Source organism: Sphingomonas sp. Root720, from assembly GCF_001428605.1.
GTDB lineage: Bacteria > Pseudomonadota > Alphaproteobacteria > Sphingomonadales > Sphingomonadaceae > Rhizorhabdus.
Window position 1 is genome coordinate 344,530 of record NZ_LMID01000015.1, and the last position, 55,769, is coordinate 400,298.

54 protein-coding genes (1 of these 54 running past the window's edge) are annotated in these 55,769 nt (G+C 70.0%); 25 read left to right on the forward strand and 29 right to left on the reverse strand.

Annotated elements, in window-relative coordinates:
• Positions 1-78: 78 nt before the first annotated feature.
• Both ASE22_RS23825 and ASE22_RS23830 read right to left on the reverse strand, forming a co-directional pair.
• Positions 79-1,365 carry a glycoside hydrolase family 130 protein gene (locus tag ASE22_RS23825; RefSeq protein WP_056365623.1) on the reverse strand — a complete coding sequence of 429 codons (1,287 nt, stop codon included), beginning with the start codon at positions 1,363-1,365 and terminating at the stop codon, positions 79-81.
• Positions 1,366-1,414: 49 nt separating this feature from the next.
• Positions 1,415-3,703 (reverse strand): glycosyltransferase family 4 protein, encoded by a 2,289-nt coding sequence (locus tag ASE22_RS23830; RefSeq protein WP_056366175.1) that lies wholly within the window; start codon positions 3,701-3,703, stop codon positions 1,415-1,417.
• Positions 3,704-3,996: 293 nt separating this feature from the next.
• Between ASE22_RS23830 and ASE22_RS23835 the strand changes: the two genes are divergently transcribed.
• Complete coding sequence (locus ASE22_RS23835; protein WP_056365626.1) at positions 3,997-5,124, forward strand: zinc-binding dehydrogenase; 1,128 nt, start codon at positions 3,997-3,999, stop codon at positions 5,122-5,124.
• A 191-nt stretch (positions 5,125-5,315) separates the two neighbouring features.
• Here ASE22_RS23835 and ASE22_RS23840 read toward each other — a convergent pair whose 3' ends face one another.
• The 4 genes from ASE22_RS23840 to ASE22_RS23855 all read right to left on the reverse strand — a co-directional run bounded on the left by ASE22_RS23840 (position 5,316) and on the right by ASE22_RS23855 (position 9,559).
• Positions 5,316-6,962 carry a M28 family metallopeptidase gene (locus ASE22_RS23840; RefSeq protein WP_056365628.1) on the reverse strand — a complete coding sequence of 549 codons (1,647 nt, stop codon included), beginning with the start codon at positions 6,960-6,962 and terminating at the stop codon, positions 5,316-5,318.
• 55 nt (positions 6,963-7,017) lie between these two features.
• A complete protein-coding gene (locus ASE22_RS23845; protein ID WP_235537446.1) occupies positions 7,018-7,896 on the reverse strand; it encodes a general secretion pathway protein GspK in 879 nt (292 codons plus the stop codon).
• Positions 7,893-8,459, reverse strand: a complete 567-nt coding sequence (locus tag ASE22_RS23850) for a prepilin-type N-terminal cleavage/methylation domain-containing protein (protein WP_056365631.1) — start codon at positions 8,457-8,459, stop codon at positions 7,893-7,895. Before ASE22_RS23850 ends, ASE22_RS23845 begins: the two co-directional genes overlap by 4 nt.
• A gap of 71 nt (positions 8,460-8,530) precedes the next feature.
• Positions 8,531-9,559 carry an ABC transporter substrate-binding protein gene (locus tag ASE22_RS23855; protein WP_235536005.1) on the reverse strand — a complete coding sequence of 343 codons (1,029 nt, stop codon included), beginning with the start codon at positions 9,557-9,559 and terminating at the stop codon, positions 8,531-8,533.
• Here ASE22_RS23855 and ASE22_RS23860 point away from each other — a divergent pair.
• Entirely contained in the window at positions 9,529-10,281 is a 753-nt protein-coding gene (locus ASE22_RS23860; protein ID WP_162248237.1) for a type II secretion system protein N, read from the forward strand. The two genes, ASE22_RS23855 and ASE22_RS23860, sit on opposite strands and share 31 nt — an antisense overlap.
• 161 nt (positions 10,282-10,442) lie before the next feature.
• Here ASE22_RS23860 and ASE22_RS23865 read toward each other — a convergent pair whose 3' ends face one another.
• Genes ASE22_RS23865 through gspL form a run of 5 tightly spaced genes read right to left on the reverse strand, consistent with a single transcriptional unit; the run spans position 10,443 to position 14,782 of the window.
• Positions 10,443-11,660 (reverse strand): type II secretion system F family protein, encoded by a 1,218-nt coding sequence (locus ASE22_RS23865; RefSeq protein WP_056365638.1) that lies wholly within the window; start codon positions 11,658-11,660, stop codon positions 10,443-10,445.
• Positions 11,660-13,114 carry a type II secretion system ATPase GspE gene (gene gspE / locus ASE22_RS23870; protein WP_056365642.1) on the reverse strand — a complete coding sequence of 485 codons (1,455 nt, stop codon included), beginning with the start codon at positions 13,112-13,114 and terminating at the stop codon, positions 11,660-11,662. The genes ASE22_RS23865 and gspE overlap by 1 nt, the downstream gene beginning before the upstream one ends.
• Positions 13,111-13,611: a type II secretion system protein M gene (locus ASE22_RS23875; protein WP_056365646.1), complete on the reverse strand. Its 501-nt coding sequence runs from the start codon at positions 13,609-13,611 to the stop codon at positions 13,111-13,113. Before ASE22_RS23875 ends, gspE begins: the two co-directional genes overlap by 4 nt.
• A complete protein-coding gene (locus ASE22_RS27015; RefSeq protein WP_156397269.1) occupies positions 13,608-13,751 on the reverse strand; it encodes a hypothetical protein in 144 nt (47 codons plus the stop codon). Before ASE22_RS27015 ends, ASE22_RS23875 begins: the two co-directional genes overlap by 4 nt.
• Complete coding sequence (gene gspL / locus ASE22_RS23880; RefSeq protein ID WP_056365649.1) at positions 13,748-14,782, reverse strand: type II secretion system protein GspL; 1,035 nt, start codon at positions 14,780-14,782, stop codon at positions 13,748-13,750. The genes ASE22_RS27015 and gspL overlap by 4 nt, the downstream gene beginning before the upstream one ends.
• Positions 14,783-14,837: 55 nt before the next feature.
• On the opposite strand from gspL, the gene gspG reads away from it, so the two are divergent.
• Genes gspG through gspD form a run of 5 tightly spaced genes read left to right on the forward strand, consistent with a single transcriptional unit; the run spans position 14,838 to position 19,083 of the window.
• Positions 14,838-15,347 carry a type II secretion system major pseudopilin GspG gene (gene gspG / locus ASE22_RS23885; RefSeq protein ID WP_443028913.1) on the forward strand — a complete coding sequence of 170 codons (510 nt, stop codon included), beginning with the start codon at positions 14,838-14,840 and terminating at the stop codon, positions 15,345-15,347.
• 1 nt (position 15,348) lies between these two features.
• Positions 15,349-15,810 (forward strand): GspH/FimT family pseudopilin, encoded by a 462-nt coding sequence (locus tag ASE22_RS23890; RefSeq protein WP_056365656.1) that lies wholly within the window; start codon positions 15,349-15,351, stop codon positions 15,808-15,810.
• Positions 15,807-16,190: a type II secretion system minor pseudopilin GspI gene (gene gspI, locus ASE22_RS23895; RefSeq protein WP_056365659.1), complete on the forward strand. Its 384-nt coding sequence runs from the start codon at positions 15,807-15,809 to the stop codon at positions 16,188-16,190. Before ASE22_RS23890 ends, gspI begins: the two co-directional genes overlap by 4 nt.
• On the forward strand, positions 16,187-17,011 hold the full coding sequence (locus tag ASE22_RS23900) for a type II secretion system protein N (RefSeq protein WP_056365662.1): 825 nt from the start codon (positions 16,187-16,189) through the stop codon (positions 17,009-17,011). Before gspI ends, ASE22_RS23900 begins: the two co-directional genes overlap by 4 nt.
• Before the next feature lie 11 nt (positions 17,012-17,022).
• Entirely contained in the window at positions 17,023-19,083 is a 2,061-nt protein-coding gene (gene gspD / locus ASE22_RS23905; RefSeq protein ID WP_056366180.1) for a type II secretion system secretin GspD, read from the forward strand.
• A 452-nt stretch (positions 19,084-19,535) separates the two neighbouring features.
• Here the strand turns inward: gspD and ASE22_RS23910 are convergent, their stop codons facing one another.
• The 9 genes from ASE22_RS23910 to ASE22_RS23950 form a co-directional block, all read right to left on the reverse strand.
• The gene (locus tag ASE22_RS23910) at positions 19,536-19,994 is read right to left on the reverse strand and encodes a hypothetical protein (RefSeq protein ID WP_056366183.1); all 459 of its coding nucleotides are present in this window, start codon (positions 19,992-19,994) and stop codon (positions 19,536-19,538) included.
• The gene (locus ASE22_RS23915; RefSeq protein ID WP_056365665.1) at positions 19,994-20,494 is read right to left on the reverse strand and encodes a hypothetical protein; all 501 of its coding nucleotides are present in this window, start codon (positions 20,492-20,494) and stop codon (positions 19,994-19,996) included. The genes ASE22_RS23910 and ASE22_RS23915 overlap by 1 nt, the downstream gene beginning before the upstream one ends.
• Positions 20,491-21,177: a hypothetical protein gene (locus tag ASE22_RS23920; protein ID WP_056601282.1), complete on the reverse strand. Its 687-nt coding sequence runs from the start codon at positions 21,175-21,177 to the stop codon at positions 20,491-20,493. Before ASE22_RS23920 ends, ASE22_RS23915 begins: the two co-directional genes overlap by 4 nt.
• A gap of 15 nt (positions 21,178-21,192) precedes the next feature.
• On the reverse strand, positions 21,193-23,256 hold the full coding sequence (locus ASE22_RS23925) for an NAD(+) synthase (RefSeq protein ID WP_056365671.1): 2,064 nt from the start codon (positions 23,254-23,256) through the stop codon (positions 21,193-21,195).
• 185 nt (positions 23,257-23,441) lie between these two features.
• The gene (locus ASE22_RS23930; RefSeq protein WP_235536003.1) at positions 23,442-24,410 is read right to left on the reverse strand and encodes a GGDEF domain-containing protein; all 969 of its coding nucleotides are present in this window, start codon (positions 24,408-24,410) and stop codon (positions 23,442-23,444) included.
• A 143-nt stretch (positions 24,411-24,553) separates the two neighbouring features.
• Positions 24,554-24,766, reverse strand: coding sequence for a DUF2842 domain-containing protein (locus tag ASE22_RS23935; RefSeq protein ID WP_056365673.1), 213 nt, complete (start codon positions 24,764-24,766; stop codon positions 24,554-24,556).
• Positions 24,763-25,344 (reverse strand): 5-formyltetrahydrofolate cyclo-ligase, encoded by a 582-nt coding sequence (locus ASE22_RS23940; protein WP_056365676.1) that lies wholly within the window; start codon positions 25,342-25,344, stop codon positions 24,763-24,765. The genes ASE22_RS23935 and ASE22_RS23940 overlap by 4 nt, the downstream gene beginning before the upstream one ends.
• Before the next feature lie 421 nt (positions 25,345-25,765).
• Positions 25,766-26,104: a cell division protein ZapA gene (locus ASE22_RS23945; RefSeq protein WP_056365679.1), complete on the reverse strand. Its 339-nt coding sequence runs from the start codon at positions 26,102-26,104 to the stop codon at positions 25,766-25,768.
• Positions 26,104-26,304, reverse strand: a complete 201-nt coding sequence (locus ASE22_RS23950; RefSeq protein WP_235536001.1) for a hypothetical protein — start codon at positions 26,302-26,304, stop codon at positions 26,104-26,106. Before ASE22_RS23950 ends, ASE22_RS23945 begins: the two co-directional genes overlap by 1 nt.
• 163 nt (positions 26,305-26,467) lie before the next feature.
• Between ASE22_RS23950 and tkt the strand changes: the two genes are divergently transcribed.
• From tkt to thiE, 6 genes are all read left to right on the forward strand, one after another.
• Positions 26,468-28,435, forward strand: coding sequence for a transketolase (tkt, locus tag ASE22_RS23955; protein ID WP_056365685.1), 1,968 nt, complete (start codon positions 26,468-26,470; stop codon positions 28,433-28,435).
• A gap of 15 nt (positions 28,436-28,450) precedes the next feature.
• Positions 28,451-29,461 (forward strand): type I glyceraldehyde-3-phosphate dehydrogenase, encoded by a 1,011-nt coding sequence (gene gap / locus ASE22_RS23960; RefSeq protein ID WP_056365688.1) that lies wholly within the window; start codon positions 28,451-28,453, stop codon positions 29,459-29,461.
• 117 nt (positions 29,462-29,578) lie between these two features.
• On the forward strand, positions 29,579-30,034 hold the full coding sequence (locus ASE22_RS23965) for an MOSC domain-containing protein (protein ID WP_056365690.1): 456 nt from the start codon (positions 29,579-29,581) through the stop codon (positions 30,032-30,034).
• A gap of 1 nt (position 30,035) precedes the next feature.
• Positions 30,036-31,229, forward strand: a complete 1,194-nt coding sequence (locus ASE22_RS23970; RefSeq protein WP_056365693.1) for a phosphoglycerate kinase — start codon at positions 30,036-30,038, stop codon at positions 31,227-31,229.
• Between the two features lie 39 nt (positions 31,230-31,268).
• Complete coding sequence (locus ASE22_RS23975) at positions 31,269-32,165, forward strand: fructose bisphosphate aldolase (protein ID WP_056365695.1); 897 nt, start codon at positions 31,269-31,271, stop codon at positions 32,163-32,165.
• 263 nt (positions 32,166-32,428) lie between these two features.
• The gene (gene thiE / locus ASE22_RS23980; protein ID WP_056365698.1) at positions 32,429-33,136 is read left to right on the forward strand and encodes a thiamine phosphate synthase; all 708 of its coding nucleotides are present in this window, start codon (positions 32,429-32,431) and stop codon (positions 33,134-33,136) included.
• Between the two features lies 1 nt (position 33,137).
• Here thiE and ASE22_RS23985 read toward each other — a convergent pair whose 3' ends face one another.
• The 3 genes from ASE22_RS23985 to purD form a co-directional block, all read right to left on the reverse strand.
• Positions 33,138-34,187, reverse strand: coding sequence for a glycosyltransferase family 61 protein (locus tag ASE22_RS23985; RefSeq protein ID WP_056365700.1), 1,050 nt, complete (start codon positions 34,185-34,187; stop codon positions 33,138-33,140).
• Positions 34,188-34,261: 74 nt separating this feature from the next.
• Entirely contained in the window at positions 34,262-34,783 is a 522-nt protein-coding gene (locus ASE22_RS23990; protein ID WP_056365703.1) for a hypothetical protein, read from the reverse strand.
• 45 nt (positions 34,784-34,828) lie between these two features.
• Positions 34,829-36,109 (reverse strand): phosphoribosylamine--glycine ligase, encoded by a 1,281-nt coding sequence (gene purD / locus ASE22_RS23995; protein WP_056365706.1) that lies wholly within the window; start codon positions 36,107-36,109, stop codon positions 34,829-34,831.
• Between purD and xseA the strand changes: the two genes are divergently transcribed.
• The 3 genes from xseA to ASE22_RS24010 are packed head-to-tail and all read left to right on the forward strand — an operon-like array spanning position 36,108 to position 38,710.
• Positions 36,108-37,574 (forward strand): exodeoxyribonuclease VII large subunit, encoded by a 1,467-nt coding sequence (gene xseA, locus ASE22_RS24000; RefSeq protein ID WP_056365709.1) that lies wholly within the window; start codon positions 36,108-36,110, stop codon positions 37,572-37,574. The genes purD and xseA overlap by 2 nt on opposite strands.
• A 42-nt stretch (positions 37,575-37,616) precedes the next feature.
• Entirely contained in the window at positions 37,617-37,814 is a 198-nt protein-coding gene (locus ASE22_RS24005) for a DUF2093 domain-containing protein (protein WP_056365712.1), read from the forward strand.
• Positions 37,811-38,710 (forward strand): M23 family metallopeptidase, encoded by a 900-nt coding sequence (locus tag ASE22_RS24010; RefSeq protein ID WP_056365715.1) that lies wholly within the window; start codon positions 37,811-37,813, stop codon positions 38,708-38,710. The genes ASE22_RS24005 and ASE22_RS24010 overlap by 4 nt, the downstream gene beginning before the upstream one ends.
• Before the next feature lie 182 nt (positions 38,711-38,892).
• Here ASE22_RS24010 and ASE22_RS24015 read toward each other — a convergent pair whose 3' ends face one another.
• A complete protein-coding gene (locus tag ASE22_RS24015; RefSeq protein ID WP_235536000.1) occupies positions 38,893-39,456 on the reverse strand; it encodes a hypothetical protein in 564 nt (187 codons plus the stop codon).
• A gap of 240 nt (positions 39,457-39,696) precedes the next feature.
• On the opposite strand from ASE22_RS24015, the gene ASE22_RS24020 reads away from it, so the two are divergent.
• The 4 genes from ASE22_RS24020 (at position 39,697) to ASE22_RS24035 (ending at position 47,407) form a co-directional block, all read left to right on the forward strand.
• Entirely contained in the window at positions 39,697-42,738 is a 3,042-nt protein-coding gene (locus tag ASE22_RS24020; RefSeq protein ID WP_056365718.1) for a TonB-dependent receptor domain-containing protein, read from the forward strand.
• A 99-nt stretch (positions 42,739-42,837) separates the two neighbouring features.
• Entirely contained in the window at positions 42,838-44,004 is a 1,167-nt protein-coding gene (locus ASE22_RS24025) for an aspartyl/asparaginyl beta-hydroxylase domain-containing protein (protein WP_056365723.1), read from the forward strand.
• Complete coding sequence (locus ASE22_RS24030; RefSeq protein ID WP_235535998.1) at positions 44,001-45,521, forward strand: 2OG-Fe(II) oxygenase family protein; 1,521 nt, start codon at positions 44,001-44,003, stop codon at positions 45,519-45,521. The genes ASE22_RS24025 and ASE22_RS24030 overlap by 4 nt, the downstream gene beginning before the upstream one ends.
• Positions 45,522-45,529: 8 nt before the next feature.
• Positions 45,530-47,407, forward strand: coding sequence for a tetratricopeptide repeat-containing sulfotransferase family protein (locus tag ASE22_RS24035; RefSeq protein ID WP_056365726.1), 1,878 nt, complete (start codon positions 45,530-45,532; stop codon positions 47,405-47,407).
• A gap of 66 nt (positions 47,408-47,473) precedes the next feature.
• Here ASE22_RS24035 and ASE22_RS24040 read toward each other — a convergent pair whose 3' ends face one another.
• The 3 genes from ASE22_RS24040 to ASE22_RS24050 all read right to left on the reverse strand — a co-directional run bounded on the left by ASE22_RS24040 (position 47,474) and on the right by ASE22_RS24050 (position 48,695).
• Positions 47,474-47,722 carry a hypothetical protein gene (locus tag ASE22_RS24040; RefSeq protein ID WP_056365728.1) on the reverse strand — a complete coding sequence of 83 codons (249 nt, stop codon included), beginning with the start codon at positions 47,720-47,722 and terminating at the stop codon, positions 47,474-47,476.
• Between the two features lie 115 nt (positions 47,723-47,837).
• Positions 47,838-48,317, reverse strand: coding sequence for a bacterioferritin (bfr, locus tag ASE22_RS24045; RefSeq protein ID WP_056365731.1), 480 nt, complete (start codon positions 48,315-48,317; stop codon positions 47,838-47,840).
• A gap of 207 nt (positions 48,318-48,524) precedes the next feature.
• The gene (locus tag ASE22_RS24050) at positions 48,525-48,695 is read right to left on the reverse strand and encodes a (2Fe-2S)-binding protein (protein WP_056365735.1); all 171 of its coding nucleotides are present in this window, start codon (positions 48,693-48,695) and stop codon (positions 48,525-48,527) included.
• Between the two features lie 133 nt (positions 48,696-48,828).
• Here ASE22_RS24050 and ASE22_RS24055 point away from each other — a divergent pair, with 133 nt between their 5' ends.
• Complete coding sequence (locus ASE22_RS24055) at positions 48,829-49,602, forward strand: methyltransferase domain-containing protein (protein WP_056365738.1); 774 nt, start codon at positions 48,829-48,831, stop codon at positions 49,600-49,602.
• A gap of 141 nt (positions 49,603-49,743) precedes the next feature.
• Here the strand turns inward: ASE22_RS24055 and ASE22_RS24060 are convergent, their stop codons facing one another.
• Both ASE22_RS24060 and ppc read right to left on the reverse strand, forming a co-directional pair.
• Positions 49,744-50,145 (reverse strand): hypothetical protein, encoded by a 402-nt coding sequence (locus ASE22_RS24060; RefSeq protein WP_056365741.1) that lies wholly within the window; start codon positions 50,143-50,145, stop codon positions 49,744-49,746.
• A gap of 67 nt (positions 50,146-50,212) precedes the next feature.
• On the reverse strand, positions 50,213-52,894 hold the full coding sequence (gene ppc / locus ASE22_RS24065; protein ID WP_056365744.1) for a phosphoenolpyruvate carboxylase: 2,682 nt from the start codon (positions 52,892-52,894) through the stop codon (positions 50,213-50,215).
• A 227-nt stretch (positions 52,895-53,121) separates the two neighbouring features.
• On the opposite strand from ppc, the gene gpmA reads away from it, so the two are divergent.
• From gpmA to ASE22_RS24085, 4 genes are all read left to right on the forward strand, one after another.
• Complete coding sequence (gene gpmA / locus ASE22_RS24070) at positions 53,122-53,808, forward strand: 2,3-diphosphoglycerate-dependent phosphoglycerate mutase (RefSeq protein WP_056365747.1); 687 nt, start codon at positions 53,122-53,124, stop codon at positions 53,806-53,808.
• Positions 53,809-53,946: 138 nt separating this feature from the next.
• The gene (purE, locus tag ASE22_RS24075; protein WP_056365750.1) at positions 53,947-54,435 is read left to right on the forward strand and encodes a 5-(carboxyamino)imidazole ribonucleotide mutase; all 489 of its coding nucleotides are present in this window, start codon (positions 53,947-53,949) and stop codon (positions 54,433-54,435) included.
• Positions 54,436-54,442: 7 nt separating this feature from the next.
• Positions 54,443-55,507, forward strand: a complete 1,065-nt coding sequence (locus ASE22_RS24080) for a 5-(carboxyamino)imidazole ribonucleotide synthase (RefSeq protein WP_056365753.1) — start codon at positions 54,443-54,445, stop codon at positions 55,505-55,507.
• A gap of 253 nt (positions 55,508-55,760) precedes the next feature.
• A protein-coding gene (locus tag ASE22_RS24085; RefSeq protein WP_056366194.1) for an SDR family NAD(P)-dependent oxidoreductase crosses the window boundary here: on the forward strand, positions 55,761-55,769 show its 5' end (the start). 777 nt of this gene lie beyond the right edge of the window; 9 of the gene's 786 nt are visible here — the first part of the coding sequence; its start codon is at positions 55,761-55,763; its stop codon lies beyond the right edge, outside the window.

Below are 55,769 nucleotides of genomic sequence, written 5' to 3' on the forward strand. Positions count from 1 at the left end.
TCGGACCGGGACGGAAGGGCGCGGGACCGCAGGGTTCCGCGCCCTTTTCCTTTAGCGATGGCGCTGTGCGGACGCCCGTCAGGACATCTTCGCCAGCAGCTCGTCGATCGGCACGAAGGCGAAGGCGACCGAGCTGTCGGCGACGCCGTAGGGCAGGAAGATCTGGTCGCCATGGCGCAGCGCGCCGCAGGTATAGACCACGTTGGGCACATAGCCCTCGCGATCATGGTCGTGGGCGGCGAGGATCGGCTCCGCCGTCCGGCCGAGCAGCTTCGACGGGTCCTTCTTGTCGAGCAGCACCGCCCCGATCGCATATTTGCGCATCGCACCGACGCCGTGCGTCAGCAGCAGCCAGCCCTCGTCGAGCTCGATCGGCGGGCCGCAATTGCCGATCTGGACGAATTCCCACGGATAGACCGGCTTGAGCAGGAGATCGCCGTCCTCCCAGGCGTCGACCTGGTCGGAATCGAGCAGGAACAGGTTCTGCCCGTCCTGCCGTCCGATCATCATGTAGCGGCCGCCGATCTTGCGGGGGAACAGCGCCATGCCCTTGTTGCGGGCCGCCGCCCCCCGGATCGGCACGAGGTCGATCGCACGGAAGTCGCGGGTCCGCATCAGCTCGGACTGGATCTCCCGCCCCGAATAGGCGGTGTAGGTTCCGATATATTCGCTGCTGCCGTCGTCATGGGTGAACAGCGTCAGCCGCAGATCCTCCAGACCGTTGCGCTGCGCCGGGGTGATCGGGAAGATCACCGTGCCGGACAGCGTGCTGTCCTTGTGGCGGTAGACGGTGGTCGGGCCGTCGAGATCGTAGACGCCGTCCGCGTCGGGGGCGTCGGCGGCGGTGGCGAAGGGCGGTTCGGGCGCCAGGATCAGCTCGCAGTCGGAGGTGATCAGCCCCTCGCGGAAGGCGACCGAGCTGATATGCCCCTCGCCCACCGCGCGCAGCGACATGAGGATGCGCAGCGTGGCCGGCGACAGTCCGCTCTGGTCGGGGTGCGGCACGACGCTGGGATTCATCAGCGCGGCGGCGGCATAGCTGTATTCGTGGCAGAAATAGGCGCCGATCAGCTGCCGCTTCTCGTCGCCGATGTCGGGCAGGTCGAGGTCGAGCAGCGTCTGGATCTGATCGAATCGGGTCGCGAAAACCCGCCGCGTCTGCCAGTGGCGCGCCTCGAAATCGGCGAGCACGAGGTGGAGCTGCCGCCGCGTCTCCTCCATGTCCATGTCGAGCACCGCCTGGACGAGCCGCTGGGCACGGCCGGGCTCGGAGCCATTGGTTTCCCAGGAGAGGTGGAAGGGCCGCACGACGACCCGCGATGCATCGGCGGAGAGGCGGAGCGAATGGGTATAAGGCGTGATCATGGGCTCCCGCGAATCTCTGGGACCGGAATAGCGCCACTGCCTATGATAGTCAGGCAGCGTCACGCGTCTTTCTAGCTTCGAGATCCTTGGAAAGCGAGATCATGGCGACATTGGCGAGTTGCAGCGCCAGGATCGACTCCGCGCCCTGGTTGCGATTGACCCCGTGCGGCATCAGCCCGTCGAAGCATCCGCCGTCGACGCCGTCGGCCAGCGACAGGCCGAGATCATTGTCGCCCATGAACCATCCATAGGCGCGCCAGGCGAGGTCGCCCCATTGCGGATCGCCGGTTACGGCGAAGGCCGCGACGCAGGCGTCGATGGTCGCCTGCGCCTCCAGCGGCTGCTGGTCGTAGGGCAGCGGGGGCGCATGGGGCCGATGGAAGCTGTCGGTCCCGACCGGCCGGAAGGCGCCGCGCGCATTGGTCTGCACCGCGCAGATCCATTCGAGCGTTTCCAGGCCGATGTCGATCGCCGCCCGGTCGCCGAGCACGACGCCCGCCCTGATCAGCGCCTCGGGCAAGCGGGCGTTGTCATAGGCGAGCACGGCCTCGAACCAGGCCCAGTCGGGCCGGCGCGACGTGGCCAGCAGGTTCTTCAGCAGCTCGGCCGTCTCCTTGAGGATCGCCATCGCGCGTGCGTCGCCGGGCTGGACGGACAGCATCTCCGCCGCGCCCAGCGCCGCGAAGGCGCGGGCTCGCGGCGAGACCAGGGCGTCGGCCAGCGGCGCCGCCTCGCCGAACAGCGCGGCCGCCCAGTCGCGGATGCCGACCGCGGTGCCGTGCGCCGCGGCGCAGCCGAGCGCCCACAGCGTGCGGCCGTTGCTGTCCTCGGACCCCTCGTCCTCGCACCAGCGCCGGTCGAAGCCCATGAAGTTGCGGAAACGACCGCGATCGGCATTCCAGCCATGGTGGACGAAGGCGGCATAGGTCGAGGCCAGCCGGGCGATCGCATCGCGGTCGCCGCCCTCGATCCGGCAGGTCAGGATCAGCGCCCGCGCATTGTCGTCGATGCAATAGCCGTGGTTGCGGTCGGGGATCGTGTGGATGCCATGCTGGTATAGGCCCGTCGCGTCGGTCATCCGCATCAGCGCGCCGAGCTGGGGCACCGACGGCACCCGCTTGCGCGCGAACAGATGGGCGCGGGGACGTATCTCGTCGGCCGATCCGATCAGGGCCAGCGCCCGTTCGACGGCCTTGGGCCATAGCAGCCTGCGCCCGAGCCCATAAGCGCGCTGTGCCAGCGCGTCGCGCCCTTCGTCATCGCCCAGCAAGGCGTTCACCGCGTCGGCGAGCGCCTCCGAATCGCGCGGGGGGACCAGCACGCCATGCCCGTCGGCCAGCAGCTCCACGGCGTGGAGATAGGGCGTCGATACGACCGGCTTTCCGAGGCCGATCGCATAGGACAATGTTCCCGAGGTGATCTGCGCCATGTTGAGATAGGGGGTCACGTAGACATCGCAGGCCTCGAGCCAGTCGAGCAGGTCTTCCTGCTCCAGAAAGGCGTCGATGAAGCGGATATGGCGGGCAACCCCCAGCGCCTCGGCCCGTGCCGCCAGCGCTTCGCGATGGGCCTCGCCCCGCTCGCGCACGAGGTTGGGATGGGTCGCGCCGATGACGAGATAGCAGCACTCGGGATGGGCGGCGACGATCGCCGGCATCGCGTCGATCATGACGTCGATACCCTTGTCGGGCGCGAGCAGCCCGAAGGTCATGACGATCTTCCGCCCGGCAAAGCCCAGGGCTGCCTTCGCGGCCTCGGGGTCGACATAAGCGCGGTCGGGCACGCCATGGGGGATGACGGCGATCCGCTCGGCCTCCACCCCATAGACCTCCTGCAGGATGCGGCGGCCCCGCTCGGCCATCACGATCAGGTGGGATGCGCGCCGCAACAGCGCCTCGAACACCGTGCGCTCCGCCGGGGACGGCGTTTCGAGGACGGTGTGCAGCGTGGCGATGAGCGGCAGGGTCGACCGCTCGACGAGGCGGAGGATATGGTCTCCCGCCTCGCCGCCGAAGATGCCGAACTCATGCTGGAGCCAGATCGCCTGGGCGCCGCTCGCCTCGATCAGCCCCGCCGCCAGGCGGTAGCCGGCCGGATCGTCGGCGGGGATCGTCCGGACGCCGTCGGGATAGGCGACCCCCGATCCGTCATCCATGGCATAATGATCGACGATCAGGTCGGGGAAGCGCGCATGGAGCGCATCGACGACATGCGACGTGAAGGTTGCGAGCCCGCACCGGCGCGGCAGGGCGTTGCCGATCACGGCGATGTGGCGAATCCTGGAAAGCGATGGCTGATCGCCACCGGTTTCGAAGATCGAGCGGATTTGTTCCTGCATCCCGCGCATCGCTTCCTTGTCCAACTCTTCCCCCGCTGCGGGAGTCCAGAACGATGTTGCAACGCAATAGTTTCACTGGTTTCGGCGGCGGACCGCCAAAAAGATATTCTTGATTTCCCCCGGGTTCCTGCATCTTGATCCATGTTAATATCCCATTTGCATCGCGGCGTCGGATCGTCCGGTACCATGGGGCTTTCGCTTCCCCTCCGGCCGCTGCGCGGCCACCTGATCATTGGACCACTTGGCCTCCGCGCGGCCGGACGGCACAAGCGGCATCGACGAAGGAGAGCATCATGGCGACGACGGGACGCGAACTGCGATCGACGGTGGGACGGGACGGCGTGCTGACGCTGTCGATCGAGGAGGTCGATGTCGGCACGCCCGCCGCCGACGAGGTGATCGTGCGGGTGGAGGCCGCCCCGATCAATCCCAGCGACCTGGGGCTGATGGTCGGTCCCGCCCAGGTGGCGAGCTTGCGCGCGAGCGGGACGGCCGAGCGGCCGGTGCTGAGCTTCGACGTCCCGAAGGCGGCGCTGGCCGGCGTCGAGGCACGGATCGGCGAAGCGCTGCCGGTCGGCATCGAGGGCGCGGGCACCGTCGTCGCGGCGGGGGCCGATGCCAAGGCGCTCGAAGGCAAGCGGGTCGGGGCCTTCGGCGGCGGCATGTATGCCGATTATCGCCGGCTCAAGGCGAAGGACGTGCTGCCGCTGCCCGAGGGCGCGAGCGCCGCCGACGGCGCATCGATGTTCGTCAACCCGCTGACCGCGCTCGGCTTCGTCGAAACCGCGCTGGGCGAGGGGCACAAGGCGATCGTCCACACCGCCGCGGCGTCGAACCTCGGCCAGATGCTCCAGAAGATCTGCCTCAGGGACGGCATCCCGCTGGTCAACATCGTCCGCTCGGAGCAGCAGGCCGACATCCTCCGTGCGATCGGCGCCACCCATGTGCTGGACAGCCGCGACGGGGCGTTTCGCGACCGGCTGGTCGACGCGATCGCCGCGACCGGCGCCACCGTGGCCTTCGACGCGATCGGCGGCGGCACGCTGGGCGGCGACATCGTCCGCGCGATGGAGCAGGCCGCCGTCCGTACCATGGCCGAGTATAGCCGCTACGGGAGCAACACCTTCAAGCAGCTCTATATCTACGGTGCGCTCGACCTGTCGCCGACCGTCCTCAACCGCATGGCCTACGGCTTCCAGTGGAGCGTGTCGGGCTGGCTGCTGATGCCCTTCCTCGCCAAGGCCGGCCCCGAGGTCCTCGCCCGGATGCACCAGCGGGTCGCCAACGAGCTGACCAGCACCTTCGCCAGCCATTATACCCGGACGATCGGGCTGGCGGAGGCGCTCGATCCCGACACGCTGCGCGCCTATGAGCGCAAGGCGACCGGCGAGAAATATCTGATCGACCCGACCCGGGGGTAGAAGCGGGGTTTTCGAGTTCCCGTCACCCCAGCGAAGGCTGGGGTCTCACGAGAGAGGAGACGAGCGCGAGGCAGGAGCCGCCCGAGATGCCGGCCTCCGCCGGCATGACGCAGAGGGACTGGGGGCCGCTTATGCATAGGTCCCGCCCGCCAGCATGACGTTCGGCCGATCGGCCGGCGCGGCCCGCGGCTCTAGCGCCGCGCCGCCGCGCTGCGGTCGCGGATCGCCTTGAACTCCGATCCGGCCTTCCACTGCGGCCAGGCGGTGCCGTTCGCCAGTTCCCCGGCGATCGTGCCGACCAGGTCGATGTCCTGCACCGCGCCGGCCAGGTTCCAGTCGGGGCTCCAGGCGTCGCAGGCCTGGTGATAGCATTGACCGGTATAGGCATCGATCCACGCCTGCCCGGCCTTCACCCCGCCTTCCTCGAGGTCCGACGCCCCGGCGATGCCCATCAGCAGCAGCACCGGCACGCCGCGCTTGGCGAGCGAGAAATGGTCGGCGCGGTAGAACAGGCCGCGCTCGGGCAGGCCTTCCGGCGTGACCCTGCGCCCCTGCGTCGCCGCGACCCGCGCCATGTCGTCCTCGAGCGTGCTCTGCCCCTTGCCGACCAGCACGACGTCCTTCGCCGGCCCCGCCGTCTGGAGGATGTCGATCGCGAGGTTGGCGACGGTCTTCTCGACCGGAAAGACCGGGTTCGCCGCATAATATTCGGAGCCGAGCAGGCCGCGCTCCTCGGCGGTCCAGGCGGCGAAGACGACGCTGCGGGCCGGCGCGGGCCCCGCCTTCATCGCGCGGGCGATCTCGAACAGGCCGGCGATGCCCAGCGCATCGTCATTGGCGCCCGCGCGGTAGATGCGCCCCTGCGCGTCGGGCTTGCCCGCGCCATAGGCGTCCCAATGCGCGCCCAGCATCACCACCTCGTCGGGCCGCTTCGCGCCGGGCAGCCGCGCCAGCACGTTGCGGCTCGTCACCACCTCGTGCGCGACCGGCGCGTCGGCGGCGAAGGTCACCCCCTTCAGCTCGACCGGCCGGAACGCCGGCGACCGCGCGGCCGCCATGAGCTTGGCGAGGTCGAGCCCGGCCGAGGCGAACAGCCGGGTCGCCGCCTCGCCCGCAAGCCATCCCTGCAGCGCGACGCTGGTCAGGTCGCCCGGCTTGCGCGCGATGTCGTAATTCTCGCCGCCGCCGCTGATCACGACGTTCCAGCCATAGCCGGCCCCGGCCGTCTCGTGGACGATCAGCGCGCCGACCGCGCCCTGCCGCGCCGCTTCCTCGAACTTGTAGGTCCAGCGGCCATAATAGGTCATCGTCCGGCCGCCGAATTTTCCGGAGACCGGCTCGCCCGCCTTCGCGGCGAAGTCGGGATCGTTGACCAGGAAGATCGCGACCTTCCCCTTCAGGTCGGCGCCCTTGAAATCGTCCCAGCCGCGCTCGGGCGCCTTGACGCCATGGCCGACGAACACCACCGGCGCCCCGGCGATCCGCGCGACGTCGTCGGGACGGACGGTGGAGACATAGACGTCCTTCGCCTGCTCGACCGGCATCGTCCCCTTCGGCCCGTCGAACGCCAGCATCTTCGGCGTGCCGAGCCGGGTGTGGAGCAACGGCACCTTCTGCACCCACGCGCCGTCGGGGCCGCCGGGCTCGAGCCCCAGCTCCTGGAAGCGCGCGACCAGATAGCCGATCGTCCGCTCCTCGCCCGCCGTCCCCGGCGCGCGGCCCTCGAACAGGTCGGAGGCGAGCGTCTTCACGGTCTCGGTCAGGCGGGCGGGATCGGCGGCGGCGGCGGGCTGGGTGGCGGCGAGAGCCGCGGCGATGGCGATCGGGAGAGTCTTCATCCGCCGACTCTTAACCCTATGGATGGTCAGGACAATCCCGTTCGTGCCACCACCGTCAGGGCAAGGCCGGCGCCTGCACCGGCGCCGAGGCGCCCATCCAGCGGCCGACAACCGCTGCCGCCTTGCCGCCCATGCCGTCGTCCTTGCGGGCGATCAGGCTGGTGATCTGCTGGCTGGTGTCGCCGATCCGGACGCGGGTGCGGACCCAGAACAGGTTGGAGGTGAGCCCCGTCCCCTGCGGCATCGCCACGTCGATCGAGGCGAGGTCGGCGGCGGTGACATAGCCCTGCCGGTCGCGCAGCGCGACGATCCGCCGCGCCGCCATCGGATCGCCGGTCATGATGCCGAGCAGGTCCTCGCTCGCGGCGTTGAGGTTGATCTTGCTGTCATAGGGCAGCGCCGTCAGCAGCCCCGACAGCCGCGCCACCTGCGCCGGGGCGAGGCCGAGCGCGCCGAGCGGGCGGATGTCGGTCAGCGGGCCCGCGGCGCGGATCGCGGCGACCGCCCTGACGGTCTGCTCGGGGGTCATCCCCACGGCGGCGGCGATCCTGCCGAGCGCCTCCGCGGCAACCGGATCGGGCTGCATCACCGCGTTGACGTTGAAGCGGCCCTGCGCGTCGGCGATGGCGAGGTCGAAGCTGCCGCCCTCGATCGGCGCGCCGCGCTCGGCGAGCGCCCCCCAGGGTTCGGAGCGGTTGTCGTTGTCGGGGGCGACCGCCGCGTCGCGGCGCAGCGCCACCACCGCCGAGACCTCGCCGCCGCGCGCGATCGCCTGCGCGCGGGCGGCCTCGCGCATCTTCAGCCCGCGCTCGAGGCCGCTGTCCTCGGCCGAGATCATCAGCAGCAATATGCCGCTGGCGATCGCGACGAACAGCAGCACGTTGACGAGGATCATCCCTTCCTCGTCGCGGCCCGGCGCAGTCCCTGCCGTCACGGATGCACCGGCAGCGGCACGACCCGCCGCAGCGATCCGCCGGCCGCAGCGCCCGGCGCCAGCGCGATGTCGGCGGCGACGGCGGCCGGCCACTGGTTGGCCAGCGCGGGGTCCGGCGGCCAGCGGTCGACCCAGCCCATGCCCGGCCGGTAATAGCTCCAGCGCACCGCGCCGACCCCCTGCAGCATCCGCTGCGCGCCCTGCGGCAGCCCGCGTCCCCGGACGCCGCGCAGCAGGGTGCCGGCGCCGTGCTGGTAGGTGATCCGCACCGGCAGCCCGCCGGCGGCGGCGAGCGGGCGGCTGAAGCTCAGTATCGCGCCGTCGCCCTGGAGCGGGCCGGGGCTGAGCTGCGACAGGTCGTTGTCGATCACGTACATCGCGCGCTGCACCTCGGCGAGCCGGTCGAGCCGGCCCTCGGTGCGGTCGCGAATCCCCATCAGGCTGTCGACCAGCGCCAGCCCGGCGAGCGCGATCAGCCCGAACAGCGCGAGCGAGATCATCAGCTCGATCAGGGTGAAGCCGGCCTGGGCTTCCTCCACAACCGCCCCACCGTCGATCGTCATGCCGGCGCAGGCTGGCATGACGGTTCGGGAAACAGGTCCGTCAGACGGGCGCCCGCAGGCGCCGCTCCCCGTCACAGCGATCCGCTCTTGTCCGCCACCATATAGCCGTCGGGACCAGCGACCAGGATCGTCAGCGCGCGTGCCGCGCTGCCATCGGCGGCGAAGCGGATCGGCCCGGTGACGGTGTTGAACGACGGCACCGACAGCAGCGCCGACCGGTCGACCACGCCGCCCTCGCGCAGCGCCTCGATGATCGTCATCGCGTCATAGGCGAGCGCCGCGATCAGGCCCGGCCCGGTCGCCCCGCTCTTCTGGTAGCGGCCGGCGAAGTCGGCGAGCGCGTCGGGGTCGGGCCCCGACAGCCAGGCGCCGGCGATCTCCTGCGGCGGCAGGTCCATCGCCTGCTGGGTGCCGAGCAGCTGGATGCCGCTGCCCGCCAGGGCCCGCGCCGCCTGTCGCAGCGCATCGCCGCCCTCGGTGACGAGCAGCGCGTCGGGCAGTCCGCCCGCCCGGCGCAGCGCCGCCGGCAGGTCGGCCGCGAGGGTGCCCGCCGGCAGCATCGTCACCTCGAGCCCCGCCGCGCCGCGCAGCCGCTCGGCCGCCGCATTGCCCTGCGCCGACCAGCGCGATCCCCCGCCGAACACCGCGACGCGGCGTACCCCCCGGCCGCGCGCGTAGCGGAGGACCGCGGTGACGCTCTGCCCGGCGGTGATGCCGAGCAGGAAGGCGCCGCTGCCGATCAGGTCCTCGTCGTTGCTGAAGCTGAGCACCGGCACCGCGCCGGCGGCCTGCGCGGCGGCGCGGCTCTCCTCGGCGAAGAGCGGGCCGACGATCGCGCGGGCGTCGCGGCGCAGCGCGAGCTGGACCGCCGCGACCGCGCCGGCCGCCGTCCCGCCGGTATCGAGGACCACCGTCTCCTCGGGCTTTCCGCCCGGCGATTGGGCGAGCACCGCCGCGCGCTGCATGCTAAGGCCGACCAGGGCCGACCCGCCCGACAGCGGCAGCAGCAGCGCGACGCGTGGCCGCTTCGCCGTCGCGGGCGCGGCGGCGAGCGGAGACAGGAAGGACGATGCCGATCCCAGAAGCAGCGCAGACGGCACCAGCCGCAGCAATCGACGCCTATCCCGATTCATATGATGCTCCCGAAGGCCGTCGTCGCGACCGCTTCCTGCTCGCCATGGGCGCTGTCGGCCTGGGCGTCTATCTGCTGACCCTGCTGGCGACGATGCCCGCGCGGATCGTCGTGCCGCTGCCCGGCGCGACCGGCACGATCTGGCACGGCAGCGCGCCGATCGACGGCGGCAACCGGATGGAATGGCGCTGGGCGCCGCTGCGCAGCCTGACCGGACTGGGCTTCGCCGCCGACGTCGCGGTGACGGGACCGCAGACCGCGCTCGACGGCCGGGCGCTGCTGCGTCCCGGACATATTCTGTTCGAAGGGGTGAAGGGCAGCGCCGATGGCGGGCTGCTCGCGCTCGCGCGGCCCAGCTTCGCCTGCGCGGTGCGGATGCAGGTCGATCTCGCGCGCGTCTCGATCGGCGGCGGCCGGCAGGGCGCCGATGGGCGGATACGGAGCGAGCCGGGCAGCTGCCAGCCGTTCGGCGGCGCCGCCGTCGCGGTGCCGGCGCTGGCGCTCGACATCCGGCAGACGCCGGGGCTGGCGGTGATCGGCCTCGCCCCGATCGGCGAACGGCGCAATCCCTTCCTGGTCGGCGGGCTCGGCGAAGACGGCAAGCTGCGCCTGATCGTCAGCGCCCAGGGCGCGGCGGCGCTGCCCTTCCTCGCCCCGCCCGGCGGCATGACGATCGAGACCGAGCTTTAACCTCCCATTCCTCCCCGCGCGAAGCGGGGGGAGGGGGACCATGCGCATCATGGTGGAGGGGTGGCGCACAGCGCCGGCTTCACCGTCGCCCCCTCCACCGCCTGCGGCGGTCCCCCTCCCCATCTGCGATGGGGAGGAATTGGCTTGGGCCCCACCCACCCTCACATCCCCACGATATTGTTGAGGTTGATGATCGGCAGCAGGATCGCCAGCACCATCAACAGCACCAGCCCGCCCATCATCAGCAGCACCAGCGGCTCAACCAGCGAGACGAGCAGCGAGGCCATCGCCTCCAGCTCGCGCTCGAGCTCGGCGGCGGCGCGGCCGAGCGCGGGGCCGAGCTGGCCGCCATTCTCGCCGCTGGCGACGATCGCGACCAGCATCGACGGGAAGATCCCCGATTCGGTCATCGCCGTCTGCAGCGTCGCGCCCTCGCGCACCCGCGCCGCGACACCGACCGCCGCCGCGCGGACATGGCGGTTGGGGGTGACGGCCGCGGCCGCATTGAGCGCCTCGACCAGCGGCACCGAGCTCTGGACGAGAGTGGCGAGGCTCGCGGCGAAGCGCGCGGCATTATATTGGCGGCTGAACCGGGCGAGCGGCCAGGTCGTCGCGATGCCGCGGTCGAAGCGCAGCCGGTTGGCCGGCACCCGCAGCCAGCGCCCGAAGACCAGGATCGCCGCGAGCAGCGCGATCGCCATCGCCAGCCCATATGCCTGCAGCCCGCCCGAGATCGCGATCAGCGCGCGGGTCAGGAAGGGCAGCTCCGCCCCGCGCGAGATGAAGACGCGGACGATGTCGGGCACGACATAGACCATCAGCAGCGCCATCATCCCGAAGGATACGACCGCGAGCAGCGCCGGATAGAGCAGCGCGAGCTGCACCTTCTGCTGGTTGCGCTGCCGGCTCTCGACGAAGTCGGCGAGATGCTCGAGCACCTGGCTCAGCTTGCCCGCCTGCTCGCCCGCCGCGACCGACGCCGTGTAGAACTCGGGGAAGGTCGCGGGGTGCAGACGCAGCGCCGCGGCAAAGCTGTAGCCGTCGAGGATCGACCCCCGCACGTCGAGCAGCAGCGAACGGAGCGCCGCGCCCTCGGCCTGGTCGGCGACCAGCTTCAGCGCATGCTCGATATTGACCTCGCTCGTCACCAGCGTCGCGATCTGGCGGGTGACGGTCGACAGCGCGCGCGCGCCGATCCTGCGGCGGAACAGCCGCGCGCCGATCCCGGGCGCGGCCCCGCCCGTCGCCGTCTCGACCGAGGTCGGCAGCCATTCGCGGTCGCGCAGCAGCTGGCGCGCGGCGGCGGCGCTCGACGCCTCGATCACGCCCTGCTTCGCGGCGCCGCGCGGGTCGACGGCGCGGTACGCAAAGGCCGGCATCAGCCCTCGTCCTGGACGACGCGGGCGACTTCCTCGACGGTGGTCAGCCCGGCGCGGAGCTTGGCGATGCCGTCGTCGAGCAGGCTCGGCCCGGCCTTGCGCGCGGCGGCGGTCAGTTGCGCCTCGGACGCGCCGTCATGGATCATCCGGCGCAATTCGTCGTCGGCGGCGACCACCTCGTACAGCGCCATCCGGCCCTTATAGCCCTCGCCATGGCATTCGTCGCAGCCGCCCGCGCGCCAGATCTTCTTGCCGGGCTTGAGCGCGCCGCCGAGCAGCGCCGAATCGGCGTCGGTCGCGCGGTCCTGCCAGCGGCAATGCTCGCACAGCCGGCGCACCAGCCGCTGCGCGATCAGTCCGACCACCATCGGCGCGAGCAGATAGCGCTCGACTCCCATGTCGGTCAGCCGGGTGATCGATCCGATCGCGCTGTTGGTGTGCAGCGTCGACAGCACGAAATGGCCCGTCATCGACGATCGCACCGCGACCTCGGCGGTCTCCTGGTCGCGGATCTCGCCGACCATGATCACGTCGGGGTCCTGCCGCAGGATCGCGCGCAGCCCGCGCGCGAAGCTCATCCCGGTCTTGGCGTTGACCTGGGTCTGGGCGATCCCCGCCAGCTCATATTCGATCGGGTCCTCGACCGTCATGATGTTGCGCTTGCGGTCGTTCAGATGGGTGAGCGCGGTGTAGAGCGTCGTCGTCTTGCCCGAACCGGTCGGGCCGGTGACGAGCAATATGCCGTGCGGCCGGTCGAGCAGCCGCAGGAACATGTCGCGGTCGCGCTCGGACATGCCGAGCGTGGCGGTATCGAGCCCGGCCGATCCGCGGTCGAGCAGGCGCATCACCACCCGCTCGCCATGCTGGGTCGGGATGGTCGAGACGCGGACGTCGATGTCGTAGCCGCCGACGCGCAGCGTGACGCGGCCGTCCTGCGGAATGCGCTTCTCGGCGATGTCGAGCCGCGCCATCACCTTGATCCGGCTGACCAGCAGCGGCGCCAGCGCACGCTTCGGCTCGACCACGTCGCGCAGCACGCCGTCGACCCGGAAGCGGACGATCAGCCTTTTCTCCTGGGTCTCGACATGGATGTCCGACGCGCCGTCGCGCACCGACTGGAGCAGCAGCGCGTTGATCAGCCGGATCACCGGGCTGTCGTCGCGGCTGTCGAGCAGGTCGTCGACCGCCGCCGCGCTGTCGGCGAGGGTGGCGAGGTCGTCGGTGTCGGTCAGGTCCATCGCGCCGCCGCTGTCGCGATAGGCTGCGGCGACCGCGCTTTCGAACGCCTCGTCGGCGACGGTCTCGAAGGCGAGGCCGCTGCCGAAGCGACGCTGGACCTCGAGCATCGCCTCGGGGGTGGCGCCGGTGCGGAACAGGCAGCGGACGGCACCCTCGGTGCCGTCCTGCAGGAGGACGCCGTGGCGGCGGGCGAAGCTGTAGGGAAGCGCGGTCATGCGCGCACCGTCAGCTCGGCCGAGACGAAGCCGCTCGACGGCCGGCGATCGAGCCGCAGCCCGATCACCCGCAGCCGGCTGGTCTGCTCGACGTCGGCGATCCAGCGGACCACCGCCTCATAGGGCGCGTCGGCGATCGTCACGCGGAAGCCGTCGCCATCCGGGTTGACCACCGGCACCACCCCGAAGCGCGCCGCGCTGGTCGAGAGGATCGCGGCGGGGGAGGCGTTCGCCTGCGGCTGGGCGGGCGCCTGGCCGATCGGGCCGGCGCCGCGCAGCCGGACCGTCAGGCTCTCATAGGTGCGGATGTCGGACAGCGCCTGCGCCCGCCCGCGCTGGATGGGCAGGATCACCATCGTCACCAATACCCACAGGACGAGGATCGCGGCCAGCCCGCCGAGCAGCCATTGCTCGCGCCGGCTGCGCGCCTGCCAGGCGGCGATCGCCTTCTGCCGGGCCGGCTCGAAGGTCGGGAAGAGCGTGGCGAAATCCTTCATGCCGCGCCTCCCTGCGCCACGTCCCGCGTCATCCCGGCGAAAGCCGGGATCTCACTGCCTTCGCCTTGCTTGGCGATGGACAGGAAGAAGGGAGATCCCGGCTTTCGCCAGGATGACGGTAGATGGCCATGATCGCTCATGCCGCGCCTCCGCCGACGACCAGGTCGTCGCCGTCGAACCGGCCGGTCAGCCCGGCCGAGCGCAGCGCGCTGACGATATTGGCGCGCGCGCCGGGATCGGCCAGCTCGACATCGAGGCGCAGGCTGCGCCGCGCCTCGTCGAAGCGCATCGACCGGATCGCCAGCGTACCGCCGAACGGCGCCAGCGCCGCGGAGGTCCGGCCGAGCAGCGGCAGCAGCTGACCCGGCGGCGCGTTGCCGCCGACCGGCAGCAGCTCGGCCGCGACCAGCGCCGCCTCGCGCGGATCGTTGCCGCCGTAGCGGCCCGGGGCGGCGGTGTTGAGCAGCGCGGTCAGCTCGGCCCCGCGCTTCGCCGCGACCGAGCGCAGCGCCACCATGTCGGCGGCAGCGATCGCGCCATGGGCGATCAGCCCCGCTGCGGCGACGATCGCCACCCGGCGGCCGATACGCGACAGGCCCTGGCGCGGCCGGGCGAAATCGCCCTGGCGCAGGTCGAGCGCGACCGGAACGGTTTCGCCGCTATCGGCGACCTCGTCGCAGTCCGGCTTGCCCGCCGCCGTCCACAGCGCGACGAACAGCGGCTCGGTCGCGGCGAAGCCGGTCCCCTCGGGGGCGCGGACCAGGATGCGGCCGTCCGATTCGCGGCGGACGTTCCAGCGGCCGGACTGGGGCATCGGCAGCGCCAGCGCGTCGGGCATGATCGCCGCGTCGGCGATCCCCGCCTCGGCGGCGGCGGCGACCCAGGCGGCCACCAGGGCGCGGTCGACGACGCCCACCAGATAAGGGCCGCCGTCGACCTGCGTGCCGAGCGCGAGATGGACCGCATCGGCGCGGTCGGCGATCCGCTCCTCGATCGCGAAGGGCAGCGCCGCCAGCCGCCGGGCGTGCGACGGCAACGGCAATGCGACCGACATCGTCAGGACATGTTCGGCGGGTACCAGCAGGACAGCGCGGGCGGCCGATCCCGCGACGGCCCGCACGCCGGTGCGATCGAGCCGCCAGACCCCTGCTTCGGCCCGCGGGCCCAGCATATTTTTTATCCGCGCGCCGATTGGCGCTATGCTAGGCGACTGTAACATCAGTTTCATGGATATATCTCATAGCGCCGCCATGATCATAGTTTCGCAACACTTTCATGACGAGCCCGAACATAAGGGCAGGCGTGCCATCCCGGACCCCGAGGCCGGACTGACCCTGATCGAGATGATCGTCGTGCTAGCGATCATCGCGCTGGTCGCCGCGCTGATCGTCCCCAACGTCATCGGTCGCCCCGACGAGGCGCGCGTGACGGTCGCCAAGACCGACCTGCGCACCATCTCCGCCGCGCTGAAGATGTACCGCCTCGACAATGGCGACTATCCGACGACCGAGCAGGGCCTGGCCGCGCTGTCGAGGAAGCCGGCCACCGCGCCCGAGCCGCGCAACTGGTCGGCCGAGGGCTATCTGGCCCAGGTGCCGGTCGATCCCTGGGGCCGTCCCTATGTCTATCGGATGCCCGGCGCCGGCGGCGCGGGCTTCGACCTGTCGAGCCTCGGCAAGGACGGCAAGCCCGGCGGCGAGGGACTCGACGCCGACCTGAGTGATAAAGCACCCTGAGATGCAGCCACGGGGGGCCGAATCGGGGATGACACTGGTCGAGATGCTGGCTGTGCTCGCGATCATCGCGGTCGCGGCGGGGGCGACCGTGCTGGGCATCGGCGCGGCCACCCGCGCACCCAGCGTCGAATCCGAGGCGCGCCGCCTGTCGAGCCGGCTCCAGTCGGTCGCCGACGAGGCGATGGTGAGCGACCGGCCGCTGGCGCTGACCTGGGACGAGAAAGGCTATGCCTTCGCCAGCTGGGACGGCCGCGACTGGCAGGCGGGCGAGGACGAAGGCCATGCCCGCCACCGCCTGCCCGCCGGCATCAGGCTCGACATGGGCCGCCGCCGGCCGCCGCTGCTGCTCGGGGTCGACGGAACCGGCGTCCCCGCGACGATCGGCCTGCGCGCGGGCGCCGACCGCTGGCTCGTCGTCTATGACGGGCTGTCGGCCAGCCCGATCCCGGTCCCGGCCGCATGACCGCGCTGCCGACCACCGCCGGCGAGCAGGGCTTCTCGCTGATCGAGGCGCTGGTCGCGCTGCTCGTCCTCGCCATCGCCGCCGCCGGCCTCGTCCGCGCCGCCGAGGCGCATGTCGATTCGATCCGCGGCCTCGAGCGCCGCGCCGCCGCGCAGATCGTCGCGCAGAACCGGCTTGCCGAGCTGGCGGTGCCCGGCCTCCCCGCCGGCCCGGCACAGGTCGAGATGCTGGGCCAGCGCTGGGCCGTCGCGGTGACCGAGACCGGCACCGACGATCCCGACCTCGTCAAGCTCAGCGTCGCGGTGGCGGATGCCCGCGATCCCTCCTCGCCGCTCGTCACCCTCGACGGCTTTCGCGATAAGGGCACGACGACGCGATGACCCCGCGCCAGGCTTCCCGCGCCGCCGACCTCTTCACCGGCCTCGTCGTCGCCTCGGTCGCGGTCGCGCTGGCCGGACTGACCTGGCACATCCTCGGCGCCGGTCCCGCCGATCCGCCCTCGGCCACGACCGCCGCCGCACCGGCCGCCGCGATCGACATCGGTCCCGCGCTGGCGCTGGCGCCGTTCGGCCGGCCCGACGCCGCCTCGGCCCAGCCGACCACGCTCGCCATCCAGCTGCGCGGCGTCATCCTCGCCGATCCGCCCTCGGCCTCGAGCGCGCTGATCGCGCCGACCGGCGGACGCCCGGTCTCCTATGGCGTCGGCCAGGCGGTGCCCGGCGGCGCGACGATCGAGGAGATCGCGTTCAACCGCGTGCTGCTGCGGGTCAACGGCCGGCTCGAACGACTCGACCTGCCGCGCATCTCGGCCGGGGGCGAGGCGCCCGCCGCGCCGCCGGCGATGCCCTCGCCGCCGGGCGCCGTCCCGGCGAGCGGCCCATCCGACGGGTCGGGGCCGCAGCCGATGCAGGCGATCGCGCCGCCGCCCGCCGCGCCGACCGGGGCCGAAGCATCCTCGCTGCTCGACGGGCTGGGCGCGGCCCCCGTCGGCGGCGCCTATCGCATCGGCGCCGATCCGTCCGCGGCCGCGCGCAGGGCCGGGCTGCTGCCCGGCGACCTGATCGAGCGGATCAACGGGCTGCCCGCCACAGCGGTCACCGCCGACCGCCAGCTCATGGCCCAGGTCATGGCCGCCGGTCCCGCCCAGATCGACGTGCTGCGCGGCGGCAAGCGCGTCTCCTTCTCCTTTTCCCTCCGTTGAGGAACCCGATCGTGTCCCTGTTCGCCCGCACCGCCCTCTCCGCCCTGGTCGCCGCCGCGCTCGCCGGCACCCCGGTCATGGCGCAGAGCGCCGGCCAGCCCGCCCCCGCCGACGTGGTCGTCAACATGCGCGCCGTCGACATCGCCGACGTCGCCGAGCAGATCTCGCGCATCACCGGCCGCACCCTGATCCTCGACCCGGCGGTCAAGGGCACGGTCAACGTCACCTCCGCCGAACCGCTGTCGGTCGACGGGGTATGGGACCTGTTCCAGTCGGTGCTCCGCGTCCACGGCTTCGCCGCGGTGAAGTCGGGCCGGTCGTGGCGGATCATCCCGCAGGCCTCGGCGATCCGCGACGCGGGTTCGGGCGGGCGGCTGTCGGGCCAGGACGTCACCACCCGCATGATCCGGCTGCAGAACGTCTCGGGCGAACAGGCCGTGCGCGTCTTCCGCCCGCTGGTCGCGCAGTTCGGTAGCGTCGAGGCGATGGCCAGCCCCAACGCGATCATCGTCACCGACTATGCCGAGAATGTCCGCCGCATCGAGCAGCTGGCCCGCGCGCTCGACAGCGGCGGCGGCGGCCGCTTCGACAGCATCACCCTGCGCTACGCCAACGCCAAGGACGTCGCCGCCGCGATCGCGGGGGTGATGGGCGACGGCACCGCGACCGGCGGGCCGCGCGTGGTCGCCGACGAACGCAGCAACATCGTCCTCGTCCGCGGCGAGCCCAACATGGTGTCCGAGGCGCGCCGGCTGGCGCACACGATCGACAAGCCCGGCGCGGGCGTCCCGGTCACCCGGATGATCCGGCTCAACAATGGCGATGCCGAATCGGTGACCGAGGTGCTGCAGGGCGTGCTCGGCGAGCAGGGCGCCGTCACCAATCCCGCCGCCCGCGCGGTAGCCGGCGGCCGCGCGCGGATCACCCGGCAGCAATCGAACGGCAATGCCCAGGCGGCGGGCCTCTCGCTCGGCTCGACGCCGGCGACGCTCGGCGGATCGGCCGACGCCGGGTCCTTCGGCGGCGCCGGTGGCGGAACCGACGGCGGCGATGCGACGCCCAAGGGCTTCTCGACCCCCGACCTGACCGTCCAGCCCGCGCCCGAACTCAACGCGATCGTGCTGCGCGGCACCCCGGCCGCCATCGCCGAGGTCGAGCCGCTGATCGCCCAGCTCGACGTGCGCCGCCCGCAGGTGCTGATCGAAGCGGCGATCGTCGAGATCGCCGGCGACCAGGCCGAGCAACTCGCGGTCCAGCTCGGCATCGGCGCGGCGGCGATCAATCGCGCGAGCGGCGGGGCGACCTCCTTCACCAGCCCGGGACCGTCGCTCCAGCAGATCCTGACGGCGATCGGCGCGCCCGCCGCCGCCGCGGTGCTGCCCAATGGCGGGTCGGCCTCGATCCGGGTTGGCGACAATTTCAGCATCCTGCTCCAGGCGATCGGCCGGTCGACCCGCTCGAACCTGCTGTCGACGCCGAGCCTGACGACACTCGACAACGAACCGGCCGAGATCGTCGTCGGCCAGAACGTCCCGTTCCGCACCGGCAGCTTCGCGACCGACGGCAACACGCTCAACCCGTTCACGACGATCGAGCGCCAGGATGTCGGCCTGACCCTCCGCGTCGTGCCGCGCATCCACCAGGGCAATGTCGTCCGCCTCGAAGTCGCGCAGGAGGTTTCGTCGCTGACCGACGGGGTGACCGGCGCCGCCGACCTGATCACCAACCGCCGCAGCATCCAGACCTCGGTGCTCGCCGACGACGGCCAGACGATCGTGCTCGGCGGCCTGATCAGCGACGACCGCGTCCAGACCCGCAGCCAGGTGCCGATCCTCGGCGACATCCCGATCGCGGGCGAGCTGTTCAAGTCGCGCCGCGAAAGCCATGTGAAGCGCACCCTGTTCGTCTTCCTGAAACCGACCATCCTGCGCGACCGCCAGGCCGCGAACGACGTCACCCAGGCCAAATATGCCCGCACCCGCTACGACGAGGCGATGCTCGGCAAGGGCCCGCCGCTGCTGCTGGAACCGCCCAGGGCGCGCCTGCCGGTCGAGATTTCCGGGGTCTATTGACCGGGCGTTCGCCCACTCAACCGTCATCCCGGCGAAAGCCGGGATCTCCCTTCTTCTCCACCATCGCCGGTGGCGGCGCCCCAAAGGCAGTGAGATCCTGGCTTTCGCCAGGATGACGCCGAGGGAATCATTGCCGGCCTCCCTCCACCCCGTCATGCCAGCGTTCGCGGGACCTTTGCGTAAACGCCGTCCCCTTGCCGTCATCCCGGCGAAAGCCGGGATCTCTCTTCATCTTCGTCTTTCTTCCCGGAGGGCGGAAAGGCAGAGAGATCCCGGCTTTCGCCGGGATGACGAGGAAGAGAATGGACATGGGCTCTTACGCAAAGGTCCCGCGAAGGCTGGCATCCATGTCTGTCTTCCCACGCGATGCCGTCTGGCTGATGAGAGACATGGACCCCAGCCTCCGCGGGGGTGACGTTGAAAAAGTCACGCCTCTCCAAATATCTGCGTGCCTATTGCCCCCCCACCGCGTCCGGCTCCGCCTCGGGCTCCGGCTCGACGGCGGGGAGGAAGGAGCGCACCCGCCGCCCGCCCCGGCTGAACAGCGCCGCGTCGGGCGACAGGCTTTCCAGCCGCCAGCCTTCGTAGCTCTCGCCCGGCGCCAATGTCCTGCTGGTGCCGTCGGCCGCGCGGACCATCGCGATCGCCGCGTCGGGCAGGCGGCCGGCGATGCCGATCAGCTTCGGGGCATCCTCGGCGGCGGGCGCCCTCGCGGGATCGAGCGGGTCGAGGAACAGGCGGCGCGCGGCGCCATCGGCACCGGGCGGGACCGGCGCCGGCACCACCGTCTCGCCGCTCGCCGCCGCGATCGGCAGCGGCGGCTGCGCGCGCCACAGCAGCAGCGCGGGCGCCGCGAGCGCGACCAGCGCGGCGGCGGCGAGCCACGGGGCTCCGGCGGGCGGGCGGCGCATCAGCGCGGCTCCCACACCGCCATGGCGCGGGCGTCGAGCCGGATCGCGGTCTCGGCCGGACCGGTCCGGGCGATCCGCCAGCGGACGAAGCGGATCGCGGGCCGCCCCGCCTCGAGCAGCCGTGCGACATGGAGGATGTCGGCTTCCGCGCCCGACAGGGTGATGTCGACCATCAGCTCGGCCGGCATCGCCGTGTCGGCGGGGACCAGCTCGATCCGTTCGGGCAGCAGGCGCCGCTCGGTGGCGGCCCTGCGGACGGTCGCGAGCATCGCCGCCTCGGCTGCGCGCCGGTCCTCCTCGGGATAGGAGAGCTCGGCCGGCAGCAGCCGCGCGGCCGGGGCGGCGCCGGCGCGCACCATCGCCTCGACCTGCGCCAGCCGCGCCCGTGCCCGCTCCAGCGCACCGAGCCCGGCCCAGGCCAGCGCCGCCGCGCCGAGCAGCGCCAGCCCGAAACCGATGCCGGCGAGCGGCGTCGGGCGCCAGGCGGACGGACGGATCATCGCACCCGTCCCGTCAGGATCACGTCGATCGTGGCGCCCTCGGTCCTCGTCTGACCGATCTCGCGCAGCGCGCCGAACAGCGGATCGGCGGCGAGGGCGGTGCGCAGCCGGTCGGGATCGGGGGTCTCCACCTCGACGGTCAGCGCACCGTTTTCGGCCAGCGCCATCGCGACGAGCCCGGCCTCTTCGGGCAGCAGTGCGCGCAGCCGGCCGGCGAGCCCGCTCATCGACGGGACCGCCATCACCGCCTCGACGTCGTCGCGCGCGCGCTCGACCGCCGCGACCCGGACCGACGCGGCGATCGCAGGGGCCTGCCGCTTCGCGATCCGCGCCGCCTGCCAGCGGTCGAGCCCGACCAGGCCCCAGGCACCGATCGCGGTGGTGAACGGGACCGTGGCGAGGAGCAGCGCCGCACCGGTCAGGACCGCGCCCGACGGCCGCGCCAGCCGCGCCGGCCAGGCCGGCCGCAGGCGGGGGAAACGCCAGCCGCCCCGGGCGATGCGCTCGCCGAGCATGTCGAACAGGCTGGGGCCGATCGGCTCGATGCTGACCGGGTCGAGCCCCGCCGCCGCGAGCCGCGCGCGCGCCGCCGCCGCATCCTCGGCGCGGACGATCCGGATCTCGGACGCGCCGCTCCGCCGGAGCATGACGCAGCGATAGCGTGTCAGCTGCTCCCCCGACATGGTGCGGCCTGCGCCCTAGTCCTCGACGCCGTCGAGCGCGGCGGCCAGCTCATCGAGCCAGACCTTGGCGGTGCCGTCCGACGGCGCCCGCCAGTCGCCGCGCGGGCTGAGCGCGCCGCCGCCCGACACCTTCGGCCCGTTCGGGATCGCCGACCGCTTGAACTGGCTGGTCGTGAAGAAGCGGAACAGGAATTTCTCCAGCCAGGCGCGGATCGTCGCGAGGTCGTAGCGGTTGCGCAGCTCCGCCGGGAAATCGGCGGGCCATAGCCCGGCATCGGCATCCTTCCACGCGTGCCAGGCGAGGAAGGCGACCTTCGACGGCTTCAGCCCGTGCCGCACGACATGGTGCAGGAAGAAATCGTTGAGCTCATAGGGGCCGACCTTGGATTCGGTGCTCTGCATCCCGCCCTCGGCATCGGCCGGGATCAGCTCGGGCGAGATTTCGGTGCCGAGGATCGCGGTCAGGATCGCGTCGGTCGCCCGATCGAACTGGTCGGTGCGCACGCACCAGCGGATCAGATACTGGATCAGCGTCTTGGGCACGCCGGCGTTGACCGCATAATGGCTCATCTGGTCGCCGACGCCATAGGTGCACCAGCCGAGCGCCAGTTCGCTCAGGTCGCCCGTCCCCACGACGAAGCCGCCATGCTGGTTGGCGAGGCGGAACAGATAGTCGGTGCGCAGCCCCGCCTGCACATTCTCGAAGGTGATGTCGTAGACCGGCTCGCCGCCGGCAAAGGGGTGATCCATGTCGCCGAGCATCTGCCGCGCCGCCGGACGGATGTCGATCTCCGCGGCGGTGATGCCGAGCGCGCGCATCAGCGCCCAGGCGTTGGCCTTGGTCGCGTCGCCGGTCGCGAAGCCGGGCATGGTATAGCCGCGGATCGCCGTGCGCGGCAGGCCGAGCCGGTCGCAGGCCTTCGCCGCGACGATCAGCGCATGGGTCGAATCGAGCCCGCCCGACACGCCGATCACCATCGCCTGGCCGCCGGTCGACTCGAAGCGCTTCACCAGCCCCTCGACCTGGATGTTGAAGGCCTCGTAGCAGTCGGCGTCGAGGTCGCGGGGATCGGCCGGCACGAACGGGAAACGCGCGACCGGGCGGCGGAGCCCGACATCGGCGCGGTGCGGCCGGTGCTCGAAGCCGATCGTGCGGAAGCGCGTCTCGGGATGGCCGTTCGCCGCCGCGCAGTCGTCGAAGGTACCGACCCGCATCCGCTCGAGCCGCAGCCGCGCGACGTCGACATCGGCGGCGATCAGTTCGGGGTCCATGCCGAAGCGACTCGATTCGGCGAGCGTCTGGCCCAGCTCGTGGATCATCGCCTGCCCGTCCCAGGCGAGGTCGGTGGTGCTCTCGCCGGGGCCGCTCGCCGAATAGCAATAGGCGGCGATCGCGCGCATCGATTGCGAGGCGGCGAGCAGGGCGCGGTCGCGCGCCTTGCCGATGATGATGTTGGACGCGGACAGGTTGCACAGGATCAGCGCGCCGGCCATCGCCCCCGCGGTCGATGGCGGCAGCGGCGCCCAGTAATCCTCGCAGATCTCGACATGGAAGACGAAGTCGGCGAGGTCCGACGCGGCGAAGACGAGGTCCGGGCCGAACGGCACGGCCTGCCCGCACAGCCGCATGTCGAGCCCCGCCAGGCCATGGCCGAGCGCGAACCAGCGCTTCTCGTAATATTCGCGGTAATTGGGCAGGAAGCTCTTCGGCACCACGCCGAGGATGCGGCCGCGCGCGACCGCCACGGCGCAATTGTAGAGCCGCCCGTTGCGGCGGATCGGCGCGCCGACCAGCAGCACCGGCGCGAGATCGGCGCTCGCCGCGACGATCCCGGCCAGCTCGGCCTCGACCCGGTCGAGCTGGGCGTCCTGGAGATGGAGGTCGTCGATCGCATAGGAGGACAGCGCCAGCTCGGGCAGGACGAGCAGGTCGACGCCCTCGGCGTCGGCGCGGCGCGCCAGCTCGACGACGCCCGCCGCGTTCGCCGCGACGTCGCCCGTGCTCGCGGCCGGCGTGCCGGCGCCGACGCGCACGAAGCCGTGGCGGTGGATCGAACGGAAGGGAATGGCAGCGGGCATCAGGGCTCTCGATCGGCTGGCTTCGCTTCGCCCCATAGAGGAAGCGGCGGGGAAGCGCCAATCCCGGCCCATACCACAGGCGTCATCCCGGGGAACGCCGGGATCTCACTGCCTTGCGGCGCGGATCGAGGGATGAGGAAGAAGAGAGATCCCGGCGTTCGCCGGGATGACGGCCCCAAGGGGAGCTATTCCGCCACGCTGATGCGGTTGCGGCCGTCCTGCTTCGCCCGGTAGAGCGCGGCGTCGGCGCGCTTGAGCAGCGAGCCCGGCGAATCGTGGCCGTTGATCGCGGCGAGCCCTCCCGAGAAGCTCAGCCGGCCGAGCGACTGGCCGGTGTGGGTCACCTTCAGCTCGCGCGCGGCGATCGCGGCGCGGATCTTGTCGAGGGTCGCCATCGCGTTGGCGGCGGCGCCGCGTTCGAACACCATGACGAACTCCTCGCCGCCATAGCGCGCGACGAACACGTCGCCGTTCGCGACGCGGCCGAGCGACGAGCCCACGAACTTGATCACCTCGTCGCCGATCTGGTGGCCATGGGTGTCGTTGAACAGCTTGAAATGGTCGATGTCGCAGATCGCCAGCGCCAGCGCCGAATCGGCGCGGCGGGCCTTTTCGAACGCGCCGCGCAGATGCTGGTCGAGCGCGCGCCGGTTCGGCAGGCCGGTCAGCGGGTCGCTGTTCGCCTTGTGGTGCGCGGCGGCGAGGTCCTTGCGCATCGCGCTCATCTGCTGCTCGGTGCGGCGCAGATCCTCCTCGGCGACCTGGGCCTTGTCGATCATCGACCGGGTGAGATCGACCAGCTTCTGCACCGTCAGCGCGGGCGAGCCGTCGGTCTCCAGCCCCTCGGCCTCGTGCGCCAGCGCCTCGCCATAATCGCGCGCCTCCTCGCCCGACCGGGTGAGGATCGTCGCCATCTGCTCGAGATAGCCCTGCGCCTCCTGCGCCATGCGCGACAGTTCGTCGGTCGACAGGCCCGGCTCCAGCTTGGTCGAGATCGCTGCCGCGACCGCGTCGCTCAGCGCGCCGTCCTTGGAGATCGCGCGGTCGACCATCGCGTTGAGCTCGCCGTCGCGGCCCGACAGATAGCGGTGGCACAATTCGAAATTCGCCGGGGAGGGTTCGAGCCCGTGATCGAACAGAAGCTTGCCGATCATGTCATACAGGCGTCGCCATTCGGCACGCGCAGCTGACTTCTCGGCTATTCTTTCGTCTTTCACCGCGACACCCCTGATCTCCGGCATCGGGATAGCGCGAGATTCGATACATCCGGTTAATGCCTACCCGTATTTTTACGTGGTCAGCGCCGCCAGCGGCCGGTTTCCATCCAGGCCAGCAGCGGTTTGAGCGGCAGGATCCAGACGATGCCCGCGACGATGTAGACGGGTGCCTGGACCAGCGCGGGGAGCGTCCCGATCCACGGGGACGCGGTGGCGACGATCGCTGCCCACACCGAAATGATGAGCAAGATCAGGAAGATGCCGGCGGATTTTCGCCAGCTCGGTTCGCTCATGATCGCCTTGGTCCTTCGATGATTCCCACGTTGGTAACGACCGCGTCGAGCGGCACGTCCCACGGATCGCAGCCTATGGCGGGGCGCTGCTGGATCGACCAGCCCCAGCCGATTTTTTTGGCATGCGGCAGCGCGGCGAAGGCGCGGTCGTAGAAGCCGGCGCCCTGGCCGATTCGATTCAGCGCCGCGTCGAAGCCGAGCAGCGGCGCGACGATCAGCTCGGGCCGGATTTCCGCCGATTCGGCCGGCGGCTGCAGCAGGCCGCGCCATCCCGGCTCGAGCGGATCGCCCGGCCTCCAGAGCAGGAAGCGCATCGGCGCCGATCGGGCCTCGACGCGCGGCAGCGCCACCGCGATCCCGCGCGCGATCGCGGCATCGATCGCCGCCGCGCAGCCCATCTCGCTGCCGAGGGCGACGTAGAAGGCGATGCTCCGCGCGGTACCGGCGCGGCGCATCAGCCGGGCCGCGGCGGCACCCTCGAGCCGCTCGCGCTCGCCCGGCGCCAGATCGAGCACGAAGGCGTCGCGCGCGGCGCGCAATTCGGCGCGCAAGGCGGGCTTGGGAAGCGCGCCGCTCATCGCGGGAGGGACGGCGGGGTGGCGGGACCGCCATGGTCGTTTGCTGGAATATCCTCTGACGCCAAAAGCATCAGGTGGGGACCATGTGCATCGGACCAGGATCCGAACAGGGACAGCCCCCTAGGAATGTGAATCGCCTCAGGGATGTTCTCTGCAGCTCGTGCCGGGCAGTACCCGCCATCGCCATATGTAATATCGATGGTCGTCGCGCTCAAGGGCGGCTCCCTTCGAAAGAACGCGCCATGCCGGACCCGGGCGTCATCGCTTGGCGCATGACGACCTGCAACGGGCGCTTTCGGCGTTCCAGGCCCTGGGCAGGCGGGAAACGAAGGTCCACCACCACGCGCACGACAGTGGGAGATGTTTCGCCCGCCAAAGGATGACACGCCCTTGTTCAGCATGACGGGCAGTTAGGAGCTCCCTACTGCCCGCCCCGCTCCATCTGGTCGGCGAGCCGCTCGACCCGTTCGGCGATCCGCTCGATCGCGACCGCATAAGCGGGATCGGGCTCGGCGGCGCTGGCGGCCGCCGGTTCCCGGCGCGCGACCGCGGCCGCGCCGCGCATGTCGTTGAGCTCGTCGGCGAGCAGCAGCGCGGAGAGCAGCAGGGTGCGCGCCTCGGTCATCTCGCCCAGCGCGCCGGTCAGCTCCTCGGCCTTCGAGCCGACCATGTGGACGAGCGCGCGGAGATGGTCCTCCTCGCCGTCGCGGCAGCTGAGGCGATAGCGCCGGCCCGCGACATCGACATCGACATCCGCCATCAGTTCGCTCCCAGCAACCGGTCGATCCGCTCGATCGCCGATTCGGTCGCCTCGCGCAGCGTGCGGTGCCGTTCGGCGAGGCGGAACAGCGCCTCATTCTCGTCATGGCCGAAGGACGGCGCCGATTCGACGCCCGCTTCCAGTCGGGCAATCGCGCGTTCGAGGCGGCCTAGCGCCAATATGAGGCGGTGATCTGTCATCGATTCGGAGGAATAGCAGCCTCCTGACGCCCCGCAAGCGCCCGAAGCCATTCGCCGATGGTCGACCCGGTGGTTGACGATGCCGCTCCGGCACGACAAAGGGTCCGCGCGAACAGCGAACAGGCTCGTTCGATCGATCCCGCCGGTCTGCAGAAGGTTTTCTATGACGATTGCATCGAGGCAGCTCGCCAATGCCATTCGCGCGCTTGCGATGGACGCCGTGCAGGCCGCCAATTCGGGCCACCCCGGCATGCCGATGGGCATGGCCGACGTCGCGACCGAGCTGTTCACGAAGCATCTGAAATATGATCCGGCCCAGCCCAAATGGGCCGACCGCGACCGCTTCGTCCTGTCGGCGGGCCATGGGTCGATGCTGATCTACGCGCTGCTGCACCTGACCGGCTATGCGCGCCCGACGATCGAGGACATCCGCAATTTCCGCCAGCTGCACAGCCCGTGCGCCGGCCATCCCGAGAATTTCGAGCTGGCCGGGGTCGAGGCGACCACCGGGCCGCTCGGCTCGGGCCTGGCCACCGCGGTCGGCATGGCGATCGCCGAGCGTCACCTGAACGCGACCTTCGGCACCGAGCTGGTCGATCACCACACCTGGGTGATCGCGGGCGACGGCTGCCTGATGGAAGGCGTCAACCATGAGGCGATCGGCCTGGCCGGCCACCTCAAGCTCGGCCGCATGATCGTGCTGTGGGACGACAACCGGATCACCATCGACGGTGCGGTCTCGCTCAGCTCGTCGGAGGACGTCCTCGCCCGCTACGCCGCCACCGGCTGGCACACGGTGAGCTGCGACGGCCATGATCCCGACAGCATCAACAAGGCGCTGGAAGCGGCGAAGGCCGATCCGCGCCCGTCGATCGTCCAGTGCACCACCGTGATCGGCTATGGCGCCCCCAACAAGCAGGGCACCTCGGCCACCCACGGCGCCGCGCTCGGCGTCGAAGAGGTCGCGGCCGCCCGCGACCATCTCGGCTGGACGTCCGAGCCCTTCGTCATTCCCGAGGACATCAAGGCCGCCTGGGCCGAGGCCGGCCACCGCGGCACCGCGGCGCGCGGCGCCTGGGAAGCGCGCCTCGCCGCGTCGAAGGACCGTGCCGAGTTCGAGCGCCGCATGGCCGGCGAGCTGCCCGCCGGTTTCTCGCTCGACGCCTATCTCGAGGGCCTGATCGCCGCCCCGCAGAAGGTCGCGACCCGCAAGGCGTCGGAAATGGTGCTGGGCCCGATCAACGACCAGCTGCCCGAGACGATCGGCGGATCGGCCGACCTGACCGGATCGAACAACACCAAGACCAAGGGCCAGGCACCGCTGACCGCCGACGACTATGCCGGGCGCTACGTCTATTACGGCATCCGCGAGTTCGGCATGGGCTGCGCGATGAACGGCCTCGCGCTGCACGGCGGCGTCATCCCCTATGGCGGCACCTTCATGGTGTTCTCCGACTATTGCCGTGCCGCCATCCGCCTGTCGGCGCTGCAGCAGCAGCGCGTCGTCTACGTCATGACGCATGATTCGATCGGCCTGGGCGAGGACGGCCCGACCCACCAGCCGGTCGAGCATCTGATGAGCCTGCGCGTGATGCCGAACCTCGACGTCTATCGTCCGTGTGACGCGATCGAGACCGCCGAATGCTGGGCGCTCGCGCTGGAGAAGGCCGACGGCCCGTCGCTGCTGGCGCTGTCGCGCGAAGGCCTGCCGCAGGTCCGCACCGACATCAGCGAGAATTTCTCGGCGAAGGGCGCCTATCGCCTCAAGGCCGCCGAGGCCGCGCGCAAGGTGGTGCTGATCGCCAGCGGCTCCGAGGTCGAGATCGCCCTCGCGACCGCGAAGAAGCTCGAGGAGGCGGGCCATGGCGCCGACGTCGTCTCGATGCCGAGCTGGGAGCGGTTCGACGCGCAGCCGGCCGGCTATCGCGACGCGGTCCTGCCCGACGACGCGCTGCTCGTCTCGATCGAGGCCGGCACGACGATGGGCTGGGAACGCTATGTCGGCCGCAAGGGCCTGCGCTTCGGCGTCGACGGCTTCGGCGCATCGGCCCCCGTCAAGGCGCTCTACGATCATTTCGGCCTGACGGCCGACAAGCTCGCCCCGCAGATCATCGGGGCGCTCGCCAACTAAGAGGAGTATCGGCACATGGCAGTCAAGGTTGCGATCAACGGCTTCGGGCGTATCGGCCGACTGGTGGCGCGGGCCATCCTGGCGAAACCCGAGAGCGGGCTCGAGCTGGTGGCGATCAACGATCTCGCCGATGCCAAGTCCAACGCGCTGCTGTTCAAGCGCGATTCGGTCCATGGTCCCTATCCGGGCACGGTCGAGGTCGACGGCAACGACCTGATCATCGACGGCAAGCGCGTCAAGGTCTCGGCCGAGCGCGACCCGGCCAACCTGCCGCACAAGGCGAACGGCGTCGACATCGCGCTCGAATGCACCGGCTTCTTCACCGACCGCGAATCGGCCGAGAAGCATCTCGCCGCCGGCGCCACCCGCGTCCTGATCTCGGCCCCGGCCAAGGGCGTCGACCTGACCGTCGTCTACGGCGTCAACGACGACAAGCTGACCGCCGACCACAAGATCGTCTCGAACGCCTCGTGCACCACCAACTGCCTGGCGCCGCTCGCCAAGGTGCTCAACGACTCGATCGGCATCGAGCGCGGCCTGATGACGACGATCCACGCCTATACCAACGACCAGAAGATCCTCGACCAGATCCACAGCGACATGCGCCGCGCGCGCGCCGCCGCGATGTCGATGATCCCGACCACGACCGGCGCCGCCCGCGCGGTCGGCGAGGTGCTGCCCGAACTGAAGGGCAAGCTCGACGGTTCGGCGATCCGGGTGCCCACCCCGAACGTGTCGATGGTCGACCTGACCTTCACGCCGAAGCGCGACACGACGAAGGACGAGGTCAACGCACTCCTCAAGGCGGCGTCCGAGAGCGGCCCGCTCAAGGGCATCCTCGCCTATAGCGAGGAGCCGCTGGTCTCGATCGACTATAACCACAATCCGGCGTCGTCGACGATCGACAGCCTCGAGACCGCCGTGCTCGAAGGCAAGCTCGTCCGCGTGCTGAGCTGGTACGACAATGAGTGGGGCTTCTCGAACCGGATGGTCGACACCGCCGGCGCGATGGGCAAGCTCATCTGAGTGGAACGGCCTTCCTTAACCGTCATGCCAGCGCAGGCTGGCATCTCAGGAGGGCAGGGAACGCCCTTGCCTCATGAGCCCCCAGCCTCCGCTGGGGTGACGGAAAGAGGGTAGGGCATGGCCGGCCGGCTGATCGGCATCGCCCGGAAGAACCGTCCGCATGCTCCGATGGACGTGCTCGACCATGTCGAGATCGGGCTAGATACCGGGGTGTATGGCGACCATCGCGGCGCCATCCGCCCCGGCAAGTCGAATCGGCGGCAGGTGACCATCCTGACGGCCGAGGACTGGATGGCGGCCATCGCGGATCTCGGCCGTCCCGTCTCATGGGAACAGCGCCGGGCCAATCTGCTGGTTGAAGGCGTTATCCTGCCACGCGAGGAGGGAGCCCGGCTCCGCATCGGTGGCGCGACGCTGGAGATCACGGGCGAATGCGACCCGTGCCGACGGATGGACGCGGTGGCCGACGGGCTGCAGAGCGCGCTCCGGCCGGACTGGCGCGGCGGGCGGAACGCACGGGTGATCGAAGGCGGCGCGATCGCGCTGGGCGACAGAGTGGAGGTTGAGGGATAAGATGGCATTCAGGACGCTCGACGATATCGGCGATGTGCGCGGCAAGCGCGTCCTCGTCCGCGAGGATCTCAACGTCCCGATGGACGGCGCCACCGTCACCGACGACACCCGCCTGCGCTCCGCCGCGCCGACCGTCGCCGAACTGGCCGACAAGGGCGCGATCGTCCTGGTCCTCGCCCATTTCGGCCGCCCCAAGGGCGAGCGCAACCCCGACATGAGCCTCGCGCTCGTCACCGCCGCCTTCCGCTCGGTGCTCGGCCGCGACGTGCGCTTCGTCGGCGACTGCTGCGGCGAGGAGGCTGAGGCCGCCGTCGCCCAGCTCCAACCCGGCGACATCGCGCTGCTGGAGAATACCCGCTTCCACAAGGGCGAGGAAAAGAACGATCCCGCGCTGGCCCAGGCGATGGCGAAGCTCGGCGATCTCTACGTCAACGACGCCTTCTCGGCCGCGCACCGCGCCCATGCCTCGACCGAGGGCCTCGCCCATCTGCTGCCGGCCTATGCCGGCCGCTCGATGCAGGCCGAGCTGGAGGCGCTCGAAAAGGCGCTCGGCAAGCCCGAGCATCCGGTTGCGGCGGTGGTCGGCGGCGCCAAGGTGTCGACCAAGCTCGACGTGCTCAAGCATCTCGTCGCCCGGGTCGACCACCTGATCATCGGCGGCGGCATGGCCAACACCTTCCTCGCCGCGCGCGGGGTCGACGTCGGCAAGTCGCTGTGCGAGCACGACCTGAAGGCCACCGTCCTCGAGATCCTCGACGCGGCCGACAAGGCCGAGTGCATCGTCCACCTGCCCTATGACGTGGTGGTGGCGAAGGAGTTCAGGGCCAACCCGCCGACCCGTACGGTCAACGTCCACGAGGTCGCCGCCGACGAGATGATCCTCGATGTCGGCCCCGCGGCGGTCGAGGCGCTCGGCGACGCGCTCAAGACGTGCAGGACGCTGGTGTGGAACGGGCCGCTCGGCGCGTTCGAGACCCCGCCCTTCGACACCGCGACGGTGGCGCTCGCCAGGACCGCGGCCGCGCTGACCAAGGGCGGCTCGCTCGTCTCGGTCGCGGGCGGCGGCGACACGGTCGCGGCGCTCAACCATGCCGGCGTCGCCGGGGACTTCAGCTTCGTCTCGACCGCCGGCGGCGCCTTCCTCGAATGGATGGAAGGCCGCGAGCTGCCCGGCGTGAAGGCGCTCGAAGCCTGACATTTATCCGAACGGACGAGAAACGGGAGACTATCGCAGATGATCGATCAGGCAACGGCGCAGAAGGTCGCCCAGGGTAAGGGTTTCATCGCGGCGCTCGACCAGAGCGGCGGCTCGACCCCGAAGGCGCTCAAGGGCTATGGCGTCGAGGAAGGCGCGTGGAGCTCCGAGGAGGAGATGTTCGGCCTGATCCACGCGATGCGGACCCGCATCATCACCTCGCCCGTCTTCACCGGCGACAAGGTGATCGGCGCGATCCTGTTCGAGCGGACGATGGACGGCCAGGCCGGCGGCAAGCCGGTGCCGCAGGCGCTGACCGAGCGCGGCGTCGTCCCCTTCATCAAGATCGACAAGGGCCTGGAGGACGAGAAGAACGGCGTCCAGCTGATGAAGCCGATGCCCGAGCTCGACGCGCTGCTCGCCCGCGCCAAGGGGCTCGGCGTGTTCGGCACCAAGGAGCGTTCGGTGATCAACCTCGCCAATCGCGAGGGCATCGCCGCGATCGTCGCGCAGCAGTTCGAGGTCGGCCGGCAGGTGCTCGCCGGCGGGCTGATGCCGATCATCGAGCCCGAGGTGAACATCAAGAGCCCGGAGCGTGCCGAGGCCGACCAGATCCTGCTCGAGGAGCTGACCAAGGCGCTCGACGCGATGACCGGCGACGACAAGGTGATGCTCAAGCTGTCGCTGCCGAAGAAGGCCGGCCTGTTCGATTCGCTGGTCGATCATCCGCGCGTGCTGCGCGTCGTCGCCCTGTCGGGCGGCTACAGCCGTCCCGACGCCTGCGTCGAGCTGGCGAAGAATCGCGGCGTGATCGCGAGCTTCAGCCGCGCGCTGCTCGAAGACCTGCGCGCGCAGATGAGCGACGCCGAGTTCGACGCCTCGCTCGGCGCGGCGATCGACGAGATCTACACGGCGTCGACCAGCAAGACCGTCTGATCGGTTAAAGGGAGCGGGCATCCTCTCCCAACCGAACCCGCCACCCCAGCGCAGGCGGGATCTTTGCGTAACTCTCCTCGTCATTCCGGCGAAAGCCGGAATCTCACTGACCTTGGGCATGCGGGCGGCCGCGTTGCCCGGAAGGAGAAGAGAGATCCCGACTTTCGCCGGGATGACGGAACGGCGGCAGCGTTTATGCAAAGGTCCCGCTTATGCAAAGGTCCCGCCTTCGCTGGCATGACGAATTGCGCTAAGTGGGCCGCATGAACCCGAATGATTTCGACGACGACAGCGAGTCCCTCGCCCTCGACCCCGGCTTCGCCGACCGCTTCGAGCGCGACGAGAAGCGTGGTCCCTGCAAGCTCTACCTGATCTCGCCGCCGGCGATCGACGCGGATTTCGCCGAGACGCTCGCCGCCGCGCTCGACGCGGGGCCGGTCGCCGCCTTCCAGCTGCGCCTCAAGGGAATCGACGAGCATCGCATCGTCGACCTCGCCCGCCCGCTCCAGGCGGTCTGCGCGGCGCGCGAGGTGGCGTTCATCGTCAACGATTCGATCGGGCTCGCCAGGCGCCTCGACGCCGACGGCGTCCATCTCGGCCAGGAGGACGGCGACCCGCGCGAGGCGCGGCAGGTGCTGGGCCCCCAGGCGCAGATCGGCGTCACCTGCCACGACAGCCGCCACCTCGCGATGGAAGCGGGCGAGGCCGGCGCCGACTATGTCGCGTTCGGCGCCTTCTACGACACCGCCACCAAGCCGACGAAGCACCGGCCCGAGCTGTCGATCCTCGGCTGGTGGTCGACCCTGTTCGAGCTGCCCTCGGTGGCGATCGGCGGGATCACCCCGGACAATGCCGCCCCGCTGATCGCGGCGGGGGCCGACTTTCTGGCGGTGTCGGGGGCGGTGTGGAACGATCCGGACGGCCCGGCCGCGGCGGTGCGCAGGTTCGCCGCGCTGCCGGGGATGGGCTGACCTATCCTGCGGTCACGACCCGCTCGATCAGCGGCAGGTCGGCGCGCCAGCGCGACTGATGGACGTCGGGGCCATCGGCCTCGCGGGGATTGACGATCGCGGTATAGCGCAGCCGCTTGACCTGCCCGAGCTTCAGGAAGGCCTGGTTCAGGTAGTTTTCCTGGTGCAGCTCGACGATGTGGGGCCCCGCCCCACTCCCCGCTTCACCCACCGCCTCGCCCGGCGTGAACAGGATGTTGGCCAGCGCCGCGCCATGCTGGGTCACGATCTGCGCGGCGTCGCGGAAGAGCGCGATCTGGTCCGCGAAGCCCAGCGCGCTGGCGACCAGCGTGACGAAGCCGAGCGCTTCGAGGCGGGCGCTCAGTTCCTCCTCGTTGACCATCTTGCGCTTCGTCGCATCGAAGCGCGCGATATAGACGCGGGCGCCGGCGAAGCGCGAGGGGGCCGGGGGCCGGGCGATCCGGTCGAAGGCCGCGACGGCCGTCGGATGCGGGAAGAAGGCGAAATCGCCCGTCGTCAGGTTGCTGTGGATGCCGAGCGCGGCAAGCGCCGCGGCGCCCGGGGCGAGCTCGATCACCCGCTCGGGAGCGATGCCCGCCGCCGCCAGGCTTTCCCGCTGGACCGGCCCGAGCGGCGGGACGAGCAGCCTGCATCCGGGCGCGATGCCGTGATGGTCGGCGACCAGGATCGCGGCAAGGCACTGGGCCAGCCAGTGATAATGGTTTCCGGCGACCGGGTTGCCGGCGATCAGGACCGGTTCCTCGATCGTCCGGAAGGTGGTGACGGCGGCCAGCGCCTCTTGCCAGCGACCGTCGGTGAGATAGGTCGAGCCGGGTACCAGCCCCGTCCGCTCGGCCAGCGTCATGAAGCTGCCGCCGACGGTCAGCAGCGGCTGGGGCTCGCTGAAGCAAATATCGGGCGCGGTGAACTTCGCCGGGGACCGATAGCCGAGCATGTCGACCTGGCCGGACCCCGGCACCTCGTCCGACAGGACGATGTCCGGCGCCCAGCGGGGCACCACCACCGACGCGAAGTCCGCTCGAACGTCCACGATTCCCCCGGAAACGGCCTGGAGCAGGCAATGTTCTGCTGCGGTCGATCCGATGCGATCGGATCGTGGACCGCTTAGCCCAGCTTGCCGAATTCCTTCTCGAATCCGGCAATGTCGTCCTGTTCGAGATAGCGGGCCTGGTCGATCCAGCGATCGCGGAAGATCCGGCCCTTGAAGGCGCCGAGCCGCGCGTCGAGGTCGGCCGCCTGCGCGGGGTCGAGCGCGGCGAGCTGCGCGAAGCGATGGATGCCGAGGCCGGTCAGCACGGTCTTCGCCTTGGGGCCGAGGCCCTTGATCCGGCTCAGATCGTCGGACGGCAGGTCCGGATGCGCATCGATGCCGATCACCGGTCCCGAAATGTCGAGGACGGCGGCGGCGGCGCTATCGGCGAGGCCATGGCCTTCCCGGGCGGCCGGTGCCGCCACGGGCTCCGGAGCGGGCGCGGGGGCGGGCGCCGGAACGGGCTTCGGCGCCGGCGGCGGCACCGCGTCGTCGCTCAGCGAGACCCGCTGCGTCGGCCTGCGCAACAACAGGAAAAGCCCTGCGATCGCGAGGATCGCGACGATGGCGGCGATGATGAGGGTGGTGTTCGACATTCCCCGTCCTTTACCTCTGCTCTATCTGTCCAATGCGGCAACGGTTCATACGTTCCGCAGCCGTGCCAATTCGCGCCAGCCTATGTCACGCCGGCAGAAACCGCTCGCGAAATCGAGCGCGTCGACCGCGGCATAGGCGCTGTCGCGCGCTTCGCCGATGTCCCGGCCGATCGCGGTGACGTTGAGCACCCGTCCGCCATTGGCGACGAGCCCGCCCGGCCCCTCGGCCGTTCCGGCGTGGAAGACCTTGGCCCCTTTCGCCTCGGCCTCGACGATGTTGCGGATCGCGCCGCCCTTCGCGGGGGTACCCGGATAGCCCCTCGCCGCCATCACCACGCTGAGCGCGGTGTTGGGCGAGAGGCTCGGGCGCGCCAGTTCGGCCAGCCGCCCCTCGGCGACCGCGAGCATCAGCGTAACGAGGTCGTCCTCGAGCCGCAGCATCAGCACCTGGCACTCCGGATCGCCGAAGCGGGCGTTATATTCGATCAGCTTGGGGCCGTCGGCGGTCAGCATCAGCCCGGCATAGAGCACGCCCGAATAGGGGATCCCCGCCGCCGCCATCGCCCGCACGGTCGGCTCGACGATCTCGCGCATCACCTGCGCCTCGAGCGCGGGGGTCAGCACCGGCGCGGGGCTGTAGGCGCCCATGCCGCCGGTGTTGGGGCCGGTGTCGCCGTCGCCGACCCGCTTGTGGTCCTGCGCCGATCCGAACGGGACCACGGTCGTGCCGTCGGTCAGCGCGAAGAAGCTGGCTTCCTCGCCGGTCAGGAATTCCTCGATCACCACTTCGGCGCCCGCCGCGCCGAAGGTGCCGCCGAACATGTCGTCGATCGCGTTCTGCGCCTCGGCGCGGCTCTCGGCGATCACCACGCCCTTGCCCGCGGCGAGGCCATCGGCCTTGATCACCACCGGCACGCCGAAGCTGTCGAGCGCGGCCTTGGCCGATCCCGCGTCGTCGAACCGGCCATAGGCGGCGGTGGGGATGTTCTCGCGCCGGCACAGGTCCTTGGTGAAGCCCTTCGATCCCTCGAGCTGCGCCGCCGCCCGGTTGGGGCCGAAGGTGAGGATGCCGTTCTCGCGGAGCCTGTCGCCCAGTCCCGCGACCAGCGGCGCCTCGGGCCCGATCACGACCAGTCCGACATTCTCCTCGCGCGCGAAGGCGACGACCGACTCGACATGGGTCGGATCGAGATCGACGCATTCGGCATGCTGCGCTATGCCGGGATTTCCGGGCGCGGCGAAGAGCTTGGTAAGCCGTTCGGATTGCGACAGCTTCCAGGCCAGCGCATGTTCGCGTCCCCCCGAACCGAGCAGCAGGATGATCATGGACGAGTTTCTCCCCGATGGGCCCCAAGGTGACAGGCCCCGCCTGTTAGCCGAGGAGCAGCCGGGCGACAACGCGCCTGCGCTGTCGGTGTCCGAATTGTCGGGCGCGCTCAAGCGCCAGGTCGAGGAAGCCTTCGGCCATGTCCGCGTGCGCGGCGAGATATCGGGGTTCAAGCGGCACGGCTCGGGCCATTGCTACCTGACGCTCAAGGACGACCGCGCCTGCATCGACGGGGTGATCTGGAAGGGCCAGGCGGCGATGATGCGCTTCCGCCCCGAGGACGGGATCGAGGTCGTCGCGACCGGCAAGCTGACCACCTATCCGGGCCGTTCCAAATATCAGATCGTGATCGACCGGATGGAGCTGGCCGGACAGGGCGCGCTGATGGCGCTGCTCGACCAGCGCCGCCGCATGCTCGCCGCCGAAGGCCTGTTCGACGACGCGCGGAAACGGCCGCTGCCCTTCATGCCGCGCGTCATCGGCGTCGTCACCTCGCCCACCGGCGCGGTGATCCGCGACATCCTCCACCGGCTCGAGGATCGCTGCCCGACCCATGTCGTCCTCTGGCCGGTCGCGGTGCAGGGCGAAGGCGCCGCCGTGCAGGTGGCGCGCGCGGTGCGCGGCTTCGGTGCGCTCGCCGCGGACGGCCCGATCCCGCGTCCCGAGCTGCTGATCGTCGGGCGCGGCGGCGGGTCGATCGAGGATCTCTGGGCGTTCAACGAGGAGGAGGTCGTGCGCGCGATCGCCGAATCGCCGATCCCGGTGATCTCCGCCGTCGGGCACGAGACCGACACGACCCTCGCCGATTTCGCCGCCGATCGCCGCGCGCCGACCCCGACCGCGGCGGCCGAGATGGCGGTACCGGTGCGCGCCGAGCTCGCCCATCACGTCCGCGAGCTGGGCGCGCGCGCCGAACGGCTGGCCCGGCGCTACCGCGAGCGCGCGGGCGAGCGCTTCGACGCGGTGGCCGACCGCTTCCCGGCGCTCGACGGCTTGTTCGCCGGCCAGCAGCAGCGGCTCGACGACATCGCCGAACGCCTGCCCCGCGCGCTCGGCCAGCGGATCGCGGTGGCGCGCGGCGACCTCGCCCATGCCGCGGGCGCGCTGCGCCCCGCGCTGCTCGACCGCAAGATCGAGCGGGCGGCCGAGCGGCTGGAGGCGGTCCGGCTGACCGACCGGCCGATCCGCACGAAGATCGCCGACGGCCAGGTCGCGCTCGAACGGCTGTGGCGGATCGCCGAGCAGCTCCACCCCGACAAGCCGCTCCAGCGCGGCTATGTCCGGGTCGAGAAGCGCGGCGGCGGGGTGCTGACCGAGGCGGCGGCGGCGAAGGCGGCCGGGTCGCTCACCCTCCATTTCGCCGACGGGACGGTCGACGCGCGGGTCGAGGACGGCGCGAAACCGCCGTCGATCCGGCCGAAATCCGCGCCTGAGGACGCCCCGCGCCAGCAAAATCTCTTTTAGTCGGGCGGTCGAACACCCATATTCGGGGCCAAGGAGATCGCCATGCTGATGAACGCCGGCCGGCCGGCCAAACTCAACTATCTCGCCAACGGCTTTCGGGTGCTGGTGCCGGGCGATCATGTGCTCTGCGCCGTCTCGGGCACGGCGATCCCGCTCGACGAGCTGCGCTACTGGAGCGTGGCGCGCCAGCAGGCCTATCTCAGCGCGGTGGAAGCGACGAAGGCGGAGCAGCAGGGTTGAGATCGGCCGGTAGCGGCCCGCGCCCGACCGTAACCGCCCTGCTGCTGGCCCTGCCGCTGGCGGGCTGCACCCCCGCGCTGGTCCCGCCGGCCAGGCCCGTGCCGCCGCCTGCCGCCGCGCCGCGGATCGTCGAAAACGCCGATTTCCATCTGTCGGGCGCGATCGAGCAGGGCGGTCTCGTGACCGGCATCCTGCCGGCCGGCACCCGGACGCTGCGCCTCGACGACCGGGCGATCGGCTTTGCCTCCGACGGCCGCTTCCTGGTCGCCTTCGACCGCGATGCCCCCCCGCTCGCCCGGATCGAGGCGGTGCTGGCCGACGGGACCGTCCTGCGCCGGTCGCTGGCCGTCGCGCCGCATGGCTGGAAGATCGAATCGCTGCCGACCCTGCCGCGCGGCACCACCCCGACCCCCGAATTCCTCGCCCGCCGCAAGATCGAACTCGACCGGATCGTCGCCGCGCGCTCGCTCGACACGCGCAGCGAGGGCTGGCGCCAGCGCTTCGTCTGGCCCGTCGCCGGCCGGATCAGCGGCCTGTTCGGCTCGCAGCGCATCTATGCGGGCGAACCCGGCGCCTATCATTCGGGGGTCGACGTCGCCCGCCCGGCCGGCACGCCGATCGTCGCCCCCGCCGACGGCGTCGTCATCCTCGCGGCGGCCTCGCCCTTCTCGCTGGAGGGCAATCTGCTGATGATCGACCATGGCCTCGGGCTCAACTCGGCCTTCCTCCACCTGTCGCGGATCGACGTGCAGGTCGGGCAGGCGGTCAAGCAGGGCCAGCCGCTGGGCGCGATCGGCATGACCGGCCGCGCCACCGGACCGCACCTCCACTGGGCGATCAAATGGCGCGACGCGCGGATCGATCCGGCGCCCCTGGCGGGGCCGATGGAGCGTTAGGCAAAGCCCTCGAACGCCGTTCGGCCTCGCGGACGCTGACGCGTCCCGTTCCGCTGCAAGAGTTCCGGATCGGAGCCTGACCAAGGCTCCGCAAGCGCGAACGCGCGCCCGAGCTTATGCGAGGATAGCCAAGGTCGCGGATGTGACCGCCCGGCGCTCGACGGCCTCGACAAAACCCCCTTCTACTCCACCCGGCGGAAGCGCACGCCCCGGTTGATCCCGACCTGGCCGAGATAGCTGCCGAGCATCGCCTTCCTGATGCGGACCTTGTCGCCGGATCGCGGCGCGTCGTTGATCGTGCTCATCGTTTCCCAGGTGCCGGCATCCTTGGCGAGGCGGAGCGAGAAATTGCCGCCGCCGATCGGGCGCACGGCTTCCACGCTGCTCTCGAGCTCGACGACCTCGTCCTTCTCGTCCGCTTTCTCGTCGCCGCTGCCGCCGAACAGGCCGATCTTGGGCAGGGTGAAGCCGAACAGCGACTTCTTGGTTTCCCGGATCTGCTTGCGGTCGACGACCACGAGGTCCTTCTTCGCCTCCGCCTGTTCGAGCGCGCTGGTCGACTGGTCGTAGCAGGCGAGGCGCGCCGCGCTGTCGGCGATAGCGCGGCAGTTCAGCAGGTTGCGGAACAGTTCGGGCGGTTCATGCGTCTTTTCCGCCGAGGCGGCCGCCGCCAGGCTCGACGCTACGGCGAGCATGAACATGTTCCTGAGCACCCCGGCCATCGCCATCTCCTGATGTTGAAACAATATAACCATCCTTGCCGTTGATAAAGCAACGAGATTTCGCAACTGTTGCATAAATACGACAACGCGGCCGCAACGTGTCTCGGCAATGAACCTACGCTTTACAGCCTGATCGCATTTCTTGCACATCTGCACCCATGCCGGAATGGGCGGATGATGGTGTGCCAGCGCCCCATCCCTCCATGAAGGTTGAGCGTGGTCCGGAACATCGGCCCCCGCTCACTCCAGAAAAGGGACTGGAAAGTGATCACTAAATTCAACAAGGTCAGCCAATTCGGGCTGGGCTGCAGCGCTGTTGCGCTCAGCATCGCCGCCTTTGCGAGCGCTCCGGCGTTCGCGCAGGGAGCGCCCGCCGCTGAGGAGGAGGGCCAGGTCATCATCGTCACCGGCTCGCGCATTCCGCAGCCGAACCTGACCGGCGCCGCGCCCGTGACGGTCGTCAGCAGCCAGGAAATCAAGCTGCAGGGCACGACCCGCACCGAGGACCTTCTCAACAGCCTGCCGCAGGTGTTCGGCGACCAGGGTGGTAACCTCGCCAACGGCGCGACCGGTACCGCCACCGTCAACCTGCGCAATCTCGGGCCGGAGCGCACGCTCGTCCTGATCAACGGCCGCCGCCTGATGCCGGGTGACCCGGTTTCGTCGGCCGCCGATCTCAACTTCATCCCGGCCGCGCTGGTCAAGAGCGTCGACGTTCTGACCGGCGGCGCTTCGTCGACCTATGGTTCGGACGCGGTCGCCGGCGTCGTCAACTTCACGATGGACACCGACTTCGAAGGTTTCCGGATCGACGGCCAGTACAGCCTCTACCAGCACAGCAACAACAACAACACGCTCGAAGCGGCGCACGCTGCCCGTAACTTCCCCTTCCCGAAGGGCAACACCGTCAACGGCGGCACGGTCGACGTCTCGGTCGCCTTCGGCGGCAAGTTCGGCGACGACGACCAGGGTCACTTCACCGCCTATGCCGGCTACCGCAAGCTGAAGGCCGTCACGCAGAACAAATATGACTATTCGTCGTGCGCCTCGCAGGTGAACGCGGCGGGTACCGTCAGTTGCGGCGGTTCGGCCACCTCGCCGAACGGCACCTTCTTCGACTGGAACTCGACCACCTACCAGGTCGGGCCGGGCCGGACCTTCCTGGACGGCTTCACCCCCTACAATTTCGCCCCGCTGAACTATTATCAGCGTCCGGACGAACGGTACACCGCCGGTGTCTTCGCCGATTACGAGATCAGCCCGGCCTTCCATCCCTATATGGAAGCGATGTTCATGGACGACCGCACGGTCGCCCAGATCGCCGAATCTGGTAACTTCGGCAACACGCTGAGCGTCAACTGCGACAACCCGCTGCTGGGTGCCGATCAGTTTCAGAAGATCTGCGGCAACGGGGTCGCGCAGAACGGCAATCTGGTCACCCGCCTGACCGAAACCGGCTTCCCGCTCGTGGATGACGGCAGCGACCCGCGCTACACGTCGGATCCGCTGAACTTCTTCGATCCGGTCACGGGCAACTCCTACCGTCGCGGCTTCCTGCAGGCCCTGCGCCGCAACGTCGAGGGCGGCCCGCGCCAGAGCGATCTGCAGCACACCGCCTTCCGCATCGTCGGCGGCATGAAGGGTGAGATCGACAAGGCGTGGTCGTACGACACCTCCTATGTCTTCGGTCGCACCAACTACTCGCAGAGCTACTATAACGAGTTCTCGGCTTCGCGCCTGAATAACGCGATCGACGTCATCATCGACCCGCGCACCGGCCTGCCGGCCTGCCGCGTGTTCGTGACGGGTGCCGATACGAACTGCCGTCCCTACGACATGTTCAGCCTCGGCGGCGTGACCCAGGAAGCCCTGGGCTATGTCTCGATCCCGGGCTTCCAGCGTGGCAACACGCAGGAGCGTGTGTTCAACGCCAACTTCACCGGTGTCCTCGGCGAATATGGCCTGAAGACCCCGTGGGCCGACCAGGGCCTCGGCGTGAACTTCGGTGTCGAATATCGTAAGGAATCGCTCGAGCTGAACACCGACGTCGCCTTCTCGACCGGCGACCTCACCGGCCAGGGCGCGGCGACGCTCCCGGTCAAGGGTTCGTTCGACGTGAAGGAAATCTTCGGCGAGTTCCAGCTTCCGATCGTCCAGGACGGCTTCATCCAGGAGCTGACGATCGAAGGCGGCTATCGCTATTCGGACTACAGCACCGGCATCTCAACCGACACCTACAAGCTGGCGGCGACCTTCGCGCCGGTTCGGGACCTCAAGTTCCGCGCCAGCTACAACCGCGCTGTCCGCGCTCCGAACGTCCAGGATCTGTTCGCACCGATCCGGGTCGCTCTGAACGGCAGCAGCGATCCCTGCACGGCCGATCCGGCTCCGGCGGGCTGCTCGCTCACCGGTCTGCCCCCGGGCACTTCGGTCGCCGGCAACCCGGCCGGCCAGTATAACGGCCTGATCGGTGGTAACCCGAACCTGAAGCCGGAAAAGTCGACCACGAAGACGATCGGTGTCGTCTTCCAGCCGAGCTTCCTGCGTGGGTTCAGCGCGACGATCGACGGGTATGACATCAAGGTCACGAACAACATCACGACCTACGGTCAGGATGTCACGATCCAACAGTGCATCGACACGGGTAATCCGGAGTTCTGTGGCCTGATCAACCGCGATGCCACCGGCTCGCTGTGGCGTTCGGCCAACGGCTATATCGAGGATCTCAACCGCAACATCGGTAGCGTGAAGACCCGCGGTATCGACGTCGGCGTCAACTACTCGACCCGTCTCGGTGCGAACTCGCTGTCGTTCAGCCTGCAGGGCACCTATCTTGACAAGTTCAAGACCGACACCGGCATCCCCGGCGTCGCGGCCTATGACTGCGCCGGCTATTACGGCCTGGTCTGCGGCATTCCGGCTGCAAAGTGGCGCCACAAGGCCCGCGTGACCTACAATATGGAGAACGGCTTCGGCCTGTCGCTCGCATGGCGTTACTTCGGTGACGTCGACCTCGACCGTACCAGCTCGAACACGACGCTGACCGGTGCGTCGTCGCCGTTCAACCAGAAGATCAAGGCCCAGAGCTACTTCGATCTGGCGGGTACGTTCACCCTGAGCGACCAGTACACCTTCCGTATCGGCGTCCAGAACCTGCTCGACAACGATCCGCCGATCATCGGCGCGAACGGCTCCTCGGCGGTCAACAATGCCTGTACTGCGGTGCTCTGCTCGGGCAACACCTTCCCGAACGTGTACGACTCGATGGGTCGCTACATCTATGCCGGCGTCACCCTCAACTTCTAACGGTTGAGTCGACGTCAGAGGAGGCGGTGGGGGCAACCCCGCCGCCTCTTTCTTTTGGCGCCCCTTTCTTTTGAGGGACTCCGACCTAAGGTGGCACCGATGGCCTCTTCTCCGCAGTCCGCCGACCTGCAGCGCTCCGCCGACGCCGCTGCCGCGCGCGGAGCCTTCGCCGAGGCGCTGTCGCTGCTCGACCGGGCGGCGCGGATCGAACCCGGCAATTTCGACCTCCATCTCAAGCGCGCGGCGCTCCATCGCGCCTCGCACGACCCCGCCGCCGCCCTCGAGGCTGTCGGCGCCGCGCTCGCCGTCTCGCCGCTCGACTTCATGGCGCTGATGCTGCGCGCCGGCCTGAAGGAACAGCTCGGCCAGGACGATGCCGGCGAAGCCTATGCCCAGGCGCTGGCGCAGAAGCCCGCAAGCCTCGCCAATCCGCAGCTCGCCGCCGCGGTGCGGCGGGGCGAAGACGTGCGCGACCGCTGGATCGCCGCCAAGGAGCAACGCCTCGCCGCCGCCATGGCCGCCGCCGAGGCACAGGCAGACGGCGAGGAAGCCGCGCGCATCGCCCGCTTCCGCAGCAATGCCCTGCGCCGCACCCGCGCCTGGCATGCCGAACCGACCCATTTCCATTTTCCGGGGCTGGTCGAGCGCGAATATCACGACCGCAGCCTGTTCCCGTGGCTGGGCGAGCTGGAGGCGGCGACCGACATCATCCAGGCCGAGTTCGAGGCCGTGGCCGGCGCCGAGCGCGCCGAGCTCGTCCCCTATATCCAGTATCCCGAGGGCGCCCCGGTCGCCCAGTGGAAGGCGCTCAACCACAGCCGCGACTGGACCGCGATCCACCTGTGGCAATATGGCCGGCCGATCGAGGCCAATGCCCGCCATTGTCCCGCGACCATGGACCTGATCGCCCGCTTCCCGCAGCCGCGCATCGGCGGCTGCTCGCCCAATGCGATGTTCTCGCTGCTGGCGCCCGGCACCCGCATCCCGCCGCACCACGGCGTCGCCAACACCCGGCTCGTCTGCCACCTGCCGCTGATCGTCCCCGAGGGTTGCTGGTTCCGCGTCGGCGCCGAGACGCGGCCGTGGCGGCGCGGCGAGGCCTGGCTGTTCGACGACACGATCGAGCATGAGGCGATGAACCCCACCGGCGCGTTGCGCGTGATCCTGATCATCGACATCTGGCACCCCGGCTTGAGTCCCGCCGAACGCGCGGCGGTCACCGCGCTGCTCGAAGCCGAGAGCGGCGTGGTGGCGCAGGGGCTGTGACGACGATCGGCGATCTCGCGGCGCGGCTGGCGCTGCATCCTTCCGATGCCGCCGCGGCGGAAAAGCTCGCCGAGGCGGCGCTCGAGGTGGAGGCCGAGGAGACGGCGCTGCCGCTCGTCGCCGCCGCGGCCGGGCGCAACCGCGACAATGGCCGGCTGTGGCAATGGACCGGCCTGCTCCACCGCGCGCTGGGGGAGCATGACAAGGCGCTGCCGGCGTTCGACGCGGCGGCCAGGGCGGCGCCCACCGACGCGAGCATCGCCCAGGGCCGCGCCCAGGTCGCGTTGGAAGCGGGTCTCGACGCCGTCGGCCTGTTCGAGGCGGCGATCGCACTGGCCCCGAACAATGGCGACTTGCTGCTGGGCCGCGCCGCCGCCCGGGTGGCGACCGGCGACGCGCCCCGCGCCATTGCCGAGATCGAGGCGCTGATCGACCAGCACCCTGGCTGGTATCCGGGCCATGACCGGCTGATCCAGATCCGCTGGATGATGGGCGATCGCGACCGCGCCGTCGAGCGGGTCGAGCGCACCGCCGCCGCCCATCCCGGCGACCTCAACCTGTGGCGCATCCTGATCCTCGCGCTGATCAACGCCGGCCGCTACGACGCCGCGCTCGCCGCGATCCGGCGGGGGCGGGCGACGCTGGGCGAGCAGCTGACCTTCACCGCGAACGAGGCGACCGCGCTGTCGGAGACAGGCGCGGTGGCCGATGCCGACCGGCTGTTCGCCATATTGACCCACGCCGACGACCTGTCGGTCGCGGTCCGCCATGTCCGCCACCTGCTGCGCACCACGCGGATCGACGCCGCCCTGCCGATCGTCGAGCGCTGGCTGAGCCCGCGCGGCGACGGACGCGGCATGTGGCCCTATGCGGCGATCGCCTGGCGGCTGGTGGGCGACCCCCGCGCCGCCTGGCTGGAAGACGATCCCGCCTTCGTCCGGGTGGTCGACCTGGCCGACCGCATCCCCGACCTCGATCGCCTCGCCGGCGTGCTGCGCGGGCTCCACCGCGCCCGGGGCCAGCATCTCGACCAGTCGGTGCGCGGCGGCACCCAGACCGACGGGCCGCTGTTCAGCCGGATCGAGCCCGAGATCCGCGCGCTGCGCGCGGTGATCCTCGAGGCGGTGGCCGACCATGTCGCGCGCCTTCCCGGTCCCGATCCGCGCCATCCGCTGCTCGCTTATGGCCGGCCGGCGCGCCCGCGCTTCGCCGGGTCCTGGTCGGTACGGCTGGCGGGCGACGGGCATCATGCCAATCATGTCCATCCCGCCGGGCTGATCAGTTCGGCCTTCTATGTGGCGGTGCCCGACGAGACCCAGGCAGGCGGAACCGAGGGCTGGCTGACCCTGGGTGCGCCGCCAGCCGAGCTGGGTCTGCCCATCGAGCCCTATCGCAGGATCGAGCCGCGTCCCGGCCGGCTGGTCCTGTTCCCGTCGACCATGTGGCACGGCACCCTGCCGTTCCGTGAAGGCGAGCGCCTGACGGTCGCCTTCGATATCGCCATTCCGCTTCGCTGAGGACCGCCATGACCCTGCCGCCACCGCATCTTTCCGCCATCTTCGCTCGCATCAAGATCGGCGATCTGCCAGGCGCCCGCACCTGGGCCGAACAGGTGCTGCGATCGATGCCGAAGGATCAGCCGCTGCTCGCGCTGGCTGGGATGCTCGCCTGTCGCACGGGCGACCTGTCCGCCGGCATCGCACGGCTGCGCGAGGCGCTGGCGCTGGCGCCCGACGACCAGTCGACCCGCAACAATCTGGTCCGCGCGCTGATCGAGACCCGCGCGCTCGACGAAGCCGCCGAGATCTGCGCGGGCGGAGACGACGATCCGCGCATGTTGCGCCTGTCCGCCTATGTCCACCACCAGCGGGGCCAGCTCGATCGGGCGATCGTCGATTACGAAGCGGTGGTCGCGGCGCTGCCCGACGACTTCGAGAGCTGGAACAACCTCGGCAACCTGCAAGCCGCCACCGGCCATGGCGAACTCGCCGAGGCGCCGTTGCGCAAGGCGATCGCGCTGCGGCCCGATATCGCGCTGCCCTATCTCAACCTCGCCAAGCTGCTGACCGGGCTCTTGCGGCCCGAGGACGCCGCCACCCTGTTGCGCACCGCGTCCATCGCCATACCCGGCCATGCCGAGATCCAGGCCGAACTCGGCTTGGCCGAGGCCACGCTCGGCCATTTCGACGCGGCCGAGGCCGCCTATCGCACCGCGATCGAGCTCTCCCCCGGTTTCACGCCGGCCTATATCGACCTTGCGGTGCTGCTCGACAGCCACAACAGGGTCGACGCCCTTTCGGAGCTCTCCGATGCGGCGCGCGCCAAGCCGATCGACGACGACAGTGGCATCGGCTTCCTCCACGCCGCCGCGCTGCGTCGCCAGGGTGCGCATGGCGACGCGCTGGCCATCGCCCGCCGGATTCCCGAGACGGTCAACCCGGTCCGCCGCAACCAGCTGATCGGCGAACTCGCCGACCGGGTGGGCGACGGGGAGGCGGCGTTCGCGGCCTTCTCGGCGATGAACGCCGCGGCCATGGCGCAGGCCGATCCCGAAGCGCTCGGCCCGGCCTTCATGAACGAGATCGAGGACAATGCCGCCCGCCTGACCCCGGCGCGTGTCGCCGGCTGGAGCAAGATCGATATCGACCCCGTCCCGCCGTCGCCGATCTTCCTGGTCGGCTTCCCCCGCTCGGGCACGACTCTGCTCGATACGCTGTTGATGAACATCCCGACGCTGCACGTGCTGGAGGAGCTGCCCGTCGTCCGCGAGGTCCAGGCCGCTCTCGGCGATCCCGATCGGATCGAAACGCTCGACAGCGCCGAGGCCAACGCGCTGCGGCGGGGCTATTTCGAGGGGCTCGACCGGCTGTCGCCGCCCGCGCCGGGCCAGCGCGTCGTCGACAAATTCCCGCTGCACATGGCGCGGATGGCGGTGATCCACCGCCTGTTCCCCGACGCCAAGGTGATCTTCGTCGAACGCCATCCCTGCGATGCGGTGCTCAGCGGCTTCATGTCGAGCTTCGAGCTCAACCCCGCGATGCTCAGCTTCACCTCGCTCGACGGCGCGGCCCGCCTCTACGACGCCGCGTCGACCGCCTGGGAACGGTCGGAGACGTTGCTGCCGATGGATGTGTGCCGCATCCGCTACGAAAACATGGTCGGCGATCTGGAGGGCGAGATGCGCCGGCTGCTCGATTTCCTCGGCATCGACTGGGACGACCGGGTGCTCGACAACCGCGGCAGTGCCGCCCGCCGCGAGCTGATCCGCACCGCCAGTTATGCGCAGGTCACCGAGCCGATCTACAACCGCGCGATCGGCCGGTGGGAGCGCTATCGCCCCCGGCTCGAGCCGATCCTGCCGATCCTGGCGCCTTGGGCGGAGAAGATGGGCTACGCGCTTTGATCGCCTGCCGCCGGGCATGAAAAAGGGCCGGGCGCTGCTGCGTCCCGGCCCCTCTTCGATCAGCGATCAATCATTCTTGTACCGGTTGTTCTGGTTCTGCTCGAGTTGGAGGCGCGACAGGCGGCGATCCTCGTCCCACTGCGCCTTGGTCATGCAGCGCTTGTTCTTGGCAAGGCGGCTGCCGATGACGGGCTCGGAACGGCAGATCAGCTTGTCGGGACTGTTCTTGTCGGCCTTCTGGCCGGCGTCTTCGGCATGGGCGGCGACCGAGAGGCCGGCTGTGGCGATCAGGGCAAGATAAGCAAGCGACTTCATCGGGTCATTCCCAGTTGGAGTGTAGTAGAAGGATCACACGGAGCATAACTTCCGGTCCTCCCCTTTTCAATCCGTCACCGGAAAACCGGGGCGCGCGGCCCCGGCGCCCATGGGCTCAACCTTCGGCCGCCTTCGACTGCAGCTGGATGTAGTTCTGGATGCCCATCCGCTCGATCATCTCGAACTGGGTCTCGAGCGTGTCGACATGTTCTTCCTCGGATTCGAGGATCGACTGGAGCAGGTCGCGGCTCACATAGTCGCGGACCTGCTCGCAATGGGCGATGCCGTCGCGCAGCTGCGGGAGCGCTTCGTTCTCCAGCGCCAGGTCGGCCTTGAGGATCTCCTCGACCGTCTCGCCGATGCGCAGGCGGCCGAGCAGCTGGAAGTTGGGCAGGCCGTCGAGGAAGAGGATGCGCTCGGCCAGCCGGTCGGCATGCTTCATCTCGTCGATCGACTCTTCATATTCGAACTTGGCCAGCTTCTCGATGCCCCAATGATTGAGCATCCGATAGTGCAGGAAATATTGATTGATCGCGGTCAGCTCGTTCTTGAGCGTCTCGTTGAGAAATTCGATGACCTTGGGGTCGCCCTTCATGTTCGCCTCCGCACGATTACCTCGCCGCTATTAGGCGAGACCAGCGCGGATGGAAAGGGCGCCGATCGATATTGTTATGGGGAAATCCAATTCGAAGAATGACTTGCGATCAGCTTTCATTCGCATCAGACGGCATTGTTCGTCATTCTCAAGAACGAAAAAAGCCGCCCGCAGGCGGCTTTCCGGACCATCGCCGCGCGGTGTCGCTCAGGCGGCGACCGATTCGTCGGCGATGATCGAGCGTGCGAAGGGGAGGCACTGGCCGCAGCGTGGACGGCGGCCCAACGCCTCATAGGCGCTGCGCGGACAGCTGGCGCCCTTGCGGACGGCGTCGCGCACCTGGTTTTCCTTGATCGCATTGCAGACACATACAACCATGCGGGATACCTCTCGACTCGATAGATAGCGCTACTGCGACTGACTATCAATAGAGATTGAGGCTCGACCGTTCGGGTCGTCGATTTCGCGCAGGGCTTCCCATCGCCGGCGCCAGTCACTACTTCGCCGGCCGATGGCCGCCTCCCCTCCGCATCGCAGGGCGCGAATCGCCGCCGCCTTCGGCGCGGCCGACGATTATGATTCGGCGGCGATCGTCCAGCGCGCGGCGGCCGAACGGCTGGCGGGAACCGTCGCGGCGCTGCGGCTGCCCGAACATCCCCGCATCCTCGAGCTCGGCTGCGGCACCGGCTTCGTGACCCGCGCGATCGATCGCGCGGTCGGCGGCGCGCGCTGGACGATCAGCGACATCGCGCCCGCGATGGTCGACCGCGCCCGCGCCCGGCTGGGGCTCGACGCCGACTATCGCGTGCTCGACGGGGAGGCGGTCGATCCGGCGATCGGCCCGTTCGACCTGATCGTCTCGGGCATGGCGTTCCAATGGTTCGCCGACCTGCCGGCCGCGCTGGCGCGGCTCGCGGCGCTGCTCGCGCCGGGCGGCGCCCTCGCCTTCTCGACCATGGCGGAGGGAAGCCTCGCCGAATGGACGGAGGCGCTCGCGGCGGAGGGATTGCCGGCCGGCCTTCCCGCCTATCCGGGACGGGCGGCGCTCGCGGCGATGGCGCCGCCGGGCTTCGATGCCGAGGTCACGGTCGTCGACCTACCCGAGCCGCAGGCCGACGCGCGCACCTTCCTGCGCGGGCTCAAGACGATCGGCGCCGGGACCGCGGCCGGCGGCTATCGGCCGCTGCCGCCCGCCGCGCTGCGCCGGGCGATGGCGCGCTTCGACGCCGGGCCGCGCCGCGTCACCTACCGGATCGGCTTCTGCCTGCTGCGTGCGCGCGCCTAGATATGATGGGTGCAGAAGGCCAGCAGCAGGATGAGGGGGATGGGAACGCCGATCAGCCAGAGCAGGATGGAACGCATCGCAACGGGTCCTCGCTATAGATGAGGATGAAACCCGCGATCGCGGCAAAGGCTCCGCCCCGCTTCAGCGACCGACCGTGATGCTCGTCTCCCCCTCGGCCATCCCCGACAGCATCACGAGATAATGGCCGGGGACCAGGTCGAAATCGACGGTCTTGGCGACGCCCGACCCCGGCTCGCCATGGCTATGGCCGGCGGCGGGGACCGGCTTGCCGTCGCCTGTCATCTCGATCCAGCCCGGCGCGCCCAGCGCGACATGATAGCGGCCGGGCTCGTCGATATCGATGCCGAGGATCGCGCCATGGTTGGCGGGCGGCCGGGTCAGCGGCGGCGCCACCGGGTAGACCAGGTCGCGCTGCGGGCTCAGCCGCACCGTCGCGCTCTGGCCCGGGTCGAGCGGGACCTCGGCCGCCGCCGGCGATGCGAGCAGGAGGACCGCCGCGAGGACCAGGTCTCGAAGGATCATGTTCAACCCCGATCGTCGTTCCGGCGAAAGCGCGCCTTTGCGTGGACGCCGCCGGGATCTCGCCGGTCTAGCCGCTGTTGCGGAGCGCGGTCGCGATCGCGTTGATCGACAGCTGGATGCCCTCGCGGACGCGCGGGTCGTCCTCGCCCGCGCGGTGGCGCTTGAGCAACTCGATCTGGAGCAGGTTGAGCGGCTCGATATAGGGCAGGCGCAGCCGGATCGACTGGTCGAGCGAGGGGTTCTTCTGGAGCAGCCGGGTCTGCCGGGTGATCGCCAGCAGCGCGTCCTGCGCCATCTGCCAGCCGTCGCGGATCTCGCCGAAGATCTCACGGCCCATCGCCTGGTCCTCGACCAGCGCGACATAGCGCTCGGCGATGTCCATGTCGGACTTGGCCAGCACCATCTCGAGATTGGCGAGGGTCGACTGGAAGAACGGCCAGGCCTCGAGCATCTCGCGCAGCAGGCCGATGTCCTTGAACGCCTTCAGCCCATGGCCGACGCCGTACCAGCCGGGCAGCATCACCCGCGCCTGCGCCCAGCTGAACACCCAGGGGATGGCGCGCAGGTCCTCGATCCGGTCGCTCTTGGTGCGGCTGGCCGGGCGCGATCCGATCTTGAGGTCGGCGATCTCGGCGATCGGCGTCATCTGGCGGAAGAAGGTGCGGAAGCCCTCGGTCTCGTAGACGAGGCCGCGATAGGCCTTGAACGCGCTCGCCGAGATCTCGTCCATCGCCGCGAAGAAGCGCTTGGCGTCCTTGGGCTGGAGCGCGTCCTCCTCGAGCGTGGCGAGCAGGGTCGCCGAGGCCATCGCCTCCAGATTGGCGGCGGCGCTCTCGCGCGTGCCATATTTCGCGGCGATGACCTCGCCCTGCTCGGTGATGCGGATCCGGCCCTGCACCGTGCCGTGCGGCTGGGCGAGGATCGCGGCGAAGCTCGATCCGCCGCCGCGCCCGACCGCGCCGCCGCGGCCGTGGAACAGCTGGATCGCGGTGCCCGCCTTGGCGAACACCGGCTTCAGCGCGCTCGACGCCTCGTGCAGGCTCCACACCGAGGTGAGATAGCCGCCGTCCTTGTTCGAATCCGAATAGCCGACCATCACCTCCTGGTGGCCGCGCGCCGCGGTGAGTGCTGCGACCTCGGGCAGCGCGAACCATTTGGTCATCACCTCGGGCGCGCGCTCGAGATCGCCGATCGTCTCGAACAGCGGCACCGCCATGATCGTCGCGGTCGGCGGATCGCCCGGCACGAACAGCCCCGCCTCCTTGAGCAGGATGTTGACCTCCAGCATGTCCGAGACGCTCTCGGCCTTGGAGATGAGGTAGGTGGTGATCGCCTCGGGCCCGTAGCGGCGATGCGCCTCGGCCGCCGCCTCGACGATCGCCAGTTCGGACAGCGTCTCGTCGGCGTAGGCGCCGAACGGCGTGCGCAGCAGCCGCTTCGAGGCGAGTTCGCTCCGCAGCAGCACGACCCGCGCCGCCTCGTCGAGCGCGAGATAATCCTCCTCGACTCCGGCGACCTTGAGCAGGTCGGCGATGACCCGCTCGTGGACGTCGGCATTCTGCCGCATGTCGAGCGTGGCGAGGTGGAAGCCGAAGGTCTCGACCGCGCGGATCAGCCGCGCGAGCGCGCCGTTGCCCGCGAGCGATCCGGCGCCGGTGCGGGTGAGCGCATGCGCGATTTCCACCAGGTCGGCGCGCAGCGAGGCGGGGTCCTCATAGGGGCCCTCCTCCGCGCTGGTCGCGGGCAGCCGCGCCGGCTTGAGCCCGGTCAGCTTCTCATAGGTCTTTGACAGGCGCGAATAGATGCCGGTGATCGCGCGGCGATAGGGCTCGTCGCTGCGGGTCGAGCTCTTGTCGCCCGACGCCTCGGCCAGCTTCTCGACCTCCCAGGTCACCTCGGCCAGCTCGGTCGAGATCGAGAGCTCGGCGCCCAGCTCGTGCAGTTCGCGCAGATAATAGCCGATCACCGTCTCGGCCGCGCGCGACAAAGCGAGCCGCAGCGAATCGGCGGTGACGAAGGGATTGCCGTCGCGGTCGCCGCCGATCCAGCTGCCGGGCCGCAGGAAGCTGGCCGGGCGATGGCCGAGCGCGCGCTGCCAGCGCGAATAGAGCGCGGGCAGGGTCGGCAGGAAGATGTCGCGCAGATAGGCGAGCGCGGTCTCGACCTCGTCGGCGACGTAGAGCCGCTCGCGGCGCAGCGGCCGGGTCTGCCACAGCAGCGCGATCTGCCGGTAGATCGCCTGGTCGATCAGGTCGCCGTCGACGGTCTCGACCCGGCCGATGTCCTTGAGGGTCATCAGCTCGGAGATCTTGTTGCGATGGTCGATCATGCTCTTGCGCCGCACCTCGGTGGGGTGGGCGGTGAGCACCGGGGCGATCAGCGCATGATCGAGCATCTCGACCACCTTCGACCGCGATATGCCCTCCTTCTCCAGCCGGTCAAGCGCGGCGGCGACGTCGGCGCCGGGCTCGGCGGCGACGCCCTGCCGGTCCTCGGCGAGGTTGGCGAGCATCGAGAAGAGCATGAAGCCGCGCACGAAGGCGAGCGTGTCGTCGAGGGTCAGCGCGTCGAGGCCCGAATCGATCTCGTGCGATCCGACGATCCCGCGCGCGCGATCGACCGAGGCCGAGCGGATATATTCGATCCGCCGGAACAGCGCTTCGCCGCCATAGGCGCGGATCACGTCGCCGAGCAGGCGGCCGAGGAAGCGGATGTCGGGGTTCTGGGTGATCGGAGGCGTGCTGGACATGGTTCGATGCTGCGCCGCAATAAAAAAGAGGTCAACGGAAAATGACCGCGGATCCCGCGCGATCGGTGCGTGCGCTTTTTCGGCGTTTCGACCGCGATCGCCCGCAATGCAAGGGTGACAGAGCGATGACCGCCGATTAAGACCCGCGTCTCGCCGCCTTTGGCCGTTGCCGCGATTTCCGGCCGGCAGGTTCGACCTGCCTCGGAATTGCTCCGAAAGGGAGAAGAATGCCGACGCTCGTCCTGATCCGCCACGGCCAGTCCGCCTGGAATCTGGAAAACCGCTTCACCGGCTGGTGGGACGTCAACCTGACCGAACAGGGCATCGCCGAGGCGACGGCGGCGGGCGAACTGATGGCCGCCAAGGGCCTCGATTTCGACCAGTGCTACACCAGCTTCCAGACCCGCGCGATCAAGACGCTGAACCTGGCGCTCGAGGCGATGGGGCGGCTGTGGCTGCCGGTGGAGAAGGACTGGCGCCTGAACGAGCGTCATTATGGCGGCCTGACCGGCCTCAACAAGGCCGAGACCGCGGCCAGACATGGCGACGACCAGGTCAAGATCTGGCGCCGCAGCTTCGACATCCCGCCGCCGGTGCTCGAATCGGGCGGCGAGTTCGACCTGTCGCGGGACCGCCGCTATGCCGGCATCCCGATCCCGAACACCGAGAGCCTCAAGGACACCATCGCCCGCGTCCTGCCCTATTGGGAGGAGCGGATCGCGCCCGACCTGAAGGCGGGCAAGCGGGTGGTGATATCCGCGCACGGCAACTCGCTGCGCGCGCTGGTCAAGCATCTGTCGCACATCCCCGACGACGAGATCACCGAGCTGGAGATCCCGACCGGCCAGCCGATCGTCTACGAGCTGGCCGACGATCTGAGCGCGAACGACCGCTATTATCTGTCGGAACGCTGATTATAATTCCTCCCCTGCCTTTGCAGGGGAGGGGGACCACCCATAAGGGTGGTGGAGGGGCCCTTCGGCGTTGCGCATCCCCTCCACCGCCTGCGGCGGTCCCCCTCCCCGGTCCGGGGAGGGATACAGGGAGCCATAATGACTGAAGCACCGCTGATCGGGATCATCATGGGCAGCCGTTCGGACTGGGAGACCATGTCCCACGCCGCCGCCACGCTGGAGGCGCTGGGCGTGCCGCACGAGACGCTGGTCGTCTCCGCGCACCGCACCCCCGACCGGCTCTACGACTATGCCAGGTCGGCGGTGGACCGAGGCCTGAAGGTGATCATCGCCGGCGCGGGGGGCGCGGCGCATCTGCCCGGCATGACCGCGGCGATGACCCGCCTGCCGGTGCTCGGCGTGCCGGTCGAATCCAAGGCGCTGAAGGGCATGGACAGCCTGATGTCGATCGTCCAGATGCCGGGCGGCATCCCCGTCGGCACCCTCGCCATCGGCAAGCCCGGCGCGATCAACGCCGCGCTGCTGGGTACGGCGATCCTCGCCACCCATGACGCGGCGCTCGCCGGCCGGCTCGACGCCTGGCGCGACCGCCAGACCGCCGACGTCGCGGTCGAGCCGTTCGACTGATCCGCGCATGGCCATGATCCAGCCCGGCGCCACGATCGGCATCATCGGCGGCGGCCAGCTCGGCCGGATGCTCGCCATCGCGGCGGCGCAGCTCGGCTATCGCACCGCGATCTACGCCCCCGAGCCGAGCGGCCCCGCCGCCGACGTCTCGTCGCGCTGGGTACGCGGCGACTATGACGATCTCGACGCGCTCCAGGCCTTCGCGCAGAGCGTCGACCTCATCACCTACGAGTTCGAGAACATCCCGGTCGGGCCGCTCGAGACGCTGCGGGTGCCGCTGGCGCCCCACCCGCGCGCGCTCGCGACCGCGCAGGACCGCGCGACCGAGAAGGCCTTCGTCCAGGCGATCGGCGGCCGCCCCGCCCCCTGGGCGGTCGTCACCGGCCGCGAGGACCTCGACGCCGCCGTCGGCCAGATCGGCGCGCCCGCGATCCTGAAGACGCGCCGCTTCGGCTATGACGGCAAGGGCCAGGCCCGCCTCAAGGACGCCGCCGACGCCGACGAGGCCTGGGCCTCGCTCGCCTGGGAACCGGCGGTGCTCGAGGGCTTCGTCGGCTTCGAGCGCGAATTCTCGATCCTGATCGTGCGCGGCGCCGACGGTGCGACGCTGACCTGGGACCCCGTGCTCAACGTCCATGAGGACGGCATCCTCGCGCTGTCGGCGGTTCCGGCCGCGCTTCCCGCGGCGACCGTCGCCGCCGCCCGCTCGCTGGCCGAGAAGATCGTCGCCGAGCTCGACTATGTCGGTGTCCTGGCGATCGAGTATTTCGATACGCCCGAGGGGCCGGTGTTCAACGAGATGGCGCCGAGGGTCCACAACAGCGGCCACTGGACGATCGAGGGCGCGGTCACCTCGCAGTTCGAGAACCACATCCGCGCGATCTGCGGCCTGCCGCTGGGATCGACCGCGCTCGCGGCGCCCAGGGTCGAGATGCGCAACCTGATCGGCAACCAGGCGGGCGACTGGGACATGATCCTGTCCGATCCCGCCGCGCACCTCCACCTCTACGGCAAGGGCCAGGCGCGCCCCGGCCGCAAGATGGGCCATGTGACCAAGCTGTTCTTCGACTGACCTGCTGCGGTCCCGCCCCAGGCGGGACCTTCGCTCGTCGTCGTCTCGGCGAAAGCCGGTATGTCCCTGCCTTTCCGCCGTCCGCAAGAAGGGCGAAGATGGAGCGAGATCCGGGCCCTGGCCGCGATGACGCTTCGGGGCGCCGCACGTCCGCCCATGATCTGGAAGCGTTTCTGTTGTGCGGGCGCGGGGTATAATCACCGATCGTCCGATCGCTTATCTCGGCGCCACAGTAGGAATGGGAGCTTCGATCATGGATCTG

Excerpts from the sequence above, each read along its gene's own strand:
- thiE (WP_056365698.1), top strand. The coding sequence starts at position 32,429 with ATGAACCCGAATGATTTCGACGACGACAGCGAGTCCCTCGCCCTCGAC.
- ASE22_RS23920 (WP_056601282.1), bottom strand. The coding sequence starts at position 21,177 with ATGTCGGGGGAGCAGCTGACACGCTATCGCTGCGTCATGCTCCGGCGG.
- tkt (WP_056365685.1), top strand. The coding sequence starts at position 26,468 with ATGACGATTGCATCGAGGCAGCTCGCCAATGCCATTCGCGCGCTTGCG.
- ASE22_RS24005 (WP_056365712.1), top strand. The coding sequence starts at position 37,617 with ATGCTGATGAACGCCGGCCGGCCGGCCAAACTCAACTATCTCGCCAAC.
- gspI (WP_056365659.1), top strand. The coding sequence starts at position 15,807 with ATGACCGCGCTGCCGACCACCGCCGGCGAGCAGGGCTTCTCGCTGATC.
- ppc (WP_056365744.1), bottom strand. The coding sequence starts at position 52,894 with ATGTCCAGCACGCCTCCGATCACCCAGAACCCCGACATCCGCTTCCTC.
- ASE22_RS24035 (WP_056365726.1), top strand. The coding sequence starts at position 45,530 with ATGACCCTGCCGCCACCGCATCTTTCCGCCATCTTCGCTCGCATCAAG.
- ASE22_RS23990 (WP_056365703.1), bottom strand. The coding sequence starts at position 34,783 with ATGTCGAACACCACCCTCATCATCGCCGCCATCGTCGCGATCCTCGCG.
- ASE22_RS23850 (WP_056365631.1), bottom strand. The coding sequence starts at position 8,459 with ATGACGATCGACGGTGGGGCGGTTGTGGAGGAAGCCCAGGCCGGCTTC.
- ASE22_RS23950 (WP_235536001.1), bottom strand. The coding sequence starts at position 26,304 with ATGACAGATCACCGCCTCATATTGGCGCTAGGCCGCCTCGAACGCGCG.
- ASE22_RS24025 (WP_056365723.1), top strand. The coding sequence starts at position 42,838 with ATGGCCTCTTCTCCGCAGTCCGCCGACCTGCAGCGCTCCGCCGACGCC.
- purD (WP_056365706.1), bottom strand. The coding sequence starts at position 36,109 with ATGATCATCCTGCTGCTCGGTTCGGGGGGACGCGAACATGCGCTGGCC.
- gspL (WP_056365649.1), bottom strand. The coding sequence starts at position 14,782 with ATGCTGGGCCCGCGGGCCGAAGCAGGGGTCTGGCGGCTCGATCGCACC.
- ASE22_RS23865 (WP_056365638.1), bottom strand. The coding sequence starts at position 11,660 with ATGCCGGCCTTTGCGTACCGCGCCGTCGACCCGCGCGGCGCCGCGAAG.
- ASE22_RS23915 (WP_056365665.1), bottom strand. The coding sequence starts at position 20,494 with ATGATCCGTCCGTCCGCCTGGCGCCCGACGCCGCTCGCCGGCATCGGT.
- ASE22_RS23945 (WP_056365679.1), bottom strand. The coding sequence starts at position 26,104 with ATGGCGGATGTCGATGTCGATGTCGCGGGCCGGCGCTATCGCCTCAGC.
- ASE22_RS23860 (WP_162248237.1), top strand. The coding sequence starts at position 9,529 with ATGCCGATCCCAGAAGCAGCGCAGACGGCACCAGCCGCAGCAATCGAC.
- ASE22_RS24040 (WP_056365728.1), bottom strand. The coding sequence starts at position 47,722 with ATGAAGTCGCTTGCTTATCTTGCCCTGATCGCCACAGCCGGCCTCTCG.
- ASE22_RS23970 (WP_056365693.1), top strand. The coding sequence starts at position 30,036 with ATGGCATTCAGGACGCTCGACGATATCGGCGATGTGCGCGGCAAGCGC.
- ASE22_RS23825 (WP_056365623.1), bottom strand. The coding sequence starts at position 1,365 with ATGATCACGCCTTATACCCATTCGCTCCGCCTCTCCGCCGATGCATCG.
- ASE22_RS24055 (WP_056365738.1), top strand. The coding sequence starts at position 48,829 with ATGGCCGCCTCCCCTCCGCATCGCAGGGCGCGAATCGCCGCCGCCTTC.
- ASE22_RS23925 (WP_056365671.1), bottom strand. The coding sequence starts at position 23,256 with ATGCCCGCTGCCATTCCCTTCCGTTCGATCCACCGCCACGGCTTCGTG.
- ASE22_RS23965 (WP_056365690.1), top strand. The coding sequence starts at position 29,579 with ATGGCCGGCCGGCTGATCGGCATCGCCCGGAAGAACCGTCCGCATGCT.
- ASE22_RS27015 (WP_156397269.1), bottom strand. The coding sequence starts at position 13,751 with ATGAGCGATCATGGCCATCTACCGTCATCCTGGCGAAAGCCGGGATCT.
- xseA (WP_056365709.1), top strand. The coding sequence starts at position 36,108 with ATGGACGAGTTTCTCCCCGATGGGCCCCAAGGTGACAGGCCCCGCCTG.
- gspG (WP_443028913.1), top strand. The coding sequence starts at position 14,838 with ATGGATATATCTCATAGCGCCGCCATGATCATAGTTTCGCAACACTTT.
- ASE22_RS23940 (WP_056365676.1), bottom strand. The coding sequence starts at position 25,344 with ATGAGCGGCGCGCTTCCCAAGCCCGCCTTGCGCGCCGAATTGCGCGCC.
- ASE22_RS23830 (WP_056366175.1), bottom strand. The coding sequence starts at position 3,703 with ATGCAGGAACAAATCCGCTCGATCTTCGAAACCGGTGGCGATCAGCCA.
- gap (WP_056365688.1), top strand. The coding sequence starts at position 28,451 with ATGGCAGTCAAGGTTGCGATCAACGGCTTCGGGCGTATCGGCCGACTG.
- ASE22_RS24080 (WP_056365753.1), top strand. The coding sequence starts at position 54,443 with ATGGCCATGATCCAGCCCGGCGCCACGATCGGCATCATCGGCGGCGGC.
- ASE22_RS23930 (WP_235536003.1), bottom strand. The coding sequence starts at position 24,410 with ATGATCGGCAAGCTTCTGTTCGATCACGGGCTCGAACCCTCCCCGGCG.
- ASE22_RS23935 (WP_056365673.1), bottom strand. The coding sequence starts at position 24,766 with ATGAGCGAACCGAGCTGGCGAAAATCCGCCGGCATCTTCCTGATCTTG.
- gpmA (WP_056365747.1), top strand. The coding sequence starts at position 53,122 with ATGCCGACGCTCGTCCTGATCCGCCACGGCCAGTCCGCCTGGAATCTG.
- gspE (WP_056365642.1), bottom strand. The coding sequence starts at position 13,114 with ATGACCGCGCTTCCCTACAGCTTCGCCCGCCGCCACGGCGTCCTCCTG.
- ASE22_RS24050 (WP_056365735.1), bottom strand. The coding sequence starts at position 48,695 with ATGGTTGTATGTGTCTGCAATGCGATCAAGGAAAACCAGGTGCGCGAC.
- ASE22_RS23890 (WP_056365656.1), top strand. The coding sequence starts at position 15,349 with ATGCAGCCACGGGGGGCCGAATCGGGGATGACACTGGTCGAGATGCTG.
- purE (WP_056365750.1), top strand. The coding sequence starts at position 53,947 with ATGACTGAAGCACCGCTGATCGGGATCATCATGGGCAGCCGTTCGGAC.
- ASE22_RS23840 (WP_056365628.1), bottom strand. The coding sequence starts at position 6,962 with ATGAAGACTCTCCCGATCGCCATCGCCGCGGCTCTCGCCGCCACCCAG.
- ASE22_RS23910 (WP_056366183.1), bottom strand. The coding sequence starts at position 19,994 with ATGCGCCGCCCGCCCGCCGGAGCCCCGTGGCTCGCCGCCGCCGCGCTG.
- ASE22_RS23900 (WP_056365662.1), top strand. The coding sequence starts at position 16,187 with ATGACCCCGCGCCAGGCTTCCCGCGCCGCCGACCTCTTCACCGGCCTC.
- ASE22_RS23875 (WP_056365646.1), bottom strand. The coding sequence starts at position 13,611 with ATGAAGGATTTCGCCACGCTCTTCCCGACCTTCGAGCCGGCCCGGCAG.
- ASE22_RS23835 (WP_056365626.1), top strand. The coding sequence starts at position 3,997 with ATGGCGACGACGGGACGCGAACTGCGATCGACGGTGGGACGGGACGGC.
- bfr (WP_056365731.1), bottom strand. The coding sequence starts at position 48,317 with ATGAAGGGCGACCCCAAGGTCATCGAATTTCTCAACGAGACGCTCAAG.
- ASE22_RS23975 (WP_056365695.1), top strand. The coding sequence starts at position 31,269 with ATGATCGATCAGGCAACGGCGCAGAAGGTCGCCCAGGGTAAGGGTTTC.
- ASE22_RS24060 (WP_056365741.1), bottom strand. The coding sequence starts at position 50,145 with ATGATCCTTCGAGACCTGGTCCTCGCGGCGGTCCTCCTGCTCGCATCG.